The 56,458-nt window shown below is 74.9% G+C and carries 56 protein-coding genes (1 of these 56 cut by a window edge); 42 read left to right on the top strand and 14 right to left on the bottom strand.

Annotation, left to right across the window (positions count from 1 at the left end):
• The 3 genes in view from ABWU78_RS03065 to ABWU78_RS03055 are tightly spaced (at most 1 nt apart) and all read right to left on the bottom strand, a layout consistent with a single transcriptional unit that may run on beyond the window.
• Window positions 1-461: the beginning of a transglutaminaseTgpA domain-containing protein gene (locus ABWU78_RS03065; RefSeq protein WP_439157515.1), read on the bottom strand. Its footprint begins 1,840 nt before the window's first position; the window shows 461 of its 2,301 coding nt (coding positions 1-461); the start codon lies at window positions 459-461; its stop codon lies beyond the left edge, outside the window.
• Window positions 458-1,798: a DUF58 domain-containing protein gene (locus ABWU78_RS03060; RefSeq protein WP_439157514.1), complete on the bottom strand. Its 1,341-nt coding sequence runs from the start codon at window positions 1,796-1,798 to the stop codon at window positions 458-460. The genes ABWU78_RS03065 and ABWU78_RS03060 overlap by 4 nt, the downstream gene beginning before the upstream one ends.
• A 1-nt stretch (window position 1,799) precedes the next feature.
• A complete protein-coding gene (locus ABWU78_RS03055; RefSeq protein WP_439157559.1) occupies window positions 1,800-2,807 on the bottom strand; it encodes an AAA family ATPase in 1,008 nt (335 codons plus the stop codon).
• A 371-nt stretch (window positions 2,808-3,178) separates the two neighbouring features.
• On the opposite strand from ABWU78_RS03055, the gene mraZ reads away from it, so the two are divergent.
• The 24 genes from mraZ (at window position 3,179) to ABWU78_RS02935 (ending at window position 30,024) form a co-directional block, all read left to right on the top strand.
• Window positions 3,179-3,613 (top strand): division/cell wall cluster transcriptional repressor MraZ, encoded by a 435-nt coding sequence (gene mraZ, locus ABWU78_RS03050; protein WP_031316739.1) that lies wholly within the window; start codon window positions 3,179-3,181, stop codon window positions 3,611-3,613.
• 177 nt (window positions 3,614-3,790) lie between these two features.
• Window positions 3,791-4,825, top strand: a complete 1,035-nt coding sequence (rsmH, locus tag ABWU78_RS03045; protein WP_439157513.1) for a 16S rRNA (cytosine(1402)-N(4))-methyltransferase RsmH — start codon at window positions 3,791-3,793, stop codon at window positions 4,823-4,825.
• Window positions 4,822-5,265: a hypothetical protein gene (locus ABWU78_RS03040; protein WP_253051362.1), complete on the top strand. Its 444-nt coding sequence runs from the start codon at window positions 4,822-4,824 to the stop codon at window positions 5,263-5,265. Before rsmH ends, ABWU78_RS03040 begins: the two co-directional genes overlap by 4 nt.
• Before the next feature lie 317 nt (window positions 5,266-5,582).
• Window positions 5,583-7,304 (top strand): peptidoglycan D,D-transpeptidase FtsI family protein, encoded by a 1,722-nt coding sequence (locus ABWU78_RS03035; RefSeq protein WP_439157512.1) that lies wholly within the window; start codon window positions 5,583-5,585, stop codon window positions 7,302-7,304.
• 148 nt (window positions 7,305-7,452) lie between these two features.
• Window positions 7,453-9,120, top strand: coding sequence for a UDP-N-acetylmuramoyl-L-alanyl-D-glutamate--2,6-diaminopimelate ligase (locus ABWU78_RS03030; protein ID WP_439157511.1), 1,668 nt, complete (start codon window positions 7,453-7,455; stop codon window positions 9,118-9,120).
• Window positions 9,117-10,559 (top strand): UDP-N-acetylmuramoyl-tripeptide--D-alanyl-D-alanine ligase, encoded by a 1,443-nt coding sequence (locus tag ABWU78_RS03025; RefSeq protein WP_439157510.1) that lies wholly within the window; start codon window positions 9,117-9,119, stop codon window positions 10,557-10,559. Before ABWU78_RS03030 ends, ABWU78_RS03025 begins: the two co-directional genes overlap by 4 nt.
• Window positions 10,556-11,638, top strand: coding sequence for a phospho-N-acetylmuramoyl-pentapeptide-transferase (gene mraY, locus ABWU78_RS03020; RefSeq protein WP_253051366.1), 1,083 nt, complete (start codon window positions 10,556-10,558; stop codon window positions 11,636-11,638). The genes ABWU78_RS03025 and mraY overlap by 4 nt, the downstream gene beginning before the upstream one ends.
• Complete coding sequence (murD, locus tag ABWU78_RS03015; RefSeq protein ID WP_439157509.1) at window positions 11,638-13,086, top strand: UDP-N-acetylmuramoyl-L-alanine--D-glutamate ligase; 1,449 nt, start codon at window positions 11,638-11,640, stop codon at window positions 13,084-13,086. Before mraY ends, murD begins: the two co-directional genes overlap by 1 nt.
• A gap of 12 nt (window positions 13,087-13,098) precedes the next feature.
• Window positions 13,099-14,454, top strand: a complete 1,356-nt coding sequence (ftsW, locus tag ABWU78_RS03010; protein ID WP_439157508.1) for a putative lipid II flippase FtsW — start codon at window positions 13,099-13,101, stop codon at window positions 14,452-14,454.
• Window positions 14,455-14,554: 100 nt separating this feature from the next.
• Window positions 14,555-15,709, top strand: a complete 1,155-nt coding sequence (gene murG / locus ABWU78_RS03005) for an undecaprenyldiphospho-muramoylpentapeptide beta-N-acetylglucosaminyltransferase (protein WP_439157507.1) — start codon at window positions 14,555-14,557, stop codon at window positions 15,707-15,709.
• Entirely contained in the window at window positions 15,706-17,184 is a 1,479-nt protein-coding gene (gene murC / locus ABWU78_RS03000; RefSeq protein ID WP_439157506.1) for a UDP-N-acetylmuramate--L-alanine ligase, read from the top strand. The genes murG and murC overlap by 4 nt, the downstream gene beginning before the upstream one ends.
• A gap of 326 nt (window positions 17,185-17,510) precedes the next feature.
• A complete protein-coding gene (locus ABWU78_RS02995; protein ID WP_439157505.1) occupies window positions 17,511-18,236 on the top strand; it encodes a cell division protein FtsQ/DivIB in 726 nt (241 codons plus the stop codon).
• A 161-nt stretch (window positions 18,237-18,397) separates the two neighbouring features.
• Window positions 18,398-19,741 (top strand): cell division protein FtsZ, encoded by a 1,344-nt coding sequence (ftsZ, locus tag ABWU78_RS02990; protein WP_253051371.1) that lies wholly within the window; start codon window positions 18,398-18,400, stop codon window positions 19,739-19,741.
• 27 nt (window positions 19,742-19,768) lie between these two features.
• Window positions 19,769-20,581 (top strand): peptidoglycan editing factor PgeF, encoded by an 813-nt coding sequence (gene pgeF / locus ABWU78_RS02985; protein ID WP_353709462.1) that lies wholly within the window; start codon window positions 19,769-19,771, stop codon window positions 20,579-20,581.
• Between the two features lie 140 nt (window positions 20,582-20,721).
• Window positions 20,722-21,207 carry a cell division protein SepF gene (locus tag ABWU78_RS02980; protein WP_047234000.1) on the top strand — a complete coding sequence of 162 codons (486 nt, stop codon included), beginning with the start codon at window positions 20,722-20,724 and terminating at the stop codon, window positions 21,205-21,207.
• Window positions 21,208-21,364: 157 nt separating this feature from the next.
• Window positions 21,365-21,655 carry a YggT family protein gene (locus ABWU78_RS02975; protein WP_353709461.1) on the top strand — a complete coding sequence of 97 codons (291 nt, stop codon included), beginning with the start codon at window positions 21,365-21,367 and terminating at the stop codon, window positions 21,653-21,655.
• Window positions 21,656-21,881: 226 nt separating this feature from the next.
• On the top strand, window positions 21,882-22,550 hold the full coding sequence (locus tag ABWU78_RS02970; protein WP_439157504.1) for a DivIVA domain-containing protein: 669 nt from the start codon (window positions 21,882-21,884) through the stop codon (window positions 22,548-22,550).
• A 134-nt stretch (window positions 22,551-22,684) separates the two neighbouring features.
• Entirely contained in the window at window positions 22,685-23,146 is a 462-nt protein-coding gene (locus ABWU78_RS02965; RefSeq protein ID WP_253051375.1) for a TraR/DksA family transcriptional regulator, read from the top strand.
• Window positions 23,147-23,216: 70 nt separating this feature from the next.
• Window positions 23,217-23,933, top strand: a complete 717-nt coding sequence (locus ABWU78_RS02960; protein ID WP_353709460.1) for a signal peptidase II — start codon at window positions 23,217-23,219, stop codon at window positions 23,931-23,933.
• Window positions 23,930-24,862 carry an RluA family pseudouridine synthase gene (locus ABWU78_RS02955; RefSeq protein ID WP_253051377.1) on the top strand — a complete coding sequence of 311 codons (933 nt, stop codon included), beginning with the start codon at window positions 23,930-23,932 and terminating at the stop codon, window positions 24,860-24,862. The genes ABWU78_RS02960 and ABWU78_RS02955 overlap by 4 nt, the downstream gene beginning before the upstream one ends.
• Window positions 24,859-25,392: a GNAT family N-acetyltransferase gene (locus ABWU78_RS02950; protein ID WP_353709459.1), complete on the top strand. Its 534-nt coding sequence runs from the start codon at window positions 24,859-24,861 to the stop codon at window positions 25,390-25,392. The genes ABWU78_RS02955 and ABWU78_RS02950 overlap by 4 nt, the downstream gene beginning before the upstream one ends.
• 122 nt (window positions 25,393-25,514) lie before the next feature.
• On the top strand, window positions 25,515-29,051 hold the full coding sequence (dnaE, locus tag ABWU78_RS02945) for a DNA polymerase III subunit alpha (RefSeq protein ID WP_439157503.1): 3,537 nt from the start codon (window positions 25,515-25,517) through the stop codon (window positions 29,049-29,051).
• A gap of 5 nt (window positions 29,052-29,056) precedes the next feature.
• Complete coding sequence (locus ABWU78_RS02940; RefSeq protein ID WP_353709457.1) at window positions 29,057-29,569, top strand: NUDIX hydrolase; 513 nt, start codon at window positions 29,057-29,059, stop codon at window positions 29,567-29,569.
• Between the two features lie 50 nt (window positions 29,570-29,619).
• Window positions 29,620-30,024, top strand: a complete 405-nt coding sequence (locus tag ABWU78_RS02935; protein WP_253051381.1) for a pyridoxamine 5'-phosphate oxidase family protein — start codon at window positions 29,620-29,622, stop codon at window positions 30,022-30,024.
• Between the two features lie 7 nt (window positions 30,025-30,031).
• Here ABWU78_RS02935 and ABWU78_RS02930 read toward each other — a convergent pair whose 3' ends face one another.
• On the bottom strand, window positions 30,032-30,268 hold the full coding sequence (locus ABWU78_RS02930; RefSeq protein WP_253051382.1) for an RNA-binding S4 domain-containing protein: 237 nt from the start codon (window positions 30,266-30,268) through the stop codon (window positions 30,032-30,034).
• 119 nt (window positions 30,269-30,387) lie between these two features.
• On the opposite strand from ABWU78_RS02930, the gene hisD reads away from it, so the two are divergent.
• On the top strand, window positions 30,388-31,713 hold the full coding sequence (gene hisD / locus ABWU78_RS02925) for a histidinol dehydrogenase (protein ID WP_439157502.1): 1,326 nt from the start codon (window positions 30,388-30,390) through the stop codon (window positions 31,711-31,713).
• Window positions 31,710-32,189 (top strand): GNAT family N-acetyltransferase, encoded by a 480-nt coding sequence (locus ABWU78_RS02920; protein WP_353709455.1) that lies wholly within the window; start codon window positions 31,710-31,712, stop codon window positions 32,187-32,189. The genes hisD and ABWU78_RS02920 overlap by 4 nt, the downstream gene beginning before the upstream one ends.
• Window positions 32,190-32,205: 16 nt before the next feature.
• Here ABWU78_RS02920 and ABWU78_RS02915 read toward each other — a convergent pair whose 3' ends face one another.
• The 3 genes from ABWU78_RS02915 to ABWU78_RS02905 form a co-directional block, all read right to left on the bottom strand.
• On the bottom strand, window positions 32,206-34,470 hold the full coding sequence (locus tag ABWU78_RS02915) for a RecQ family ATP-dependent DNA helicase (protein ID WP_439157558.1): 2,265 nt from the start codon (window positions 34,468-34,470) through the stop codon (window positions 32,206-32,208).
• A 343-nt stretch (window positions 34,471-34,813) separates the two neighbouring features.
• The gene (adhP, locus tag ABWU78_RS02910) at window positions 34,814-35,845 is read right to left on the bottom strand and encodes an alcohol dehydrogenase AdhP (RefSeq protein ID WP_439157501.1); all 1,032 of its coding nucleotides are present in this window, start codon (window positions 35,843-35,845) and stop codon (window positions 34,814-34,816) included.
• Window positions 35,846-35,963: 118 nt separating this feature from the next.
• A complete protein-coding gene (locus ABWU78_RS02905; RefSeq protein ID WP_353709453.1) occupies window positions 35,964-36,395 on the bottom strand; it encodes a hypothetical protein in 432 nt (143 codons plus the stop codon).
• 148 nt (window positions 36,396-36,543) lie between these two features.
• Between ABWU78_RS02905 and ABWU78_RS02900 the strand changes: the two genes are divergently transcribed.
• From ABWU78_RS02900 to ABWU78_RS02870, 7 genes are all read left to right on the top strand, one after another.
• Complete coding sequence (locus tag ABWU78_RS02900; RefSeq protein ID WP_353709452.1) at window positions 36,544-37,104, top strand: Rieske (2Fe-2S) protein; 561 nt, start codon at window positions 36,544-36,546, stop codon at window positions 37,102-37,104.
• Between the two features lie 122 nt (window positions 37,105-37,226).
• Window positions 37,227-38,390, top strand: coding sequence for a histidinol-phosphate transaminase (locus ABWU78_RS02895; protein WP_253051388.1), 1,164 nt, complete (start codon window positions 37,227-37,229; stop codon window positions 38,388-38,390).
• Window positions 38,387-38,986, top strand: a complete 600-nt coding sequence (gene hisB / locus ABWU78_RS02890; RefSeq protein WP_047233989.1) for an imidazoleglycerol-phosphate dehydratase HisB — start codon at window positions 38,387-38,389, stop codon at window positions 38,984-38,986. The genes ABWU78_RS02895 and hisB overlap by 4 nt, the downstream gene beginning before the upstream one ends.
• The gene (locus ABWU78_RS02885) at window positions 38,983-39,498 is read left to right on the top strand and encodes a hypothetical protein (protein ID WP_353709451.1); all 516 of its coding nucleotides are present in this window, start codon (window positions 38,983-38,985) and stop codon (window positions 39,496-39,498) included. The genes hisB and ABWU78_RS02885 overlap by 4 nt, the downstream gene beginning before the upstream one ends.
• On the top strand, window positions 39,495-40,172 hold the full coding sequence (gene hisH / locus ABWU78_RS02880) for an imidazole glycerol phosphate synthase subunit HisH (protein ID WP_253051390.1): 678 nt from the start codon (window positions 39,495-39,497) through the stop codon (window positions 40,170-40,172). The genes ABWU78_RS02885 and hisH overlap by 4 nt, the downstream gene beginning before the upstream one ends.
• 83 nt (window positions 40,173-40,255) lie before the next feature.
• Window positions 40,256-40,987: a bifunctional 1-(5-phosphoribosyl)-5-((5-phosphoribosylamino)methylideneamino)imidazole-4-carboxamide isomerase/phosphoribosylanthranilate isomerase PriA gene (gene priA / locus ABWU78_RS02875; RefSeq protein WP_374614627.1), complete on the top strand. Its 732-nt coding sequence runs from the start codon at window positions 40,256-40,258 to the stop codon at window positions 40,985-40,987.
• Window positions 40,984-41,718, top strand: coding sequence for an SseB family protein (locus tag ABWU78_RS02870; RefSeq protein ID WP_353709450.1), 735 nt, complete (start codon window positions 40,984-40,986; stop codon window positions 41,716-41,718). Before priA ends, ABWU78_RS02870 begins: the two co-directional genes overlap by 4 nt.
• A gap of 10 nt (window positions 41,719-41,728) precedes the next feature.
• Here the strand turns inward: ABWU78_RS02870 and ABWU78_RS02865 are convergent, their stop codons facing one another.
• The 6 genes from ABWU78_RS02865 to ABWU78_RS02840 form a co-directional block, all read right to left on the bottom strand.
• Window positions 41,729-42,250 (bottom strand): hypothetical protein, encoded by a 522-nt coding sequence (locus ABWU78_RS02865; RefSeq protein WP_253051393.1) that lies wholly within the window; start codon window positions 42,248-42,250, stop codon window positions 41,729-41,731.
• A gap of 100 nt (window positions 42,251-42,350) precedes the next feature.
• Window positions 42,351-43,139, bottom strand: a complete 789-nt coding sequence (locus tag ABWU78_RS02860; protein WP_253051394.1) for a S1C family serine protease — start codon at window positions 43,137-43,139, stop codon at window positions 42,351-42,353.
• Complete coding sequence (locus ABWU78_RS02855; RefSeq protein ID WP_439157500.1) at window positions 43,136-43,618, bottom strand: hypothetical protein; 483 nt, start codon at window positions 43,616-43,618, stop codon at window positions 43,136-43,138. The genes ABWU78_RS02860 and ABWU78_RS02855 overlap by 4 nt, the downstream gene beginning before the upstream one ends.
• A gap of 335 nt (window positions 43,619-43,953) precedes the next feature.
• Window positions 43,954-44,325: a DUF1844 domain-containing protein gene (locus ABWU78_RS02850; RefSeq protein ID WP_374059024.1), complete on the bottom strand. Its 372-nt coding sequence runs from the start codon at window positions 44,323-44,325 to the stop codon at window positions 43,954-43,956.
• Window positions 44,326-44,470: 145 nt separating this feature from the next.
• Window positions 44,471-45,985, bottom strand: coding sequence for a catalase (locus ABWU78_RS02845; protein WP_439157499.1), 1,515 nt, complete (start codon window positions 45,983-45,985; stop codon window positions 44,471-44,473).
• Between the two features lie 114 nt (window positions 45,986-46,099).
• Window positions 46,100-46,564, bottom strand: a complete 465-nt coding sequence (locus ABWU78_RS02840; RefSeq protein ID WP_353709447.1) for a Fur family transcriptional regulator — start codon at window positions 46,562-46,564, stop codon at window positions 46,100-46,102.
• Between the two features lie 377 nt (window positions 46,565-46,941).
• Here ABWU78_RS02840 and infC point away from each other — a divergent pair, with 377 nt between their 5' ends.
• From infC to ABWU78_RS02795, 9 genes are all read left to right on the top strand, one after another.
• Entirely contained in the window at window positions 46,942-47,943 is a 1,002-nt protein-coding gene (gene infC / locus ABWU78_RS02835) for a translation initiation factor IF-3 (protein ID WP_439157557.1), read from the top strand.
• Between the two features lie 109 nt (window positions 47,944-48,052).
• Window positions 48,053-48,247, top strand: coding sequence for a 50S ribosomal protein L35 (gene rpmI / locus ABWU78_RS02830; RefSeq protein ID WP_047233980.1), 195 nt, complete (start codon window positions 48,053-48,055; stop codon window positions 48,245-48,247).
• Window positions 48,248-48,314: 67 nt separating this feature from the next.
• Window positions 48,315-48,701, top strand: a complete 387-nt coding sequence (gene rplT, locus ABWU78_RS02825) for a 50S ribosomal protein L20 (protein ID WP_024840664.1) — start codon at window positions 48,315-48,317, stop codon at window positions 48,699-48,701.
• A gap of 68 nt (window positions 48,702-48,769) precedes the next feature.
• On the top strand, window positions 48,770-49,666 hold the full coding sequence (locus ABWU78_RS02820; protein ID WP_439157556.1) for a TrmH family RNA methyltransferase: 897 nt from the start codon (window positions 48,770-48,772) through the stop codon (window positions 49,664-49,666).
• Complete coding sequence (gene thpR / locus ABWU78_RS02815) at window positions 49,663-50,331, top strand: RNA 2',3'-cyclic phosphodiesterase (RefSeq protein WP_439157498.1); 669 nt, start codon at window positions 49,663-49,665, stop codon at window positions 50,329-50,331. Before ABWU78_RS02820 ends, thpR begins: the two co-directional genes overlap by 4 nt.
• A 342-nt stretch (window positions 50,332-50,673) precedes the next feature.
• A complete protein-coding gene (pheS, locus tag ABWU78_RS02810; RefSeq protein WP_253051399.1) occupies window positions 50,674-51,801 on the top strand; it encodes a phenylalanine--tRNA ligase subunit alpha in 1,128 nt (375 codons plus the stop codon).
• The gene (gene pheT / locus ABWU78_RS02805; protein WP_439157497.1) at window positions 51,801-54,422 is read left to right on the top strand and encodes a phenylalanine--tRNA ligase subunit beta; all 2,622 of its coding nucleotides are present in this window, start codon (window positions 51,801-51,803) and stop codon (window positions 54,420-54,422) included. The genes pheS and pheT overlap by 1 nt, the downstream gene beginning before the upstream one ends.
• Window positions 54,419-55,297, top strand: a complete 879-nt coding sequence (locus ABWU78_RS02800) for an SDR family oxidoreductase (RefSeq protein ID WP_253051401.1) — start codon at window positions 54,419-54,421, stop codon at window positions 55,295-55,297. The genes pheT and ABWU78_RS02800 overlap by 4 nt, the downstream gene beginning before the upstream one ends.
• A gap of 253 nt (window positions 55,298-55,550) precedes the next feature.
• On the top strand, window positions 55,551-56,225 hold the full coding sequence (locus tag ABWU78_RS02795; protein ID WP_253051402.1) for a YceI family protein: 675 nt from the start codon (window positions 55,551-55,553) through the stop codon (window positions 56,223-56,225).
• Window positions 56,226-56,236: 11 nt separating this feature from the next.
• Here the strand turns inward: ABWU78_RS02795 and ABWU78_RS02790 are convergent.
• A partial coding sequence (locus ABWU78_RS02790) for a hypothetical protein (protein WP_439157496.1) occupies window positions 56,237-56,458 on the bottom strand: 222 nt, incomplete at its 5' end.

Below are 56,458 nucleotides of genomic sequence, written 5' to 3'. Positions count from 1 at the left end.
ACGACGACGGCGCCGCCGACGGCCATGAGCGCGATCGGCAGGCTCGGGTCGATGGGGGCGACCTCGGCGAGCGTGAGGTCCCGCGCGGTGGAGAGCCGGGACAGGACCCGGTCGACGTTCGAGAGGCCGATGAGCGGGGAGAACCGGTCGGTCGGGCCGCCGTAGAGCCCGAGCAGGGCCCAGAGCCCGACGACGAGCCCGGCGAGCGAGGGGAGCAGCGCGGCCGGCGGGGCGAGGGTCTCCCCGCGAGCGGCGTGGCCGCGCTCGAGGGCGTACCGCGAGACGCCGGTCACGAGGGCCAGGACCGCGATGGTCCGCACGGCGGTGCCGGACCAGCCGCCCGGACCGATGACGCTGCCGAGCGCGTAGGTCGACGCCGTGACCGCGACGGCGACGAGCGCGGTCGTCGCGAGCACGCGGAGGCCGACCGAGGTCGTGGAGTCCGGGCGGGACGTGGTCATCGTGAGCCCTCCACGAGCAGGGTCCAGGCGTGCTCCAGGGACGCCGACGGGTCGACGAGCGCGGCGTGCCACCCGGTCGAGCGCAGGGCCGCGACCGTCTCGAGGGCGTCCGCGTGCTCGGGTGCCCAGGGACGAGCGCTCACCACGAGCGCGCGGTGCAGGCCGTCCCCGGCCATGGCCGCGACCGTGTGCCGGGCGACCGAGCCGAGCGGGCCGAGCACCGCGACGGTGATCTCGCCCGGGCGCCGGTCCCGCCGCAGCGCCTCGGACGTCGCGACGACCGAGCGGTCGGCGTCCGCGACGACGTGGTGCCCGTGCAGGTCGACGGTGGCGTCCAGGAGGTCGGCCGGGCCCTCGCCCGAGCGGTTGACGCGGAAGCCCGTGCCGGACACGACCGGCGCGAGCGACGTCGGGACGAGCCGGACGGGGTGGCCGGCCTGGAGGAGCGACACGCCGATCGACGCCGCGCACTCGACCGCCCACTCGCCGTCGGCGAGAGCGCGCGGGCTCGACGCGGCGAGCTCCGGGTGGGGCAGCAGCCCGCGGTCGAGGAGGACGCTGACGGGCGGCAGGCCCGCGCTCTCGTCCGCGCGGACCATGAGCTGACCGTGCCGGGCCGCGCTGGCCCAGTGCACGCGCCGCGGGTCGTCGCCGGCGACGTAGTCGCGCAGCACCGAGTCGTCGCTCGACGCGAGCCGGGCGCCCGACGCGGAGCGCTCGTGCTCGCCGAACGCGCGCGACCCGCGGACGGGCAGCTCCACCGTGCGCGGCCACACGGCGACCGCGGTCGGCTCGCCGAGCTCCTGGGTCGCGCTGACCAGGCCGAACAGGTCGACCCGCGTCGTGAGCAGCGGGCCGAGCGGCCACCGTCCGCGGCGGAGGGGGCGCAGTCGGTAGCGCACCGCGATGTGGTCGCCCACCGTCGCGACCTGGGCGCGCAGGGAGCCCTCGTCGCACAGCTCGTGCGCCGCCTGCTCGCTGATCCTCAGACGGGCGAGCGTCGTGGCCGTGGACGACGTCGCCCGCGTGGCCGCGACCGTGAGGCGCGCCGTCGTGAACTGCCCGCGCACGGCGGGGTTCGGCTGGACGCGGCGCGTCACGTGCAGGGCACCACGACCGCGGTCGATCCGACGGACGGCCATCCAGCACCAGGCGGCGCCGACGGCGAGCGCCCCGGCGACGCCGAGCCCGACGAGGTCGGGCAGCCCGAGCGTGACGCCCAGGACGGCGAGCGCGGCACCCGCGGCGAGCAGCACCGTGCCGCGGCGGGTCAGGCGCGCGCTGGCGAGGCTCCTGCCCCTGCCGCGGAGCCGCGCGAGGAACGACGGGGCGCGCACGTCAGCGTCGCTCGGTCGCGTCCAGGGCGGGGATCGGCGTCTGCGCCACGATCGACGCGACGACGGCCTCGGCGTCCTGGCCCGAGAGCCGGGCCTCCGTCGTGATGACGAGGCGGTGCGCGAGCACCGGGACGGCGAGGTACTGGACGTCGTCGGGGAGCACGTGGTCGCGCCCCGCCATGGCCGCGAGGGACTTCGCCGCGCGCAGGAGCTGGAGCGTCGTGCGGGGCGAGGCGCCGAGCCGCAGGCCCGGGTGCTCGCGCGTCGCGGTGACGAGGGCGAGCACGTACCGCTTGACGGCGGTGGACGCGTAGACGGCCCGCGCGACCTCGGCGAACCGCAGGACGGCCGCGCCGGTCGTCACGGGGCGGAGGTGCGCCAGCGGGTTGTCCGACTCCTGCCGGTCGAGCATCCGGAGCTCGGCGTCGACGTCGGGGTAGCCGACGGTCAGCCGCGCCATGAAGCGGTCGCGCTGCGCCTCCGGGAGCGGGTAGGTGCCCTCCATCTCGACGGGGTTCTGCGTCGCGACGACGAGGAACGGGCTCGGCAGCGGGTGGGTGGTCCCGTCGACCGTCGTCTGTCCCTCCTCCATGCACTCGAGGAGCGCCGACTGCGTCTTGGGCGAGGCGCGGTTGATCTCGTCGCCGATGACGATGTTCGAGAAGACGGGGCCGGGGCGGAACTCGAACTCGTGGTTCGCCGCGCGGTAGATGTTGACGCCGGTGAGGTCGCTCGGCAGGAGGTCCGGCGTGAACTGGATACGGCCGACCTTGCAGTCGATCGTGCGGGCCAGCGCCTTGGCGAGCGTCGTCTTGCCGACGCCGGGGACGTCCTCGATGAGGAGGTGACCCTGGGCGAGGAGAACGGCGACCGTGACCGTCACGAGGTCCGGCCGGCCCGTGACCACGGACTCGATGCCGGAGCGGATCCGGCCCGTGGTCTCGACCAGCTCGTCGAGTCCCGCGAGGGGGCCGCCCCCGGGCTCGTCGGAGGGCGCGACAGGGGCGATGTCGGGGAGCACGGAGACCTCCGTCGTCGGTGGCGCAGGGTCGCGGACCAGGGAGACCGCGGGTGGGAAGAGCCTAGTGGACCGTGCGCCGTGCGCCGAGCGTCGTCGCGAGGGCGGACGCGCCGCACGGGCGCGCGCCTGCCGCGGGGCCCGCGGGCGGGCTCCCGCCGCGACGCGCCATGGGGAGCACTCCCCTCCACCGCGCTCCACGGCGTCTGACCTGCGGAGATCCTGCGAAGGCGGGTGAAAGCCGGTGGATTCACCGAGAGCGGTGGAGGGAAGTGGAGTACCGTGGAGGAGAAGGGAGCAGGAGAGGAGGTGCCTGGTGCATGTCCGGTTTCGTGGACGACGTGCTCGGCGGTTCCTCCGGCCTGCTCCTGGGCACCTTCACGCCACGGCTGGACGACAAGGGGAGGCTCATCCTCCCCGCGAAGTTCCGGTCGCGGCTCGCACCGGGTCTCGTCATGACGCGGGGGCAGGAGCGCTGTCTGTTCCTGCTGCCGATGGACGAGTTCCGGCGCATGTACGACCAGATCCGGCAGGCGCCGGTGACGAGCAAGCAGGCCCGGGACTACCTGCGCGTCTTCCTCTCGGGGGCGAGCGACGAGATCCCGGACAAGCAGGGACGCGTCTCGATCCCCGCGCCCCTGCGGGCGTACGCGGGGCTCGACCGCGACGTCGCCGTGATCGGCGCCGGCACGCGGGTGGAGATCTGGGACGCGCAGGCGTGGGAGACGTATCTCGCGGAGCAGGAGTCGGCGTACTCCGACACCGCGGAGGAGGTGTTCCCGGACCTGCGCTTCTAGGGTCACCCCCGGCTCCCGCACGGTGAGGCCTCCTCCCGCCCGGTCTGACGCACTTCCCCGGCGCCAGAAAGGACGCGGAGGGAGACCTGACCGTACGGGGCCGGGCCGACGAGGAGCACCACCCGGCGGCGCGTCCCGCGCCACCCGGCCACCGACCAGCACGGAGAGGAGACGGACATGACGAGCACTCCCGACGACGCCGCCGAGCGGCACGTCCCGGTCCTCCTCCAGCGGTGCGTCGACCTCCTCGCTCCGGCGCTGGCGCAGCCCGGCGCCGTCCTCGTGGACTGCACGCTCGGGATGGGCGGGCACACCGAGGCGGTCCTGGAGCAGGTCCCGACCGCGCGCGTCGTCGGCATCGACCGCGACCCCGAGGCCATCGCGCGCGCGTCGCGCCGTCTCGAGCGCTTCGGCGACCGGTTCCGCGCGGTGCACGCCGTCTACGACGAGATCGGCGAGGTCGTGGCCGACGTCGTCGGCGGGCCGGTCCAGGGCGTGCTCATGGACCTCGGCGTGTCGTCGCTGCAGATCGACGAGGCGGACCGCGGGTTCTCCTACGCGCACGACGCGCCGCTCGACATGCGCATGGACGCGACGACCGGCCAGACCGCCGCCGACGTCCTCAACACCTACGACGAGCGCGCGCTCACGCGGATCCTGCGCGACTACGGCGAGGAGCGGTTCGCGCAGCGGGTCGCCCGGGCGATCGTCCGACGCCGCGAGCAGCGCCCGTGGGAGCGCAGCGCCGAGCTCGTCGAGGTCGTCCGCGGCGCGATCCCCGCGGCGACGCGCACGACGGGCGGGAACCCGGCCAAGCGCACCTTCCAGGCGCTGCGGATCGAGGTGAACGGCGAGCTCGAGGTCCTCGAGCGCGCGGTCCCCGCCGCGGTGGACGTGCTCGCCGTCGGGGGACGCGTCGTCGTCGAGTCGTACCACTCGCTCGAGGACCGGATCGTCAAGCGGGTGCTGGCCGCGGGGGCGACCGTCAGCGCCCCGCCCGGGCTGCCCGTGGTGCCGGAGGACGACCAGCCCTACCTGCGGCTCCTCACCCGGGGCGCGGAGGAGGCCTCCGAGCAGGAGCGGGAGTCCAACCCGCGCTCCGCGTCCGTCCGGCTCCGCGCCGCCGAGCGGACCCGACCCACGCCGCAGCACCGGCGCCCGACGCACCGCCAGACCGACCGACCGCACGACCCGGGGGAGAGGACACGATGAGCGCACAGAGGTCGACCGCCGCCCGCCCGCTCCCGCGCACGGCGCGCCCGGCACCGCGCCCGTCGCTCACGGCGCTGCCGGGTGGCGCGTCCGAGCGCGCGCTCCGCTCGCGGCTCGAGATCGTCCGCGCGCCGCTGCAGGCGCGGTCCAAGATCCCGTTCCTCGTCGTCTGCATGTCGATCCTCGGTGCCGCGCTCCTGTGTGCTCTCCTGGTGAACACGACGATGGCGCGCAACTCCTACGAGATGTCGGAGCTGCGCCGGGAGGTGAGCCGCGTGGCCCAGGACACGCAGAGCCTGCAGGCGCAGGTCGATGCCCGGAAGACCTCGCTGCCGGACACCGCGGCGTCCCTCGGCATGGTTCCCGCGGAGGACCCCGCGATGCTCCGGCTGTCCGACGGCACGGTCGTCGGCGGCGTGCTGGAGGAGGCCGGGCAGTGACGGGCGACGCCGGAGCGGGACGCGACCGCCGGTCGCGACCCGCAGCGAGCACGCAGCGGACCCGACCCGCCCCCACGGCCTCCCGGCCCTCGCCGGGAGGCCGCGGTGCTTCCGGCGCGGGCCGGGCCGCGGCGGGCGGCGCGGCGCGCACCGGGTCGCGGACGCCGGCGAACGGCACGCGGAGCGTGGCCGCGTCCGCCCGGTCGTCGAGGGGCACCGGCTCCCGAGCCCCGCGGGACGGCGCCCGCCCGCCCGCCCGCCCCGCGCGGGCGAGCCGGGAGCCGGGGCGTCCCGAGCGGCGCCAGCGGTGGCTCATCGTGGTCGCCGGCGTGATCACGGCGGTCTTCGTGGGTCAGCTCGTGAACGTCCAGGTGCTCCGCGGGCCGGCGCTCGCGGCGGACGCGCGCGCCGACCGTACGCGCAGCTCGACGCTCCTCGCCCACCGCGGTGACATCACCGACGCCGACGGCGTGGTGCTCGCGACCTCGGTGGACCGGTACACGGTCGCGGCGGACCCGAAGACGATCGCCGACTTCACGCCCCGCACCGCGGACCTCGTCGACGGCGAGCCGCTCGAAGAGGGCGGTGCCGTGGGCGTGGCCAAGCTGCTCGCCCCGATCCTCGGACGGTCCGCCCCGGAGCTCGCCGCGCAGCTCAACGGGACGTCCCGGTACGTCGTCCTCGCCAAGGACGTCACGCCCGAGGTGCAGCGCCAGATCGCCGACCTCCGGCTCTCCGCCTACGTGCGCACCACCATGACGAGCGAGCGGACGTACCCGGCGGGCACCGTCGCGGGCAACCTCGTCGGCTTCGTCAACGAGGAGCAGGCGGGCGGCGGCGGGGTCGAGGCGTCCTACGACGACGTCCTCGCCGGCGTCTCCGGGTCGCGCGAGTGCGAGGCCGGGCTGGGCGGCCAGGTCATCCCGACCGGCCGGTGCGACGTCGTGGAGGCGGTGCCCGGGCGCAACGTGCAGCTCACGGTCGCGCGCGACGTGCAGTGGAAGGCGCAGGACTCGGTGGACCGCGCCGTGAGCGAGACCGGCGCGGAGTACGCGATCGCCGTCGTGCAGGACGTCCGCACGGGAGAGGTCCTCGCGCTCGCGGACTCCGGCACGGTGAACCCGAACGACCGCACGACGGACGCCGTCGCGCGGCCGAGCCGCGCGGTGTCGAACGTGTTCGACCCCGGGTCGACGGGCAAGGTCGTCACGATGGCCGCCGCCATCGAGGGCGGGTACGCCGACCCGGCGACCCAGTTCGAGGTGCCCTACCTCTACACGACGCCCAACGGCGAGACCTTCCGGGACTCGCACGAGCACCCGGTGGAGCGGCTCACGCTCGCCGGGGTGCTCGCCGAGTCGTCGAACACCGGGACCGTCCAGGTCGGGGAGAAGATCCCCAAGCAGGTGCGCTACGACTATCTGCACAAGTTCGGGTTCGGCGAGAAGTCCGGCCTCGGCCTGCCGGGAGAGTCCGCCGGCATCCTGCACCCCGCCGACGCGTGGGACGGCCGCACCGAGTACGCCGTGCTCTTCGGCCAGAGCGTGTCCGTGAACGCGATCCAGGCCACGAGCGTCTTCTCCACGATCGCGAACGGGGGCGTCCGCACGACGCCGAGCATCGTCGCCGGCACGACCGACGAGCGCGGAGCGTTCGTCCCCGCCGAGCGCCCCGCCCCGGTGCGCGTGGTCTCGCAGGAGACGGCGGACACGGTGCTGCACATGATGGAGTCGGTCGTCGAGGAGGGCACGGGTTCCAGCGCCGCGGTGCCCGGCTACCGGGTGGCCGGCAAGACGGGCACGGCGCAGATGGCCGGCTCCGACGGGAGGCTGTCCTCGATCATGGCGTCGTTCATCGGCGTGGCGCCCGCGGACGACCCGCGCTACACCGTGTCCGTGTTCCTCAAGGACCCCCACTCGTCGATCTTCGGCGGTGTCGTCGCGGCACCCGTGTTCAGCGAGATCATGGGCTTCACGCTCGAGCACGAGGGCGTGCAGCCGAGCACGGAGCCGTACGTGCCGCTCCCGACGACGTGGTGAACCTCACCTCGTCGGTCGGCCCCGCCCGGCGAGCCCGTCGCTCCGTCCGGGACGGCGTCCGTGGAGGTCCGGTGAATCATGGTCCGGAGCGGCGGCGAGGGCGGGACGGCTTGCGGGGGTGGCGGTCGCGGCACGGTAGGTTCTACACGTGACATCCCCGATCGACCGCCTTCGTCCTGCCGCGACCACCCGTCGGTCGGTCGAGGACCTGGCAGCACGGTTCGGCCTCGACGTCCGCGCAGGTGACGGGCCCGCAGCGCCGTCGGCACCGGGCCCCGTCGAGGTGTGGGGGGTCGCCTCCGACGACCGCACGGCGGACGCGGGCGACCTCTTCGTCGCCCTCCCCGGTGCCCGGGCGCACGGGGCGCGCTTCGCTCCCGCGGCCGTCGCGCGCGGGGCGCACGCCGTTCTCACGGACGAGCAGGGCGCGGCGCTGGCGGCCGAGGCGGACCTGGGCGTCCCGGTGCTCGTCGCCGCGGACCCGCGCGCGCTGCTCGGCCCCGTCGCCGCGTGGGTCTACGGCAGCCCCGCGCAGGACCTCACGACGTTCGGCGTGACCGGCACGAACGGCAAGACCACCACCACCTACCTGGTCGACCACGCGCTCCGCGCGCTCGGCTGGAAGGGCGGCCTCATCGGCACGGTCGAGATGCGGTCGGGCGACCGCGTCCTGCCGAGCCGCCTCACGACCCCGGAAGCCGCCGACCTGCAGGCGCTGCTCGCGGCGATGCGGGAGGACGAGGTGCGCACCCTCGCGATGGAGGTCTCGTCGCACGCGCTCGCGCTGCACCGGGTCGACGGCCTCGTGTTCGACGTCGTGGGCTTCACGAACCTCAGCCAGGACCATCTCGACTTCCACGGCGACCTCCAGGAGTACTTCGAGGCGAAGGCGCTCCTGTTCACGCCGGAGCACGCCCGCCGCGGCGTCGTCGTCGTGGACGACGCGTGGGGCGAGCGCATGGTCGCGGCGGCCCGCATCCCGGTCGCGTCGCTGCGCGTGGGCACGCAGGACGCCGCGGACGCGCAGCCTGCCGCCGACTGGACCGTGCACGACGTCGAGCCGTCGGCGGCGGGGGGCTCCGCGTTCACGCTGCGCCACCGCGACGGGCGGCGGGTGCGCACGACGACCGCCCTGCCCGGTGCGTTCAACGTCGCCAACGCGGCGCTCGCCCTCGCGCTCGTGCTCGAGGCGGGCACGGACCCGCGCGACCTGGAGGCGGCGCTCGAGGCGGCCGGCGGGCTCACCCCGGCGGTCCCGGGACGCATGGAGCTCGTCTCGCGTCCTCCGCACCGCCCGCGCGTCGTCGTCGACTTCGCCCACAACCCCGACGCGCTGGCGCTCGCGCTCGACGCGCTGCGCCCGACGACGCCCGGTCGTCTGGTCGTCGTGTTCGGCGCCACGGGCGACCGCGACCGCGGCAAGCGGCCCACGATGGGCGGCGTCGCGGTCGAGGGGGCCGACGTCGTCGTCGTCACGGACGACGACCCGCACGGCGAGGACCCGGCCGCGATCCGGGCCGAGGTCCTCCCGGGGGCCCTCGCCGCCCGCGCGGCGGCAGCCGCCGCCCCGGAGGCGCGCGACGTCGTGGTGCTCGAGGTCGCGCCGCGCGCACGCGCGATCCGCGAGGCGATCGCCGCCGCCGGCCCCGACGACACGGTGCTCGTCGCGGGCCGCGGCCACGAGGTGTGGCAGGAGATCGCCGGCGTCGACCACGCCCTGGACGACCGTGTCGAGGCGCGCGCCGCGCTCGAGGAGCGGGACGCGGGCGCTGCACCCCACGGAACCCCCGACGACCTGAAGGAGCACCACGCATGATCGAGCTCACTGCGGCGCAGGTGGCCGCAGCGACCGGCGGACGGCTGTCCGCCGACCCGGAGGCGCGGGTCGGGGGGCCCGTCGTCGTCGACTCGCGCCGGGTCGAGCCGGGATCGCTCTTCGTCGCGCTGCCCGGCGAGCACGTCGACGGCCACGACTACGCGGCCGGGGCGGTCGCCGCCGGGGCGACCCTGGTCCTCGCGGCCCGTGAGCTCGACGTGCCGTGCGTCGTCGTCGACGACGTCCAGACCGCTCTGGGCGAGCTCGCCCGGCACGTGCTCGCGACGCTGCGCGAGCGTGGCGACCTGCGGGTCGTCGCGGTGACCGGCTCCGTGGGCAAGACCACGACCAAGGACCTGCTGGGGCAGCTCCTGCGGCCCGAGGGCGCGACGGTCGTGCCGCGCGGCTCGTTCAACAACGAGATCGGGCTCCCGCTCACCGTGCTCGAGGCGGACGACTCGACGCGCTTCCTCGTGCTGGAGATGGGGGCGAGCGGCGTCGGCCACCTCACCTACCTGACCCGCATCGCGCCTCCCGACGTCTCGGTGGTCCTCGTCGTGGGCAGCGCCCATCTCGGGGAGTTCGGCGGCATCGAGGCCGTGGCGCGCGCGAAGGCGGAGATCGTCACGGGCCTGGCCCCGGGCGGGGTCGCGGTGCTCAACGCCGACGACCTCCGCGTCGCCGCGATGGCCGACGCCGCGCCGGGCGAGGTCGTGACGTTCGGGACGATCCCCGCGTCCGACGCGCGCGCCGAGGACCTCGGGATCGACCGGACCGGCCGTGCGTCGTTCACGCTGCGCGTGCGCCCGGGAGCGTCCGGGGCGACGGGCGCGGAGGCGCACGCGCGCGTGACCCTCGGCCTCGTCGGGGAGCACCACGTGACGAACGCCCTCGCGGCCGCGACGGCGGCGCTGCGCCTCGGCGTCGCGCTGCCCGACGTCGCCGCGCGGCTCTCCGACGCGCGCGCGCTGAGCCCGCACCGGATGCAGGTCACCGAGCGCCCCGACGGCGTGACGGTGATCGACGACTCGTACAACGCCAACCCCGACTCGATGCGGGCCGCGCTCAAAGCTCTGGCGGTCATGGCGGGGCGCGACCGGCGGTCCGTCGCGGTGCTCGGCGAGATGCTCGAGCTCGGCGAGGACTCGCGCGTCGCTCACGACGACATCGGCCGGCTCGTGGTCCGATTGAACGTCAAGCTGCTCGTCGTGGTCGGCGAGGGCGCCGGCGGGATCCACGACGGCGCGACCCAGGAGGGGTCGTGGGGCGACGAGACGCGGTTCGTCCCCGACGTCGAGGCGGCGTCCGCGCTGCTGCGCGACGAGCTGCGGGAAGGGGACGTCGTGCTCGTGAAGGCCTCGAACGGGTCCGGCCTGTGGCGGCTCGGTGACGAGCTGGCCGCGGCCGGCGCGGACACGTCCGGAGGTGACGGCGCATGATCGCGATCATCGTCGCGGCGGGCGTCTCCCTGCTCGTCGCCCTGTTCGGCACGCCGCTGTTCATCCGGTTCCTCGTCCACCGCAACTACGGGCAGTTCGTCCGCCAGGACGGCCCGACGGCGCACTTCACCAAGCGCGGGACGCCCACCATGGGCGGGGTCGTCATCATCGGGGCGACGCTGCTCGGCTGGGCGATGTCGTACGTGGTCTCGGGGCGGTTCCCGAGCGTGTCCGCCCTGCTCGTCCTGTTCCTCATGACGGGGCTCGGGATCGTCGGCTTCCTCGACGACTTCACGAAGATCCGCAAGCAGCGCAGCCTCGGGCTCACGGCCCGCGCGAAGATCATCGGCCAGGGCGCGGTCGGCATCGCGTTCGCGGTGCTCGCGCTGCAGTTCCCGAACGAGCACGGCCGCACGCCGGCGTCCACGCGCATCTCCTTCCTGCGCGACACGAACCTCGACCTCGCGTTCGCGGGCGCCACGGTCGGGCTGATCCTGTTCGTGATCTGGGCGAACTTCCTCATCACGGCGTGGTCGAACGCGGTGAACCTCACGGACGGCCTCGACGGCCTCGCGACGGGCGTGTCCCTCATCGTGTTCGGCTCGTACGTGCTCGTGGGGATCTGGCAGCTCAACCAGACGTGCCAGCGCCTCGCCTCGGCCGGTCCGAGCTGCTACGAGACGCGAGACCCGCAGGACCTCGCGATCGTGGCCGCGGCGATCGTCGGCGCGTGCTTCGGCTTCCTGTGGTGGAACGCGAGCCCGGCGAAGATCTTCATGGGCGACACCGGGTCGCTCGCCCTCGGCGGCGCGCTCGCCGGCCTCTCGATCCTCACGCGGACCGAGTTCCTCGCGCTCATCATCGGCGGCCTCTTCGTCATCATCGTGCTCTCCGACGTCATCCAGATCGGCTTCTTCAAGATGACCGGTCGGCGCGTGTTCAAGATGGCTCCGCTGCACCACCACTTCGAGCTGTCGGGCTGGGGCGAGGTCACCATCGTGATCCGCTTCTGGCTCATCGCCGGGCTGTTCGCCGCGCTGGGCATCGGCATCTTCTACGCCGAGTGGGTGGTCGGCTAGTGGCACGCGACCGTCACGACCTCGCGGTCCCGCTCGACGTGGCGCGCGTGGTCGTCGCCGGCCTCGGCGTCTCGGGCCGGGCGGCCGCCGCCGCGCTCGCGACCCGGGTCGCCGTCGTCGTCACGCTCGACGACCGCGCGGAGGACGCCGACCTGCACGCCGCGGAGGACGTCGACCTCGCGGCGACCGATCTCGTCGTCGTCTCGCCCGGGTGGCCGCCGAGCCATCCGTTCCTCGTGGCGGCGGCCGAGCGGGGCGTCCCGGTGTGGAGCGAGGTCGAGCTCGCCTGGCGCCTGCGCGTCGACGGCCCGTCCGGGAGTCCCGCGCCCTGGCTCGCCGTGACCGGGACGAACGGCAAGACGACGACCGTCGAGATGCTCGAGACGATCCTGCGGACCGCGGGCCTGCGCGCCGCGGCGGTGGGCAACGTCGGCACGCCGGTCGTGGAGGCCGTGCTGGACCCGACGCTCGACGTGCTCGCCGTGGAGCTCTCGAGCTTCCAGCTCCACTTCACGCACACGACGTCGCCCGAGGCGGGCGCGGTGCTCAACGTCGCCCCGGACCACCTCGACTGGCACGGCGGGATCGACGCGTACGCGGCGGACAAGGGCCGGGTCTTCGAGGACGCGCAGGTGGCGTGCGTGTACAACGCCGCGGACCCGCGCACCGAGGCGCTGGTGCGCGAGGCCGACGTGGTCGAGGGCGCGCGCGCCGTGGGCTTCACGCTCGGCGCCCCGACGCGCGGCCAGCTCGGCGTCATCGAGGACGTGCTCGTGGACCGCGCGTTCCACGCGCCCGCGGACGCTCCCGACCGGCACACGCACGCGGCCGAGCTCGCCACGCTGGGCGACCTCGCGCACCTGGCCGGGGCCGACGGCGTCGTGCCCGCGCACGTCGTCGCGAACGCGCTCGCCGCGGCCGCCCTCGCCCGGGCCCACGGCGTCCCGGCCGTCGCCGTGCGCGACGGCCTGCGCGCGTTCCGCACGGGCTCGCACCGCATCGAGCAGGTCGCGTCGGTCGACGGCGTCGCCTACGTCGACGACTCCAAGGCGACCAACGCGCACGCGGCCTCCGCGTCGCTCGCGTCGTTCGCGCCCGGGACCGTCGTGTGGGTCGCGGGCGGCCTCGCCAAGGGCGCCTCGTTCGACGAGCTCGTCGCCGCGCGCGCCGACCGGCTGCGGGCCGTGGTGCTCATCGGCGTGGACGCGGAGCCGTTCGCGGGCGCGCTCGCCCGACACGCGCCCGATATCCCGGTCGTGCGGGTCGATCCTGGCGACACTGGGACCGTGATGCCCCGCGCCGTCGACTCCGCCCGCCGCCTCGCGCAGGCCGGCGACACGGTGCTGCTCGCCCCGGCCGGCGCGTCGATGGACCAGTTCCGCTCGTACGCGGCGCGCGGCGACGCGTTCGCCGACGCGGCGCGCGCGCTGCGCCCCGACCACGGGTAGGCCGGTCCGGCCATGACACAGACCGCGAACGGACGAGGGGCGCCGTCGACGCGCACGACCCCTCGCACGGGCGCGGGTCGGAAGTCGGCACGGGGCCGGGCGAAGCCGCCGGCCGGCCGCGGGGCGCGCCCTCGCACGACCGCCGTCCCGGCCGAGCGGCCCTGGCTCGGGCAGTGGAACAGCACCGTGACGAGCTACTACCTCCTCGTCGGGGCGACCGCGCTGCTGACGATCATCGGGCTCGTCATGGTCTTCTCGAGCTCGGCCGTCACCCAGATCGCGGCGGGCAAGTCCCCGTTCGGCGCGTTCCTGGACCAGGCCCGGTTCGCTCTCCTCGGGCTGCCCGTGCTGCTCGTCGCGACCCGGATCCCGATCGCCTGGTACAAGCGCCTCGCCTGGCCCGCGCTCGTCGCGGCTCTCGCACTCCAAGCGTTGGTCTTCACGCCCCTCGCGGTGAACGTCAACGGCAACATCGGCTGGGTCGAGATCGGGTCCTTCCGCTTCCAGCCGGCGGAGATCGCCAAGCTCGCCCTCGCGCTGTGGCTCGGCGCGGTGCTCGGGCGCAAGCAGCGGCTGCTCGGACAGTGGCGCCACGTGCTCGTCCCCGCGGTGCCGGTCGCCGTGGTGGTGATCGGGCTCGTCCTGGCGGGACACGACCTGGGCACGGCCCTCGTGCTCATGGCGCTCGTCGCCGGCGCGTTCTTCGTCTCGGGCGCCGACGGCCGGCTGCTCGCGCTCGGTGCCGGCATCGCCGCGTTCGTCGTGGGCTACGTGTTCATCCTCAACCAGTCGGGCGGCGACCGGCTGGGGCGCATCATGGCCACCTACCGTGAGTGCACGGACACGCTCGGCGAGTGCTACCAGTCCCTGCACGGGCAGTGGGCGCTGGGCACCGGCGGCCTCACGGGCGTCGGCCTCGGGGCGAGCCGCGAGAAGTGGAGCTACCTGCCCGAGGCGCACAACGACTTCATCTTCGCCGTGATCGGCGAGGAGCTGGGGCTCTTCGGCACGCTGCTCGTCCTCGGCCTGTTCGTGATCGTCGGCGTCGCGACGAGCCGGATCATCCGGCGGCACCCGGACCCGTTCGTGAAGATCACGACCGCCGCGATCGCGTGCTGGATCGTCGGGCAGGCGTTCATCAACATCGGCGTCGTGATCGGTCTGCTCCCCGTGATCGGCGTCCCGCTGCCGCTCGTCTCCGCGGGCGGCTCCGCGCTCATCATGACCATGGCCGCGCTCGGCGTGCTCATCTCCTTCGCCCGCACCGAGCCCGGCGCGGCGGAGGCGCTGGCGGCGCGGGGGAGCGTCGTGCGGCGCTCGCTCGCGGTCGTCGGCCGGGCGGCGCGGCCCCGGCGCCGGGCGCGATGACCCCCGGTCCCGGGACCGGGCGACCCCCGGCTCCGGCGGCCCACAGCTTCAGACCACAGCCAGGACGCGGCACCCGCCGCAAGGAAGGACGACGAGGTACGTGACGACGATCGGTTCGGTGGTGCTCGCAGGCGGCGGGACGGCGGGGCACGTGAACCCGCTCCTGGCGGTGGCGGACGAGCTGCGGGCGCGTGAGCCCGGCGTGGTGGTGACCGCGCTCGGGGTCGCGGGCGGGCTGGAGGACGACCTCGTCCCCGCGCGCGGCTACCCCCTGCGGCACGTGCCGCGCGTCCCCCTCCCGCGGCGGCCGAGCGCCGAGTGGGTCAACCTCCCGGGCCGCCTCAAGTCCGCGGTCGACGCCGCGGGCGCCGTCATCGACGAGACGGGCGCACGCGTCGTGGTGGGATTCGGCGGCTACGTGTCGACGCCCGCGTACCTCGCGGCGCGCCGCCGCGACGTGCCGGTCGTGATCCACGAGCAGAACGCCCGTCCCGGCCTCGCCAACCGGCTCGGTGCCCGGTGGGCCGCGCGCGTCGGGGTGACGTTCGAGGGCACGCCGCTCAAGGGCGGCGTGGTGACGGGCCTGCCGCTGCGCCGCGAGATCCAGGATCTCGTGGCCGCCCGCGCGGCCGACGCGGTGGCCGTGCGCGCGGACGCCGCGGCGCGACTCGGGCTCGACCCGGGTCGGCGCACGCTCGTCGTCACGGGCGGGTCGCTCGGGGCGCAGAGCCTCAACGAGGCGGTCTCGGGGGCGGCCGACGCGCTCCTCGGCGCGGGCGCGCAGGTCCTCCACCTGACGGGCAAGGGGAAGGACGCGGCCGTCCGCGACGCGGCGGCGGCCGCGGTCGCCGCGCATCCGGGCGCGCGGTACGACGTGCGCGAGTACCTCGCCGAGATGCAGCTCGCGCTCGCCGTCGCGGACCTGGTCGTGTGCCGTGCGGGCGCCGGGACCGTGGGCGAGCTCGCGGCGCTGGGCATCCCGGCCGTGTACGTCCCTCTGCCGATCGGCAACGGCGAGCAGCGGCTCAACGCCGGCCCGGTCGTCGCTGCGGGCGGCGGCCTGCTCGTCGACGACGCACAGCTCGACGCGGCCTGGGTCGCGCGCGAGGTCCCGGCGCTGCTCGGCGACCCGGGGCGCCTCGACGCGATGGCGGGCGCGGCGGCGCGGGCGGGCGTGCGCGACGGCGCGGCGCGCGTCGCCGACCTCGTCGCCGAGGCGGTCGCCGCCGCCGACGAGACCGGGACGCGCTCGTGACGACGTACGGCGACTCCGCCCCGGTCCCGCTCGACGAGCTGGGCACCGTCCACCTCGTCGGGGTCGGCGGCGCAGGCATGTCGGTGGTCGCGCGACTGCTCGCGGCGCACGGCGTCCGCGTGCAGGGTTCGGACGCGCGCGAGAGCGAGACGCTCGAGGCCCTGCGGTCCGACGGCGTGCAGGTCTGGGCGGGGCACGACGCCGCCCACGTCACGGGCGCGGACACGGTCGTGGTGTCGAGCGCGGTCCGCGCGTCGAACCCGGAGCTCGTGGCCGCGCGCGCCGCGGGACTGCGCGTGCTGCACCGCTCGCAGGCGCTCGCGTCGCTCATGGCCCGCGGGCGCTCGGTCGCGGTCGCCGGCGCGCACGGCAAGACGACGACGTCCGCGATGATCGCGACGGTCCTGCGCGGCGCGGGTCTCGACCCGTCCTTCGCGATCGGCGGCACGGTGCTCACGGCGGACGGGCCCGTCGCCGGGGGGCACCTCGGGTCCGACGTCCTCGTGGCCGAGGCCGACGAGTCCGACGGCTCGTTCCTCAACTACGCGCCCGACGTCGCGGTCGTGACGAACGTGGAGCCGGACCACCTCGACCACTACGGGTCGCGCGCGGCGTTCGAGCAGGCGTTCGTCGACTTCGCGGCGCGGATCGTCCCGGGCGGGACGCTGGTCGCGTGCGCCGACGACGCCGGGGCGCGCGCGCTCGCGGCCGCCCACGCCGCGGGCGGGGGCGCGGTCGTCACCTACGGCACCGCCGACGACGCCGACGTGCGCGCGTCGGACGTGCGCCCGACCACCGACGACGGACGCGCGGGCGTGCGCGCGGCGCTCGCGGGGGCCGTCGGGGGCGCCACGCTCGACGGGCTCGAGCTGCGGCTGCGCGTGCCCGGCCACCACAACGCGCTGAACGCCACGGCGGCCGTCGTGACGGCGGTCGTGCTCGGCGTGGACCCGGCGGCGGCCGTCGCCGCGGCGCACGGCTTCCTCGGCACGGGACGCCGGTTCGAGGCGCGCGGCGAGGCGGGCGGGGTGCGGGTCGTCGACGACTACGCGCACCACCCGACGGAGGTCGCGGCGCTGCTGGCCGCCGCGCGGCCCGTCGCCGCGGGAGGCCGGGTGCTCGTGCTCTTCCAGCCGCACCTCTACTCGCGCACGGCGACGTTCGCGCGCGAGTTCGCGCAGGCGCTGGGGGCCGCGGACGAGGTCGTGGTCACGGGGATCTACGCCGCGCGCGAGGACCCCGACCCGACCGTGGGACCGCGCACGATCACGGACCTGATGGACGCTCCCGGCGTGGTGGTGGCGGCCGTGGAGGACCGGGTCGAGGCCGCGCGCCGCGTCGCCGACGCCGCGCGGCCGGGGGACCTCGTCCTCACGGTCGGCGCCGGCGACGTGACGGAGCTGGGCGCAGTGGTCCTCGCGCGGATCGCCGAGCGGACCGCCGGCGCCGGTGCTCCCGGAGGGGGCGCGGCCTGATGCGCCCGCCACCCCGGCCCCGACCCGCCGCACCCCGACCGGACCGGTCGGGCGCGGGGGCGAGCGCCGCGCGGCCCGCGTCCCCGGCACGGGCGGGGACGCCGAAGCCGGTCACCCGGGCGCCGACCGAGGAGACGCCCACACGGCCCGTCCGCCGCGTGACCTCCGCCGGTCGCGAGCTCGTGCCGTCGACCACCGAGCGCCCCCGGGCGGGCGGGCCCGCGACGGGTCCGCAGAGCGTCCGAGGGCGGCCGCGGGGTTCCGCGAGGACGCCGACCGCCCCGCGCGGGACGCCGACGGCGCCGGTCGGCGTGGTGTCGCACGGGATGGCCGAGCGGCTGGCCGAGCGCGACGCGATGCGCCGGCACCGCGTGCGCACGCGCATGCTCGGGTGGGTCTCGGGTGCGCTCGTGGTGGCCGCGCTCGTGTGGGTCGCGTTCCTCTCGTCGGTGCTCGGGCTGGACCCGGAGGACGTGACGATCTCGGGAGAGGGCACGGTGATCGACCCGGCCCAGGTCGAGGCCGTGGTCGCGGAGTCCGCCGGGGTGCCGCTGCCGCGACTCGACACGGTCGCGCTGCGCGAGCGGGTCCTGGCCCTCAACGGCGTCCGCGACGTCGAGATCCGCCGCGCCTGGCCGGCCGGGCTGACCGTGCTGCTCGAGTCGCGCGAGCCGGTGGTCGCGGTCCCGGTGGACGGCGGGTTCGCGCTGCTCGACGCGGACGGCGTGCAGGTGCGCACCGACCCCGCCGTCCCGGAGGGGCTGCCGGAGATCGACGCCCCGCTCGACGACCGTGGCGCCAAGGCGCTCGACGCGGCGCTCGTGCTCCTCAACGCGCTGCCGGCCGACCTCCACGCGCAGGTCGCCGAGGTGTCGGCCCCGACGCGCGACGCGGTCCGGATGACGCTGCGGGACGGCGTGGTGGTGGAGTGGGGGAGCGCGGAGGAGGCGGCGCTCAAGGTCCGCGTCCTGCAGACGCTGCGCGCGGTCCCCGAGAACGCGGGCGTGACGCTCTACGACGTCTCGGCACCCACGATGCCGGTGACGCGGTGAGCAGCACGGGAGCGCCGTGCACGGCGATACCCGACACGCGCGAGGCGGTCGTTGATGATGGGCACGTCGACACCTACGGTCGACCCATGAACGACCTGACATAACTATAACCCTCTAGTTGAGGGTGAAGGTTCAGGGCTGACCGATCGAGAGGCATTGACGTGGCAACTCCGCAGAACTACCTAGCAGTGATCAAGGTGGTCGGCATCGGCGGTGGGGGCGTGAACGCCGTCAACCGGATGATCGAGGTCGGCCTCAAGGGCGTCGAGTTCATCGCCATCAACACGGACGCGCAGGCGCTCCTCATGTCGGACGCCGACGTCAAGCTCGACGTCGGCCGCGAGCTGACGCGCGGGCTCGGTGCCGGCGCGGACCCCGAGGTGGGCAAGAAGGCCGCCGAGGACCACGCCGAGGAGATCGAGGACGTGCTGCGCGGCGCGGACATGGTCTTCGTCACCGCGGGCGAGGGCGGCGGCACCGGCACGGGCGGCGCGCCCGTCGTCGCGCGGATCGCTCGCTCGCTCGGCGCGCTCACCGTCGGTGTCGTGACCCGCCCGTTCACGTTCGAGGGTCGTCGTCGCTCGGTCCAGGCCGACCAGGGCATCGAGAACCTGCGCAACGAGGTCGACACCCTCATCGTCATCCCCAACGACCGCCTCCTGTCGATGTCCGACCGCAACGTCAGCGCGCTCCAGGCCTTCCACCAGGCGGACCAGGTGCTGCTCTCCGGCGTGCAGGGCATCACGGACCTCATCACGACGCCGGGCCTCATCAACCTCGACTTCGCCGACGTGAAGTCGGTCATGCAGGGGGCGGGCAGCGCCCTCATGGGCATCGGCAACGCGCGAGGCGACGACCGCGCCGTCCAGGCCGCCGAGATGGCGATCTCGTCGCCGCTCCTGGAGGCCAGCATCGACGGCGCGCACGGCGTCCTCCTGTCGATCCAGGGTGGCTCCGACCTCGGGCTCTTCGAGATCAACGAGGCGGCGCGTCTCGTCCACGAGGCCGCTCACACCGAGGCCAACATCATCTTCGGCGCGGTGATCGACGACGCGCTGGGCGACGAGGTGCGCGTCACCGTGATCGCCGCGGGCTTCGACGGCGGTGCGCCGCAGGTCCGTGGCGACGCCCGCGCGCTCGGCCAGGTGGCCGGGGCGCAGCGCCCGGCGACGAGCGCGATCCCGGCCGTCCCGGCGGCGCGCCCGGTGCCGCCGGCGCCGGCGCCGACGACGGGCGCCCACACGCTGCCCCGTCCGGTGGTGCCGATCCAGCCGGAGGCCGACGACGTGCCCGTCACGCTCGACGGCGGCTCGGGCCCGGTCCCCGTCGAGCCGTCGCCCGCCCCGACGTTCACCGTGGTCGGCTCGGGCGACGCGGCGAACCAGAACGCCGACGCCGTGCCGGGCGGCCAGAACGCGGGCGTCGAGGTGCCGCCGCGGATCTTCGACGAGGAGCCCGCGCGCCGCAAGGTCGAGGAGCTCGACGTCCCCGACTTCCTCAAGTGACCCGGTGCTGACCCGGGACCGGACCCGATGAGCACCCGACCTGCGTCCGACGGGAGGGGCGGCGTCCTCGACGCCGCCCCTCCCGTCGTGCTCGCTGTCGACCTCGGTCCCGGCGTGCGCGCCGGGTTCACGACCCGCACGGGCGGTGTCTCGCCGGCGCCCTGGGACTCGCTCAACCTCGGCCTCAACGTGACCGACGACGCGACGCGCGTCCGGAGCAACCGTGCGCGCGCGTCCGCGTGGCTCGGGGCTCCGGTCGCCTTCTCCTCCCAGGTGCACGGCACGGACGTCGTGCGGCTCGGCTCGCCGCCCCGGGACGCGGCCGGTGCGCCCGTGGACTCGGTGGGCGAGGCCGACGCGATCGTCGCGACCGCCCCGGGCGTGGGGCTCGGCGTGCTCGTGGCCGACTGCGTGCCCGTCCTCCTCGCGGACGCCGACGCGGGTGTCGTCGGGGTCGCCCACGCGGGACGGCGCGGGCTCGCGCACGGCGTCGTCCCGGCGGTCCTCGAGGCGATGCGCGCGGCGGGCGCCCGGACCCGGAACGTCCGGGCCGCCGTCGGGCCGAGCGCGTGCGGCCGGTGCTACGAGGTCCCCGCGACGATGCGCGACGACGTCGCGCTCGCGCGGCCGGCCACGCGGTCCACGACGTCGTGGGGCACCCCGGCGCTCGACCTGCCGGCCGGCGTGGTGGCCGACCTCGTCGCCGCCGGGGTCGAGGACGTCGTGCACGTCGACGCGTGCACGATCGAGGACGACCGGTTCTTCTCGCACCGGCGCGCGGCGCGCGGCGGGACGACGACGGGTCGCTTCGCCGGACTGGTCACGCTCTCCGGCGCGTGACACCCCCGGCCTCGACCTCCGGGTGAGGTTGAGGACGACGGGCGTGTCGTCCCGTGATCGTCCGACGCCCTCGGTTAGCGTGAACGCACCGGTCCGACGGCCGGTGGACCGACGGATCGATCGAGGACGGAGCAAGGCCCATGGCGGGAGCGCTGCGCAAGACCATGCTGTATCTGGGCCTCGCTGATGATCGCGGCGAGGACGAGCAGGACGAGTACGTCGACGAGCTCGACGAGACGGGGGCGGACGTGTCGCACGACTACCAGGCCCAGGTGACGCCGCTGCACCGCGCGCTCGGACCGCGCGAGGTGCCGCAGACGAGCATGTCGGCCGCCGAGCTGCGCCGGATCACGACGGTCCACCCGCGGTCGTACAACGACGCGCGCGTGATCGGGGAGGCGTTCCGCGGAGGGACGCCCGTGATCATGAACCTGTCGGACATGGACGACGCGGACGCGAAGCGCCTGGTCGACTTCTCCGCCGGACTCATCTTCGGGCTCCACGGCGCCATCGAGCGTGTCACGAACAAGGTGTTCCTGCTCTCGCCCGAGCACGTGGAGATCACCGGCGAGGAGCAGGCCGCGGCGCCGGCCCCCGGGCGCGCCGGGTTCTACAACCAGAGTTGACGGCGTGCGGGGCGCGCAGCGCCCGCCGAGCACGCGCCCCGCGTACGGCGCACGGAGGGACGGACGTGGCGACACGTCCGTCCCTCTCCTGCTGTCCGCCTCGCGGCCCGCGTGTCCCGTGCCCGGCCGCGCGACGTGCGTCTGGCACAGTTGACCCGTGATCTGGGACCTCATCACAGGGATCGTCGGATTCCTGCTCTGGCTCTACCTGCTGCTGCTCATCGGTCGGCTCGTGTTCGACTGGGTGCAGTTCTTCGCGCGCGACTGGCGACCGCGAGGCGTGATGCTCGTGCTCGCCGAGGTGATCTACTCGGCGACGGACCCGCCGCTGCGCGCGCTGCGCCGTCTCGTCCCGCCGCTCTCGTTGGGGCAGGTGCGCCTCGACCTGGCGTTCATCATCCTCTTCTTCGCGGTGACGATCGCGGCGCAGATCGTGTCGTCGCTCTGAGACGCACGTCACGCGGAGGTCCGCTGCGGGCGGACCACCGAGGTGTGCTACGTCCGGTTCGCCCCGACCGCGACCGGCCCGACGCCACACCGTCACGTCATCCACACGGGCGCGCGGCGCGCGAACGCACGACCGCTCCCGGCTCCCACGGGCAATCTCCGCTACTTTGGACTCTGGTGATCGCGAGGTCGCCCGGACCGACACGCAAACGCTATGAGGTGAACCGATGGCACTGCTCACTGCAGAGGACATCCTGAACAAGAAGTTCTCGGCGACGAAGTTCCGCGAGGGGTACGACGTCGAAGAGGTCGACGACTTCTTGGACGAGGTGGTGAGGACTCTCAACTCCGTGCAGGAGGAGAACCAGGACCTCAAGTCGAAGCTCGCTGCCGCGGAGCGTCGTATCGCCGAGCTCAGCCGGGCCGACGCGTCCAGCGCCGTGGTGCAGCCCGCCGTCGTCGAGGCGCCCAAGGCGCCCGAGCCGGAGCCCGCCCCGGTCGCGCCGATCTCGCAGGCCGTGGTCGCGAAGAACGGCGCGGAGCCCGAGTCGGCGACCGGCATGCTCCAGCTCGCCCAGAAGCTGCACGACGACTACGTGCGCTCGGGCCAGGAGGAGGGCGACCGGCTCATCGCGGAGGCGAAGGAGGAGGGCACGCGCATCGTGCGCGAGGCCGAGGAGACCTCGCACCGCACGCTGTCGCAGCTCGAGCAGGAGCGCTCGCTCCTCGAGCGCAAGATCGACGAGCTGCGCATCTTCGAGCGCGACTACCGCACGCGCCTCAAGAGCTACCTGCAGAACCTGCTGGGCGACCTCGACAACCGGGGCAGCGCCCTCCCGCCGCGCAGCAACGTCGGCGGGGCGAGCCGGACGAGCGACCTCGCTCCCGGCATCTAGCACCTGCGTCGACCGTCCGGCAGCGGCCGGTACGCCTCGCACCTGCGTCTTTCCGCCTCGGCGGCCCGGCGTGGTGTGTTGTGCGTACCGGCCGCTGCGTCTACTCTCGCGTGACTCGAACTTGGAGGGGCGACATGACCAAGCTCACCACCGCGGCCCGCACGGCCGTGCGCGACCGATTCCCGAACCTCGCGAAGGACGTCAAGTCCTTCCCCGTGCGCGACGGGGAGGAGCCCTGGACCCTGCGGGAGGCCGAGGAGCTCGCCGCCGAGCTCCTCGCGGAGAAGGAGCGCCTGGAGGGGGAGCTCGCCTCCGCCGACGAGGAGCTCTCGAACCTCCTGCGCCACTCCGGGGACGGGGCGGGCGACGACCAGGCGGACTCCGGCTCGAGCGCGCTGGAGCGGGAGCAGGAGCTGACCCTCGTCAACAACGTGCGCGACCTCCTCGCGCAGACGTCGCACGCGCTCGACCGCATCGCGGCGGGCACGTACGCGACCTGCGAGGAGACCGGGCTGCCGATCGGGAAGGCACGTCTCCAGGCGTTCCCGCGGGCGAACCTCTCGGTCGAGGCGAAGCAGCGCGCCGAGCGGCGCTGAGCGTCGCTCGCACGGACGGTCGGGCGGGGCCCGCGCAGAGGTCGTGGCCGACGTGGCAGACTTGCCGCCGATGTCCACCTCCGCGCTCCCCGAGCCCACCGAACCCGCCGACGCCCCCGATCCCGGCGGTGCGCCCGGCACCGAGACCGGCACCGAGACGAGCACCGAGACCAGCGTCCCGTCCGGTCCCGAGGCCGGCACCCCCGGCCGCGGGCCGCGGCGCGTCCTCGTGGTCTGGACGGTCGTCCTCGCCGCACTCGTCCTGGTGCTCGACCAGCTCACCAAGTGGTGGGCGGAGTCCAGCCTCACGGTCGGCGACGACACGATCCCGCTCCTCGGGTCCCTGCTGGGGCTCCGGCTCATCTACAACCCCGGTGCGGCGCTCTCCATCGCGACGGGGATGACCTGGGTCCTGACGATCGTCGTCGTGGCCGTGGTGGTCGTCATCGTGCGCATGGTGAGCCGGATCGGCTCCCGCGCGTGGGCCGTCGCCCTCGGGCTGCTGCTCGGCGGAGCGCTGGGGAACCTCGTGGACCGGTTCTTCCGCGAGCCGGGCTTCGCCCGCGGGCACGTCGTCGACTTCATCGCCTACGCGAACTGGTTCGTGGGCAACGTCGCGGACATCGCGATCGTGACCGCCGCGGTGATGATCGCCGTGCTCTCGGTCCTCGGCATCGGGCTGGACGGGACGCGTCACGGTGGCGACGAGGCGCCCGAGCCGGACGCCGGGGCGGCGGCCGAGACCGGCCCGACGACGGTGCACGCCGAGGGCGAGGAGGAGCGGTGAGCCTGCGCTCCCTCCCGGTCCCGGACGGGCTCGCGGGCGAGCGGGTCGACGCCGGGCTGGCACGTCTCCTCGGTCTCTCCCGCACGCGGGCGGCGGAGCTCGCCGCGGACGGTGCGGTCCGCCTCGACGGCCGCGAGGTCGGCAAGTCCGACCGGCTCGTCCCGGGAGCGTGGCTCGAGGTCGACGTGCCCGACGCCGCCCCGGCGGCGGTCGAGGTCGTCGCCGAGCCCGTGCCGGGGATGGGCATCGTCTACGACGACGACGACGTCGTGGTCGTCGACAAGCCCGTGGGCGTGGCCGCGCACCCGTCGCCCGGCTGGACCGGCCCGACCGTCGTCGGCGCGCTCGCCGCCGCGGGCTACCGGATCTCCACGTCGGGCGCGGCCGAGCGTCAGGGCATCGTGCACCGGCTCGACGTCGGGACCTCGGGCCTCATGGTCGTCGCGAAGAGCGAGGTCGCGTACACGGCGCTCAAGCGTGCCTTCAAGGAGCGCACGGTCGAGAAGGTCTACCACGCGCTCGTCCAGGGGCACCCCGAGCCGACCACCGGGACGATCGACGCGCCCATCGGACGCCACCCCAGCGCCGACTGGAAGTTCGCCGTCACCGCCGAGGGCAAGCCGTCGGTCACGCACTACGAGGTCCTGGAGATGCTGCCCGCGGCGTCGCTCGTCGAGGTGCACCTCGAGACCGGGCGCACGCACCAGATCCGCGTGCACTTCTCCGCGCTGCGCCACCCGTGCGTCGGCGACCTCACCTACGGTGCCGACCCGGTGCTCGCCTCGCGCGTCGCCCTGGCACGACAGTGGCTCCACGCCGTGCGCCTCGGGTTCGAGCACCCGACGACCGGGCAGTGGCTCGAGCTGACGAGCGCGTACCCGGACGACCTCGCGCACGCGCTCGAGGTGCTGCGCGGGGCGTACGCGTGAGCTCGAGGGCAGCCGCGGGTGCCGAGACGGCCGGGGACGGTCGGCTGGTCGTCGAGCGCGTGGTCGACGACGCCGGGCTGGCCGCGGCGCACGCGCTGCGGCTCGCGGTCTTCGTCGACGAGCAGGGCGTCCCCGTCGAGGAGGAGATCGACGACCTCGACACCGCGCCGACGACGACGCACGTCCTCGTGCGCGACCGCGAGCAGGAGGACCTGGTCGTCGGGACGGGGCGGCTGCTGACCGACCCGGCGCACCCGGGCGAGGTCCACGTCGGGCGGGTCGCGGTGTCCGCGGCCGCGCGCGGCACCGGCGCGGGCACCGCGGTGATGCGCGCGCTGGAGGGGATCGCGCTCGCCGAGCACGCGACGCCGGGGACCGACGGGCGGCGCCTCGTGCGCGTCCTGCTCTCCGCCCAGGTCCAGGCGATCGGCTTCTACGAACGGCTCGGCTACACCGTCTCGGGACCCGTCTACCTCGACGCGGGGATCGACCACCGCGACGCCGCGAAGACCCTCTCGACCGACGCCTGACGCGTCGGCGACCGGCGTGCCCGACCCCTCGTCCGGGGCCCCGGCGAGGAGTGTGCGACGCAGCACACCGGAGACCGCCGACGGTGCCCGGGCGCGTGGGTGGGGCGACTTAGGATCGGTGCATGCCGACCGCCGCTGAGGACTTCGTCCACCTCCACGTCCACACCGAGTACTCGATGCTGGACGGCGCGGCGCGGATCGGGGACCTGTTCGACGAGGTCGAGCGGCTCGGGCAGAAGGCCATCGCGACCACGGACCACGGCTACGTGTTCGGGGCGTTCGAGTTCTGGTCGCGCGCGCAGGCGAAGGGCATCAAGCCGATCATCGGCGTCGAGGCGTACATCACGCCGGGGACGAGCCGGTTCGACCAGACGCGCGTGCGGTTCGGCCAGCAGGGGCAGGAGGCCGACGACGTCTCGGCGCGCGGCGCGTACACGCACATGACGCTCCTCGCCAAGGACAACGAGGGACTGCACAACCTGTTCCGGGCGTCCTCGCTGGCGTCGCTGGAGGGGCAGATGGGCAAGTGGCCCCGCATGGACCGGGACCTGCTCCAGACCTACGGCAAGGGCCTCGTCGCGACGAGCGGCTGCCCGTCGGGGGAGATCCAGACGCGCCTGCGCCTCGGCCAGTGGGACGAGGCCGTGCGGACCGCGGGCGAGCTCCAGGACGTGTTCGGCCGCGAGAACTTCTACGTCGAGCTCATGGACCACGGTCTCGACATCGAGACCCGGGTCACGCAGGACCTGCTGCGGCTCGCGGAGACGATCGGCGCGCCGCTCGTCGCGACGAACGACCTCCATTACGTCCGCGAGGAGGACGCGTCGAGCCAGGAGGCCCTGCTCGCGATCAACTCGGGGTCGACGCTCGACGACCCGGACCGGTTCAAGTTCGACGGCACCGGCTACTACGTGAAGTCGGCGGCGGAGATGCGCCGGGTGTTCGCCGAGCTGCCCGAGGCGTGCGACAACACCCTGCTCATCGCCGAGCAGTGCGAGGTGTCGTTCGACACCTCGGCGAACTACATGCCGCGGTTCCCCGTCCCCGACGGCGAGGACGAGACGAGCTGGTTCGTCAAGGAGATCGAGCGCGGGCTGCACCGGCGGTACCCGAACGGGATCCCGGACGCGTCGCGCAAGCAGGCGCAGTACGAGACCGAGGTCATCATCCAGATGGGCTTCCCGGGGTACTTCCTCGTGGTCGCCGACTTCATCAACTGGGCCAAGGAGCAGGGGATCCGGGTCGGGCCGGGCCGTGGCTCGGCGGCCGGGTCGATGGCCTCCTACCTCATGGGGATCACCGAGCTCGACCCGCTCGAGCACGGCCTGATCTTCGAGCGGTTCCTCAACCCCGAGCGCGTGTCGATGCCCGACGTCGACGTCGACTTCGACGAGCGTCGGCGCGGGGAGGTCATCCGGTACGTCACGGAGAAGTACGGGGACGACCGCGTCGCCCAGATCGTCACGTACGGCACGATCAAGGCCAAGCAGGCGCTCAAGGACTCGGCGCGCCTCCTGGGCTTCCCCTTCGCGATGGGCGAGAAGCTCACGAAGGCGATGCCGCCCGCGGTCATGGGCAAGGACATCCCGCTGTCCGGGATCTTCGACCCGAAGCACGAGCGGTACCCCGAGGCGGCGGAGTTCCGTCAGCTCCACGACACGGACCCCGAGGCGCAGCGCGTCGTCGAGCTCGCGCGCGGCATCGAGGGCCTGAAGCGGCAGTGGGGCGTGCACGCCGCGGGCGTCATCATGTCGAGCGACCCGCTCATCGACATCATCCCGATCATGCGCCGCCCGCAGGACGGCGCGGTCATCACGCAGTTCGACTACCCGACGTCCGAGGGCCTCGGGCTCATCAAGATGGACTTCCTGGGGCTGCGCAACCTCACGATCCTCGACGACGCGCTCGAGAACATCATGATGAACGGCAAGGACCCGATCGAGATCGAGTCGCTCGCGCTCGACGACAAGGCGTCCTACGACCTGCTGGCGCGCGGTGACACCCTCGGCGTGTTCCAGCTCGACGGCGGGCCGATGCGCGCGCTGCTGCGGCAGATGAAGCCGGACAAGTTCGACGACCTCTCGGCCGTCATCGCGCTGTACCGCCCGGGCCCCATGGGCATGAACTCGCACACGAACTACGCGCTGCGCAAGAACGGCCTGCAGAAGATCGAGCCGATCCACCCGGAGCTCGAGAAGCCGCTCGCGGAGATCCTGGACGAGACCTACGGGCTCATCGTCTACCAGGAGCAGGTGCAGCGCGCCGCGCAGATCCTCGCCGGGTACTCGCTCGGCCAGGCCGACCTGCTCCGGCGCGCGATGGGCAAGAAGAAGAAGGAGATCCTCGACAAGGAGTTCGTGCCCTTCCAGGCGGGCTGCCGCGAGCGCGGGTACTCCGACGGCGCGATTCAGGCGGTCTGGGACACGCTGGTCCCGTTCGCGGGTTACGCGTTCAACAAGGCGCACTCCGCGGGCTACGGCCTCGTCGCCTACTGGACGGCCTTCCTCAAGGCGAACTACCCGACCGAGTACATGGCGGCGCTCCTGCAGAGCGTGCGGGACGACAAGGACAAGCTCGCCCTGTACCTCAACGAGTGCCGGCGCATGCACATCACGGTGCTGCCGCCCGACGTGAACGACTCCGCGGCCAAGTTCACGGCCGTCGGCAACGACATCCGCTTCGGCCTCACGGGCGTGCGCAACGTCGGCGCTAACGTCGTCGACGCGATCATCCGCACGCGCGAGGAGAAGGGCGCGTTCTCGTCGTTCACCGACTTCCTCGACAAGGTGCCGGCCGTCGTCTGCAACAAGCGCACCATCGAGTCGCTCATCAAGGCGGGCGCGTTCGACTCGCTCGGTCACCCCCGGCGCGCGCTGCTCGTCGTGCACGAGCAGGCGGTCGACTCGGTCATCAGCGTCAAGCGCAAGGAGGCCGAGGGGCAGTTCGACCTGTTCGCCGACTTCGGCGGCGACGCCGAGGACGGCATGTCGTTCTCCGTCGACGTGCCCGACCTGCCGGACTGGGACAAGAAGCAGCGGCTCGCGTTCGAGCGCGAGATGCTCGGTCTCTACGTGTCCGACCACCCGCTCTCCGGCCTGGAGCACGTGCTCACGCGGGCCGCGGACACCGGCATCGCGAACCTGCTCGCCGACGAGGGGCGGCCGGACGGGTCGACGGTGGTGATCGCGGGCCTGGTCACGTCGCTCCAGCGCAAGATGAGCAAGAACGGCAACCCGTGGGCGGCGGTGACCATCGAGGACCTCGAGGGTGCCGTGGAGGTCATGTTCTTCGGCGAGACCTATCTCGCCTACTCGACGATCCTCGCCGAGGACCAGGTCGTCGTGCTGCGCGGGCGGGTGCGCCGTCGCGACGACACGATGCAGCTCCAGGCGATGGAGGTGTCGCTGCCCGACATCACCGTGGGGGCGGAGTCGCCGCTCGCCGTGAAGGTGTCCCACACGCGCTGCGTGGAGCCGATCATCGTGCGGCTGCGCGAGGTGCTCGCGACGCACCCCGGCTCGGCCGAGGTCCACGTCCAGGTCCTGGAACCCGGCAAGACGACGGTCGTGCGCGCGGGGGACGGGCTGCGCGTCGAGAAGTCACCGGCGCTGTTCGGCGACCTCAAGGCCCTGCTCGGGCCGTCGTGCCTGGTCGGCTGACGCGGATGACCGCGGCGGTCGACGGTCCCGGACGCGCGTCGTGGGACGACGGCTCGGCGTCGCACCGGTTCCGGGTCGTGCCGGCGGCCTACGTGCTGCTGCGGCGCGGCGACGCGGTGCTGCTCCAGCTCCGGCAGGGCACCGGCTACCGGGACGGGTTCTGGGCCGCGGCCGCGGCCGGGCACGTCGAGGCGGGCGAGTCGGTCGTCGCGGCGGCGGTGCGCGAGGCGCGCGAGGAGCTGGGGGTCGAGATCGACCCCGCCGACCTGCGTCCGCTCACCGCCCTGCACCGCGGCGAGCCGGGCGGGCCGGCGCTCGAGCAGCGCGCCGACTTCTTCTTCGCGACCGCGGCCTGGTCCGGCGAGCCGACGCTCCAGGAGCAGGACAAGGCGGCCGACCTGCGGTGGTTCGCGCTGGACGCCCTGCCCGACCCGGTCGTCCCGCACGAGCTGCACGTCCTGCGCGCCCTGCGGGCGGGCACGGTGCCGGCGGTCATGACCTTCGGGTTCGACGCCTGACGCGCGCGGGCGCGGGGAGCGTCGGCGCCGGAACCCGTAGGCTCGACGCCGTGATGCGCCTCAACCCCGAACAGCTCGTCTTCGTCACCGAACGCCACCTGGCGACCCTCACCACGCTGCGCGCCGACGGCACGCCGCACGTCGTCCCCGTCGCCTTCACGTGGGACCCCGACGCGGGCGTGCTGCGCATCACGACGAACCGCGCGTCGGTCAAGGCCCGCAACGCGCGCCTGCCGGGCGCCGACGGGGGCGCCCCGCGTGCCGCGGTGTGCCAGGTCGAGGGCGGCCGGTGGATCACGCTCGAGGGCACGATCGAGGTCGTCGAGGACGAGGACGAGGTGGCGGACGCCGTCGCGCGCTACGCCCGTCGGTACCGCCCGCTCGACCACAACCCCGAGCGCGTCGTCCTCCGCCTCACGCCCGACAAGGTGATGGCCTCGACCTACATGGCCTGACGGTCGCTCAGGCGACGATCGCGCTCTCGGTCCCCTGGGGGTGGTCGACCGAGACGACGTCGCCACGGTGGAGCTGGCGGCCGCGGCGCGTGTCGACCTCCCCGTTGACGCGGACCTCGCCCTCCGTGACGAGCTCGCGCGCCTCGGCGCCGGACTCGGCGAGGCCGGCGAGCTTGAGGAACTGGCCGAGGCGGATCACGTCGTCGGAGATCTCGACCGGGCGGGCGTCGTCGGGGGAGCTCATGGATCCATTGTCCCCGCCCGCGGGCACCGCCACGACCCCGTGGCGACGAGGCCGGCACCGGACGACCGGTGGACGAAACGCCTCGTCGCGGCGGCGCGCGGGCTCCTAGACTCGACCCCATGATCACCCGCATCGATCTTCGAGGACGTTCCCTGTCCGCCCGCGAGCTCGTCGAGACCCTGCCGCGCGCAGCGCTCGGCGTCGAGGACGCGGCGCATCGGGTCGCCCCGATCATCGAGGCGGTCCGGGAGCGCGGCGCGGACGCGCTGCGCGAGTACGCCGAGCGGTTCGACGGCGTGCGCCCCGAGCACCTGCGCGTCCCGGCCGACGCGCTCGCCGACGCGCTCGCGGGCCTCGACCTCGACGTCCGGTCAGGCCTGGAGGAGGCGATCCGTCGTGTGCGGCTCGTGCACGCCGCGCAGCGCCCGCAGGACTTCACGGTCGAGATCGCGCCCGGGGCGCAGGTCCGCCAGCGCTGGGTGCCGGTGCGGCGCGTCGGGCTCTACGCTCCCGGCGGCCTCGCGGTCTACCCGTCGTCGGTGGTGATGAACGTCGTCGCGGCGCAGGAGGCGGGCGTCCGCAGCCTCGCGGTCGCGTCGCCGCCCCAGAAGGAGAACGGCGGCCTGCCGCACCCGACGATCCTCGCGGCCTGCGCGCTGCTCGGGGTCGACGAGGTCTACGCGGTGGGTGGTGCGCAGGCGGTCGCGATGTTCGCCTACGGCGCCGCAGGCAGCGAGCCGCAGGACGGGGACGTGCTGTGCGAGCCGGTCGACGTCGTGACAGGCCCCGGCAACGTGTTCGTGGCCGCGGCCAAGCGGCTCGTGCGCGGCGTCGTCGGCATCGACGCGGAGGCGGGCCCCACCGAGATCGCGATCCTCGCGGACGGCACCGCCGACCCGGGCCACGTCGCGGCCGACCTCATCAGCCAGGCCGAGCACGACCCGCTCGCGGCGGCCGTCCTCGTCACGCCGTCCGTCGAGCTGGCCGCCGCGGTCGAGGCGCGCCTCGCGGACCTCGTGACGGCGACGAAGCACGCGGCGCGCGTCGCGCAGGCGCTCGCCGGTCCGCAGTCCGCGATCGTGCTCGTCGACGACCTCGAGCACGGTCTGCAGGTGGTCGACGCCTACGGCGCGGAGCACCTCGAGATCCAGGCGGACGGCGCGGCAGCGCTGGCCGAGCGGGTCACGAGCGCGGGTGCGATCTTCGTCGGCCCCTGGTCGCCCGTCTCGCTCGGCGACTACATGGCCGGGTCCAACCACGTGCTGCCGACCGGCGGCTGCGCGCACTTCTCGAGCGGCCTCGGGGTGCACAGCTACGTCAAGGCGGTCCAGGTCGTCGAGTACGACCGTGACGCTCTGGAGGAGCTGGCGGACCGGATCGTCGCCGTCGCGAACGACGAGGACCTCCCGGCCCACGGCGAGGCGGTGCGGGCGCGGTTCCTGTGACGGCCGCGCGCGAGCACCGCGTGCCGGTGCGGCGCGCGGTCCCGCGCGATGCCGACGACCTCGTCGCCCTGCGCGTGCACCTCATGCGCGCGATGGGGGAGTCGGACGCCGAGGACGGCGCCTGGCAGCGCCGGGCGAGGGAGTGGTTCGCCCGCAGGCTCGGCTCGGAGGACGTCGTCGCCTTCGTCGTCGACGCGCCCGACCAGGTCGCGGCGTGCGCCCTCGTCGAGCTGCACCGGTCGGTGCCGTCCGCGCGGAACCCGCACGGCACGACGGCGCACGTGTCGAACGTCTGCACCGTGCCCGGGGCGAGGGGCCAGGGCTACGCGCGTGCGTGCGTCGTCGCGGCCCTCGACTGGGCTCGCGCGAACGGGGCGGACTCGGTCTCCCTGCACGCCACGCCCGACGGCGAGTCCCTGTACCGCGGGCTCGGCTTCGTCGACACGACGTACACGGAGCTGCGCCTGCGGTGGTGATGCGCTCGCGGGGCCGTCAGCGGACCCCGAGGACGAAGGGGTGCACGGCGGTGCCGCCCGCCTGGCGCAGCAGGCGCGCCGCGACGGTGAGGGTCCAGCCCGACTCGGTGTAGTCGTCGACGAGGAGCACGCGGCGACCGGCGAGCCCCGCCCGCGCGGCGTCCGACAGCTCGAGCTGCAGGCGGCCGGCGACCCCCGCGAGCCGGGTCGCGGAGTTCACGTCGTGCCGGCCCGGCTCCTCGCGGCCCGGGACCGGCCCGACGGCGCCGATGAGCGGCTTGCCGAGGTAGCTCGCGAGCCCGTTCGCGAGGTGGAACGTGAGCCGCGGTCGCGTCGCCGAGCGGACCGCGACGACGCCGTCCACGAGGAGCCGGCGTCCAGCGGGAGCCGTGGTGCCGGGTTCGGCGCCCTCGCCGGGCCCGGTCTCCGCCTCCGGCGCAGCGGCGGCCTCGTAGAGCTCCGCCCAGTCGTCGAGCACCCGCGCGGCCGCGCGCCGGAGCGCGACGGGCGTGTCGCCGTCGAGCGTCCCGGGGGCGAAGAGCTCGCGCAGCGGCGCCGACCAGCCGAGCCCGTCGAGCCGCGCGACGGCCCGCCCGGTCTCCGCGAGCTCGTCCGCGCCGAGGCGACCGCGCAGGTCGAGGCCCAGGCGGTCCATGCCGCTCGGCCACTGGCGACGTGCCACGACCTCCACCCCCGGGCGGTCCATGTCGGCGCGCGCGGCGGCGACGGCCTCGGCGTCCGGGAGCGCGGGCAGCGTCACGCCGCCGCACGTGTCGCAGCGCCCGCAGCGCCACCCGTCCTCGAGCTCCGGGTCGTCGAGCGCGGCACGCAGGAACGCCATGCGGCACCCGTCGGTCGCCTCGTAGTCGAGCATCGCCTGCTGCTCGGCGGTGCGCGTGGCGTCGACGCGCTCGTACCGCTCCGCGTCGTACGTCCACGGCCGCCCCGTGGCCTCCCAGCCGCCCTTGACGCGCCGGACGGCGCCGTCGACGTCGAGCACCTTGAGCATGCCCTCGAGGCGCGAGCGCTTGAGGTCGACCTGCGTCTCGAGCTGCGCGACCGACTGGGTCCCTCCCGTGCTCAGGGCGTCGAGCGTCGCGCGGACCTGGGACTGCGGCGGGAACGCGGTCGAGGCGAACCACTCCCAGATGCGCCGGTCCTCCTCGCCGGGCAGCAGCACGACGACGGCGGAGTCCACGCCGCGGCCCGCACGCCCGACCTGCTGGTAGTAGGCGATGGGCGAGCTCGGCGCACCGAGGTGGACGACGAACGCGAGGTCGGGCTTGTCGAAGCCCATCCCGAGCGCCGAGGTCGCCACGAGCGCCTTGACCCGGTTCTCCTTGAGGTCCTCCTCCAGGCGCTCGCGCTCGGCCGGGTCGGTCTGGCCCGTGTACGAGGCGACGGCGAGCCCCGCCGCGCGGAGCTGGCTCGCGACCTGCTCGGCCGCGGAGACGGTGAGGCAGTAGACGATGCCCGACCCGTCGACGTCCTGCAGCGCCTCGACGAGCCACGCGACGCGCGTGGGCTGGTCGGGCAGGCGCAGGACGGCGAGGTGCAGCGACTCGCGGTCCAGCCCGCCGCGCAGGACGAGCACGTCCTCGTGGCCCGCCTCGCCGGCACCGGCGGCCGCGCCGGACGCGTGCGCCGCGGTCACGCCGAGCTGCTCGGCGACGTCCGCCGTCACGCGCGCGTTCGCCGTCGCCGTCGTCGCGAGCACGGGGATGCCGGGCGGCAGGTCGGCGAGGAGCGTGCGGATGCGGCGGTAGTCGGGCCGGAAGTCGTGGCCCCAGTCCGAGATGCAGTGCGCCTCGTCGATGACGACGAGGCCGGCGTCGGCCGCGAGCCGGGGGAGCACCTCGTCGCGGAAGCCCGGGTTGTTGAGCCGCTCGGGCGAGCAGAGCAGCACGTCGACCTCGCCGGCGGCGATGGCCCGGTGCACGTCGTCCCACTCGGTGACGTTGGCGGAGTTGATGGTGACGGCCTTGATGCCCGCCCGCGCCGCGGCCGAGATCTGGTCGCGCATGAGCGCGAGCAGCGGGGAGACGATGACGGTCGGCCCGGCGCCGCGGTCGCGCAGCAGGCGCGTGGCCACGAAGTACACCGCGGACTTGCCCCACCCGGTGCGCTGCACGACGAGCGCACGACGTCGGAACGCCACGAGCGCCTCGATCGCGCGCCACTGGTCCTCGCGCAGCGCCGCGTCGTCGCGCCCCACGAGCGCGCGCAGCGCCGTCTCGGCGTCCTCGCGCAGCGACTGGCCGTCGAGCAGGCCCCGCAGCATGGCGAGCTTGGCCCGCTTGGCGGCCTCCCCGCCGTCGGGCGCGGGGGAGGACGCACGGGTCGGGAGGTCGGTGCCGTCCGGTACCGCCACGCGCGGCGCCGGCGCCGGGTCCGGGCCGGGCCCCGACGGCGCGGCCTCCGCCCAGGGGTCGCCGTACGGGTCGGCGGGCTCGTCGAGCGGCGGCGCGTCGGCCGGGTCGAAGGGCAGGTCGGCGTACGGGTCGGTGGGGCTCACCCGCACGATCGTAGGCGCACCTGCCGACCCTCGGGTCGTCGTGCACAGGCCGCGGCCCGCGGACCCCGGGGACGGGGTCGCGGGCCGCGGGAGCCGAGCGCGTGGGACGTCAGGAGCGAATGTCCATGACCACGCGACCGTCGATCCTGCCCTCCTCCATCTCGGAGAAGATCGCGTTGACGTCGTCGAGCGGGCGCACCGTGTACGTCGGGCTGATCTTCCCGCGGGCGAAGAAGTCGAGCGCCTCCGCCATGTCCTTGCGCGTCCCGACGATCGACCCGCGCACGGTCAGCCCGAAGAGGACGGTCGTGAAGATGTCGAGCGGGAACTTCTCCGGCGGGAGCCCGACGAGCGAGACCGTGCCGCCGCGGCGCAGCGCTCCCACGGCCTGCGGGAACGCGTGCGCGTTGACGGCGGTGACCAGCGCGCCGTGGACGCCGCCGCCCGTCTGCTCCTGGATCTCGGCCGCGGCGTCGGGCGACGTCGCGGCGTTGACCGTGACCTCCGCGCCGTGCTTGCGCGCGAGGGCGAGCTTCTCGTCGTCCACGTCCACCGCGGCGACGCGGCGGCCCATCGCGACGGCGTACTGCACCGCGATGTGCCCGAGCCCGCCGATCCCGGAGACCAGCACCCACTCGCCGGGCTGGGTGTCCGTGACCTTGAGGCCCTTGTAGACGGTGACGCCCGCGCACAGGATCGGCCCCACGGCGGACAGGTCGACCCCGTCCGGGACCACCGGGCAGTAGCGCGAGTCGACGAGCATGTACTGGCCGAACGAGCCGTCGACCGAGTAGCCGCCGTTCTTCTGGTGCGGGCACAGCGTCTCCCAGCCCGTCTCGCAGTACTCGCACTCGCCGCACGCGCTCCAGAGCCAGGCGTTGCCGACCGTGTCGCCGACCCGGACGCGGGTCACCTGGTCGCCCACCGCGACGACCGTGCCGACGCCCTCGTGTCCGGGCACGAACGGGGGCGAGGGCTTCACCGGCCAGTCGCCGTGCGCGGCGTGCAGGTCCGTGTGGCACACGCCGGTGTAGTCGACCTTGACGAGGGCCTCGTGCGGTCCGGGGGTGGGGACCTCGACCTCGTCGACGCGCAGCGGGTCCGTGAAGGAGTGGACGACGGCGGCACGCATGGTGGGCATGACGATCACCTCGGTTGCTCGGGGAGAGTGGCGGCCGGACCGTGCCGGCGGTCCTGCCTCGTCCTCGACGCTACGCGCGCCGGGGAGGGCCGGCGCGGTGAGCGGCGGTATCGACGACTCAGGGCCGTGCGGCTCGTGACCTTCGCCTCTCCACGACGAGGGCGAGAGTCCCCGCCACCACGACGACCCACTCGCTCACCGCGGCGAGCACCTGCTGCGTCCCGCCCACCGTCTCGTTCACGCCGAAGAACCCCACGGTCGTCGACAGGTAGAACGCGGCGAGGGTGAGCGCCCCGAACCCGACCGCGCCGAGGAGCGGGAGCCAGTGCCGCCACACGAGGACGAGGAGGCCGAGGACGAGCCCCGCGACCGCGTTGAGCGCGAAGAGCGGACCGACCACGTCGATGTCGCGGTACCCCTCGACGAACAGGGCGAGGTGGACGTCGGCCGAGAGCAGCAGCCCGGCGGCGGTCAGGCCGCGCAGGACCCACGCGCCGAGCGCGCGGCCCTCCCGGACGGGCGGCGTGGGCGGCCCCGTGGTCACGGACATCGTCGTCTCCTCCGCTCGTGGGCGGTCGGGGCGCGGGCCCGCGCGCCCCGGTGCTTCAATGGAACCGCCGCCGACGTCGTCGCGCGCGCCGGGCGGCCGGGGCGGGTCGAGGGGTCCGCCGTGCAGGCACCGTGCAGGGAGGCCGGACATGGACGCACCGCACCGCGCAGACGCCGCGCACGGCGCCGGACCCGACCGGAGCACGAGGGCTCCGGCCCGTGGCCCGGACCGGGGTTCGGCCCCGCGGCCGCGTGTCCCCCACGCGGCGACGCCGACGCGGCGCGTCGTCCTCGCCGGGTCCGGCGCGGGCGCCGCGCTCGCCCTCCTCGCCGCGTGCGGCGGCGAGCCGTCGGGGACGCAGGACGGGGCGACGAGCGGCGACGACGGCTCCGGCGGGGGCGAGGCCGTCGTCGAGCCCGGACAGGCGCTCGCCAGCACCGACGACGTCCCGGTCGGCGGGGCGCTCGCGGTCACCGTCGCGGGCGCCCCGCTCCTCGTCACGCAGCCCGAGGACGGGACGTTCGCGGCCTTCAGCGCGATCTGCACCCACCAGGGCTGCACGGTCGCGCCCGGGGACGGCGAGCTCCTGTGCCCGTGCCACGCGTCCCGCTACGACCTCGCGACCGGCGCCGTGCTCGGCGGGCCGGCACCCGCGTCCCTGCCCGAGGTGCCCGTGACGGTCGACGGCGGCGAGGTCACGTCCGCATGACGTGGCGGCCGGCGACCGCGCGCCGGGCGCGAGGTCGGCGCGAGCCCGGCTACGACCAGCGCCGCTGCCCGCGTGCCGGACGTCACGGACGTCGGTGCGCACGCGGTTCGTAGACTGTCCGGGTGACCCCACCCTCCGTCGCGGGACGGCCCCTGCTCCCGCTGCGCCCCGAGCTCGCCGGCGTCGAGCCGTACGGCGCGCCGCAGCTCGACGTCCCGGTCCTGCTCAACGTCAACGAGAACCCGCACGCGCCGAGCGAGGCAGTCGTCGCGACGATCACGCAGGCCGTGCGCGACGCCGCCGCGGGCCTCAACCGCTACCCCGACCGCGACTTCCTCGGGCTGCGCGCCGACCTCGCGGCGTACCTGGGCGCGGAGTCCGGCGTCGCGCTGGGCGCCGAGCAGCTCTGGGCGGCCAACGGGTCGAACGAGATCATGCTCCACGTGCTGCAGGCGTTCGGCGGCCCGGGCCGCACCGCGGTGTCGTTCGCGCCCACGTACTCGATGTACCCGGAGTACGCGCGCGACACCCACACGGCGTGGGTCGTCGGGCGCCGCGCCGAGGACTTCACGCTCGATCCGGAGCACGCGCGCGAGGTGGTCGCGCGCGAGCAGCCGTCCGTCGTCCTGCTCGCGAGCCCCAACAACCCGACCGGGACCGCGCTGCCCGCGGCGACCGTCGAGGCGGTGTGCGAGGCGGCGCTCGCGGTCCGCGTGCCGCTCGCCGACGGGCGCGAGGCGCCGGCCGTCGTCGTCGTCGACGAGGCGTACGGCGAGTTCCGCCGCGCCGGCACGCCCTCCGCGCTCGAGCTGCTCGACCGGTACCCGAACCTCGCCGTGACGCGCACGATGTCCAAGGCGTTCGCGCTCGCGGGCGCCCGCGTGGGCTACCTCGCGGCGTCGCGCGAGCTCGTCGACGCGCTGCGCGTGGTCCGGCTCCCGTACCACCTGTCCGCCGTGACCCAGGCGGTCGCGCGCGCGGCCCTGTCGCACTCGGCGGAGCTGCTCGCGCAGGTCTCGGCGCTGCGCGAGCGGCGCGACGAGACCGTCGCGTGGCTGCGCTCGCTGCGGCACCCGGACGGGCGCGCGCTCGCGGTCGCGGAGTCCGACGCGAACTTCGTCCTCTTCGGCACGTTCGACGACCGGCACGCGGTCTGGGCGGGCCTGTTGGAGCGGGGCGTGCTCATCCGGGAGACTGGTCCCGACGGCTGGCTGCGGGTGTCGATCGGCACCGGCGAGGAGATGCGGGCCTTCCGACAGGCCCTCGTGGAGGTGGCAGGACTGTGAAGCGCACCGCGCGCATCGAGCGCGCGACGTCCGAGTCGAGCGTGCTCGTCGAGCTCGACCTCGACGGCACGGGACGGACGGAGATCTCGACGACCGTCCCGTTCTACGACCACATGCTCACGGCGCTGGGCAAGCACTCGCTCATCGACCTCAAGGTCGTCGCGACGGGCGACACGCACATCGACGCGCACCACACCGTCGAGGACGTGGCGATCACGATCGGCGAGGCGCTGCGCGTCGCGCTCGGGGACAAGGCCGGCATCGGCCGCTTCGGCGACGCCACCGTTCCCCTCGACGAGGCGCTCGCGCTCGCCGTCGTGGACGTGTCCGGACGCCCGTACCTCGTCCACTCGGGCGAGCCGGAGGGCCAGGAGTACCACCTCATCGGCGGGCACTTCACGGGGTCGCTCACGCGCCACGTGCTCGAGTCGATCGCGCACCACGCGGGCATCTGCATCCACGTGCGCGTCCTCGCCGGTCGCGACCCGCACCACATCGTCGAGGCGCAGTTCAAGGCCCTCGCCCGCGCGCTGCGCGCCGCGGTCGCTCCCGACCCGCGCGTCGAGGGCGTCCCGTCCACCAAGGGGGCCCTGTGAGCACGCACGACGACGACGCGCTCGACGGCGTCGAGATCCCGGACGACCTCTCGTCCCTCACGGGTCCTTCCGCGGCGCCCGACCTCGTCGCGCTCATCACGCAGATCGCCGGGGCCGAGCCGCTCGCCGCGGCGTGCTCGCTCGCCCAGGTCGAGGCCGACGTCGTGCCGACCGACGTGGGCGCCGTCGCGGTGCTCCGCGACACGGCCGGCGACGCGCCCGCGCACGCCGCCGCCGCGCTGACCACCCTGGTCAAGGGCGTGCCGCTCGTGCTCGTGGCGCGCAGCGGCGAACAGCTCACGATGACGCGCTGGACCGACGGCGCCCCGGGCGACCAGCTCGCGCCGGGCCTCGTGCTCGGCGGCGCGCCCGAGGCGCTCGAGGACCTGCTCACCGGCACGACGACGCTCGCCGACCAGGCCGGCGTCGTCGCGAGCTCGTCGATCTCGCGCTGGAAGGCGATGCGGCTGCTCACGTCCGCCGCGCGCCGGGCCCGGAGGAGCGGCGCATGAGCGAGCCGGTCGTCGGTGAGGCGTCGGGCGTGCGGCGCCCGTCCGTCGTCGTCCTCGACTACGGGTTCGGCAACGTCCGCTCGGCCGTGCGTGCGCTCGAGCGCGTCGGCGCGGACGTCGAGCTCACCGCGGACCGTGCCGCGGCCCAGGACGCCGACGGGCTCGTCGTCCCCGGCGTCGGCGCGTTCGCCGCGGTCATGGCGGGCCTGCGCGGCGTCCGCGGCGACGAGATCGTCGGACGGCGGCTCGCCGGCGGGCGCCCCGTGCTCGGCATCTGCGTGGGCATGCAGGTCATGTTCGACCGGGGCGACGAGCACGGCACCCTGACCGACGGGCTGGGGGAGTGGGCCGGTCTCGTCGACCGGCTCGAGGCGGAGGTCGTGCCCCACATGGGATGGGACACGGTCGACGTGCCCGCGGGCAGCGTGCTGTTCCGCGGCGTCGAGGACGAGCGCTTCTACTTCGTCCACTCCTACGCCGCCCGGTCGTTCACGACTGGCCAGGACCTGCCCGCCGACTCGCCGATCCGGCGACCGCTCGTCACGTGGTCCGACCACGGCGGGAGGTTCGTCGCCGCCGTGGAGAACGGGCCGCTGTCCGCCACGCAGTTCCACCCCGAGAAGTCCGGCGACGCGGGCGCGACCCTGCTCGAGAACTGGGTCCGCTCGCTCTGACCGACCGCGCGCCGGGTGCACCTCGCCCGGCGCGCACCACCCGGCGCGACAGCGACGCGCCGCCGACACCGATGGAGAACCCCGTGACCGACCGCCTCGTGCTGCTCCCCGCCGTCGACGTCGCCGACGGCCAGGCCGTCCGCCTCGTCCAGGGCGAGGCCGGCTCCGAGACCTCGTACGGCGACCCGCTCGCCGCCGCGCTCGACTGGCAGTCGGGCGGTGCCGAGTGGATCCACCTCGTGGACCTCGACGCCGCGTTCGGCCGCGGCTCCAACGCGGAGCTGCTCGCCGACGTCGTCGCGCGTCTCGACGTCCAGGTCGAGCTCTCCGGCGGGATCCGCGACGACGCGTCGCTCGAGCGCGCGCTCGCCACCGGAGCGCGCCGCGTCAACCTCGGCACCGCGGCGCTCGAGAACCCCGAGTGGACGGCGAAGGTCATCGCGGAGCACGGCGACGCGATCGCCGTCGGCCTCGACGTGCGCGGCACGACGCTCGCGGCGCGCGGGTGGACCCAGGAGGGCGGCGACCTCTGGGAGGTCCTCGACCGCCTCGAGGCCGCCGGGTGCGCGCGCTACGTCGTCACGGACGTGACCAAGGACGGCACGCTGCGCGGCCCCAACCTCGACCTCCTGCGCGACGTCGCGGCGCGCACCGAGGCGCCGGTCGTCGCGTCGGGCGGCATCTCCAGCCTCGCCGACCTCGAGGCGCTGCGCGCGCTCGTCCCCGCGGGCGTCGAGGGGGCGATCGTGGGGAAGGCCCTCTACGCGGGCGCGTTCACGCTGCCCCAGGCGCTCGACGTCGCGGGTCGGCCGTGACGACGGGCTCCGCAGGGAAGGCGCTGCCGCCGTCCTCCGGCTTCGCGGGCGACGACGGCTCGGCGGACCCGGCGCTGGCCGCGCTCCTCGACGCCTACGCCGCGGGCTCGGGCTCGTTGGCCGAGGTCGTCGCGCGGCTCGGCGAGACGCGCGTCCTCATCCCGATCCTGGCCGAGCTCGAGAGCGCGGGCGAGGGCGAGCACGGGCACACCGTCGACAAGGAGGCATCGGCGGGCGTCGTCGCGATCGAGGCGCCGGACGGTCGCCGCGCGCTCCCGGTGTTCACGTCCGTGGCGACGATGGCGGCGTGGCGCGCGAGCGCTCGCCCCGTCCCCGTGGACGCCCGCCGCGCGGCGCTGTCCGCCGTGAGCGAGGACTGGTCGCTGCTCGTCCTCGACCCGGGCGGCCCCGTGACGGCGCTCGTGCCCCGGCCGGCCGTGTGGGCGCTCGCCCAGGGCAAGGACTGGTCGCCGACCGTCGTCGACGGCGCGGTGGACCCCGAGGTGCTCGCGGCGGTCCAGGGCGCGCTCGCCGGGATCCCGCACGTCGCGCGGGCGTGGGCGGAGCCGGGGCGGCGCGCGGAGGTCGCCGTCGTGCTGCGCATCGACGCCGGGCTGGACCGGGCGGGCCTCGACGCGGTGCTCGGTCAGGTCAACGCCGCCCTGGCGAACGACGCCGTCGTGTCCGAGCGCGTCGACGGCCTCGAGCTGCGGGTCGGCCGGGCGGACTGACCGTCCCGGGTCAGCGACGGCGCAGGCGGCTCAGGCCCCACGCGAGCGCGGCCGAGAACGCGACGACCGCCCCGAGCGCCTGCCCGCCGAGGATCACGCGGTTGAGGTCCAGCGCGGGCTGCCAGCGCACGCCCGCGTCGTCGACGACGTAGACCCCCTTGGCGACGACGCGGACCCCGAAGCCGCCCCCGCCTCCGGAGCCCTCGCCGCCCGCCTCGCCGCCGGCGTTGCCGGACCCGGGGTCGGACGACGCGCCCGTGCTCGGCGTCGCGGCCTCCTCGCCCTCCGCCGGCGCGGACGCGGCCCCGATGCGGCGACGCCAGTCGGCCGCGCCCTTGCCGGACAGCTCTCCCGCGCCGGAGCCCCAGCCCGAGCCGGTGCCGCCCCAGACGGTCGCGACGGGGATGACGAGCGTGCCGTCGCGCTCGTAGGACTCTCCGAAGACGCGACGCACGGTGAGCGTGTCGCGTGCCGCGTGGGTGATGTGCGCCGGGTCGACCGGGGACGTGTCCGAGCTCGCGTGTGTGCTCATGGCAGGAAGGGTAGACCTGCGGTCCCGGGTGCGCGCGGGGTGCGGCGCGGCGGGTCGTACCGGCCCGCCGCACCGCACCGACGCGCTCCCGCACGGGCGGTCAGGCGTCGCATTCCGGGAGGACGGTGAACGCCGACTCGTCGCCGAGCATCGTCTGCAGCGTGCTCACCGGGACGAGCAGCGACTTGTCGGTCGACGTCTTCGCGTAGACGACGCCGATGACCTCGCCGGCGTCGTTGAGCGCCGCGGAGCCGGAGCTCCCCGGCTCGACCGGGGCGTCGGTGACGAGCACCTCGCCGAGGTTCTCGTGCAACGGGTCCGTCGTCGTCCCGATGACGGAGCCCTGCGTCACCGTGAGCCGACCGCCCTCGGGGTAGCCCACGACCGTCACCGGGTCGCCCGGCGCCGGGTCGGCCGCCGCGAGGGTGGGGGCCGACGGGAGGTCCTCCGCCGTCCGGACGATCGCGAGGTCCGCGAGACCGGCCACGCTCGCGGTCTGGGCCGCGATGTCGCGGCCGTCGTAGGTGAGGAGCTGCAGCGAGCGTGACGAGTCGACCACGTGCTTGTTGGTGATGAGCGTCCGGGAGTCGACGGCGAACCCCGAGCCGGTCGACAGCCCGTCGCAGCGCACGTTGCGGATGCGCACGGCCATGCGCCGGACCGCGTCGAAGCCGTCCGCCGAAAGGTTCTCCGACCCCGCCGGGTCGTCGGGCGCGACGAGCGACGGAACGACCGAGTCCGGCACGGGCTCGGGGAGCTCCGGCAGGACGCCGCAGGCCGCCAGCGAGCCGGCGAGCAGGGACGCCGAGACGAGGGACCCGACGACACGCCGGCGGACGGAGCGCCCGGCGTCGCCCCGGGCGGACGGCCCGGGTCGGCGCCGGGTCATCCGGCGAGCTCCTGCTGGAGCTGGGAGTTCGCGTCCGTGGCCTCCTGGCACAGCAGGTCGACCTGGTCGGCGAAGCGCTCCAGGTCCGCGGGGTCGTACGCGTCGCGGTTGTTGAGGTAGCCGATGAGCTGCGTCTGCGCCGTCGTGCACTGGCCGAGCGCGGCCGCGACCTTGCCGGCCGCCTCCGAGACCCGGCTCTGGTAGTCGAGGTACTGCTGCGACGCCTCGTTCTCGTCGCCGAGCTGTGCCTTCTCGTTGGCGAGGTCGCTGATGCGGTCCTGCGCGGCCGTGAGCTGGGTGCGCGCGGAGTCGAGCTCGGCGTTCGCGCCGTCGAGCTCGGTCTGGAGCCGGGCGACGTCCTCGCCCAGGCCGCGGGCCTCGCTCTCCCAGTCCGCGCTCGACTCCTGCCACCGCGTCGTGGTGACCCACAGGTAGGCGCCCACCCCCAGGGCGGCCGCGAGGAGGAGGGACAGCACCACGATGGCGACCACCGCACCGCGGCGGCGGCGCGCTGGCGCGGTCGCGTCACCGGCGGACGGCACCCCCTCCGGTCCGGGTGCGCCGGTGCCCGGAGCGCCGACGCTCCGGGGGACGGTGGCTCCCGGGACCGCGCCCGCGCCGACGGTGCCGGGCGCGGTGCCCGAGGCCGTGCCCCGCGCCGCGGAGGCCGGGGCGAACGACGGCGGTCCACCGGCCGAGGCGCGCGCGCCCGGGTCCACGGGGGGCGTCGTCCCCCGCGGGACGCTCTCCGGTCGGGTCGGCGACGGCGGCGGCTCGTGGGACCCGCCGTGCGGCGGGGGCACCGGGGGCGTGCTCAACTCACGGCGCCCGTGTACTTCTCGCCCGGGCCCTCGCCCGGGGCGTCGGGGTAGACCGACGCCTCGCGGAACGCGAGCTGGAGCGAGCGCAGCCCGTCGCGGAGCGAGCGGGCGTGCTGGTTGCCGATGTCCGGAGCGCTCGCCGTGACGAGCGCGGCGAGCGCGTTGATGAGCTTGCGCGCCTCGTCGAGGTCGAGGTGGCCCTGCTCCTGCGCGTCCTCGGCCAGGCCGCACTTGACGGCCGCGGCGCTCATGAGGTGGACGGCCGCGGACGTGATGACCTCCACGGCGGCGACGTCGGCGATGTCGCGCACCGCGTCGGTGGCGGGGTCGGGCACGGCGGCGTTCTCGGTACTCATGGCGACCATCTTTCCATCCGGCGGCGGGCGTGGTGGCCCGGTGCGCGGGACGGGCGGCCGACGCGCCCCGAGCCGGGGACGACGTCGGCCGCCGCCCCGGCGAGGGGCGACGGCCGACGGGGTGCGACCGCCCCGCAGGGCGGCCACGACGGGGTCAGACGCGGACCGGCTCCGCGGCCGTCCCGGGCTGGCCGCCCTCGAGCGGGGCGTCCGCGGCGGCGAGGGCCGCGCGCAGGTCGCGACCCAGGTTCGCGTCGACGTACGTCCAGTACTGCACGGCGCGCTCGCGGATGTCCTCGCTGCGCACGGCGCCGACGTGCCCCGTGATCGTCTCGAGGAAGCGCGCGCGTGCCGCGTCGTCGAAGACCTCGCGGTAGAGCGTGCCCGCCTGGCCGAAGTCGTCGTCCTCCGGGTGCAGCGTCGCGGCGCTGCGCGTGAGCTCGCCGTCGGCCTCCCAGCCGGCGGACTCCGCCGCGCGGGCCGGGTCGGCGTGCGCGCCGCCCCGGCTGTTCGGCGCGTACACCGGCGTGGTCGCCGACGAGAACGAGTAGCGCATCGACCCGTCCTTCGCGTACGAGTGACCGCCCTCGGCCGCGGCGTGCGGCGCGTTCACCGGGAGCTGGGCGTGGTTCGTGCCCACGCGGTACCGGTGGGCGTCGGCGTAGGAGAAGATGCGCGCGAGCAGCATCTTGTCCGGGCTCGTCGCGATGCCGGGGACGAAGTTGCTCGGCGCGAACGTCGCCTGCTCGATCTGCGCGAAGTAGTTCTCCGGGTTGCGGTTCAGCTCCATGACGCCCACCTCGACCAGCGGGTAGTCGGCGTGCGGCCACACCTTCGTGAGGTCGAACGGGTTGAACCGGTAGGTCTTGGCGTCCTCGTACGGCATGATCTGGACCGAGAGCGTCCAGCGCGGGAAGTCGCCCGCCTCGATGTGCTCGTACAGGTCGCGGATGTGGTGGTCCGAGTCCGACCCGGCGAGCTGCGAGGCCTCGTCAGCGGTGAGGTTCTTGATGCCCTGCTGGGTCTTGAAGTGGTACTTGACCCAGAACCGCTCGCCCGCCGCGTTGATCCACTGGTAGGTGTGCGAGCCGAACCCGTCCATGTGGCGCCAGCTCGACGGGAGGCCGCGGTCGCCCATGAGCCAGGTCACCTGGTGCGCCGACTCGGGGGAGAGCGACCAGAAGTCCCACTGCATGTCGTTGTCGCGCAGGTTCGAGCCCGGCAGGCGCTTCTGCGACCGGATGAAGTCGGGGAACTTGATGCCGTCGCGCAGGAAGAACACGGGCGTGTTGTTGCCGACGAGGTCGTAGTTGCCCTCGGTCGTGTAGAACTTCAGCGCGAAGCCGCGGGGGTCGCGCCACGTGTCGGGGGAGCCCTGCTCGCCCGCGACGGAGGAGAAGCGCGCGAGCATCTCGGTGGTCGTGCCGGGCTGGAAGAGCGCCGCGCGCGTGTACGCGCTGACGTCGTTCGTCACCGTGAACGTCCCGAAGGCACCGCCGCCCTTGGCGTGCACGACGCGCTCCGGGACGCGCTCGCGGTTGAACTGGGCCAGCTTCTCGACGAGGTAGTGGTCGTGCAGGACGATCGGCCCGTCGGCACCGACGGTCTGGGCGTGGGCGTCCGACGCGACGGGCGCGCCGGCGTTCGTGGTGGTGAAGGGGGCGGTCATGGGTCTCCTTCCGTGGGCCGCGGTCGCGGCCCGTCTGGCGTTCTCATACCGGGATCTTCGTGAGAAAACGGGCGCGCTCCGGGTGCACGAGGCACGGGGAGCGGGCGGGGGCGGTCAGTCCGCGCAGTCGGGGCAGAGGCCCCAGAACGTCACCTCGGCGGTGTCGATCCGGAACCCCGACGTGCTGCTCGGCGTCAGGCAGGGGGCGTGACCGACGGTGCAGTCCACGTCGGCGACGGCGCCGCAGCCCCGGCACACGACGTGGTGGTGGTTGTCGTCGAGGCGGCGCTCGTACCGCGCAGGATGGCCCGCGGGCTCGATCCGGCGGACCAGGCCCTTGTCGGTGAGCGTGTGCAGGACGTCGTAGACCGCCTGGACCGAGACGGAGCCGAGCGACGCGCGCGCGGCGCGCAGGACGTCGTCGGCGTCGGCGTGCTGCTGGAGCTCGACCGCGTCGAGCACGGCCAACCGGGCCGCGGTGACGCGCAAGCCGTGCTCCCGGAGCTCGCCCTCGTGGCGGGCGCGTCGTGGCCCGTCGTCGAGGGTCGTCCCCGCGCCGGGCGTCGGTCCTGTCGTCATGGCACCACTCTAACCACGTAAACTGGAAGAGTTCCAATGATGGAGGCGATCAGGAGATCGCCGTCGGGCGGGTGCGAACATCCGGCCCGCCCTCTGCTATCCTTGATGGCTGACCGACTCGTGCGCGTCTCCTCGTCCGGCTTCCGGGCGACGGGAGGGGTGCGAGTGCGCAAGTGGATCTCATCCCACCCGGGTCTCGACCGCCGACGAACGTCGCGACAGAGGCCGGGTCCTGGTCCGGGACGCACCCTTCGGGGGCGTTCCGACGTGGTCGTCGCCCGGTGCGACGTCCCGACCTGATGGCCTCCGCCCTGCGCTCAGGGACGGAGGCCTTCTTCGTCCCGGGTGGTCTACCGACGACTTCCTAGGAGCATCACATCAGCGAGCCTCGCATCAACGATCGGATCCGCGTCCCCGAGGTCCGACTCATCGGTCCCGGCGGGGAGCAGGTCGGCGTCGTCCGCACCGAGGTTGCCCTGAGCCTTGCCCAGGACGCGGACCTCGACCTCGTCGAGGTCGCCCCGGACGCCCGGCCCCCCGTCGCCAAGCTCATGGACTTCGGCAAGTTCAAGTACGAGTCCGACATGAAGGCGCGTGAGGCGCGGCGCAACCAGGCGAACACGGTCCTCAAGGAGATCCGCTTCCGCCTGAAGATCGACCCGCACGACTACGGCACCAAGAAGGGCCACGTCGAGCGCTTCCTCGCCGCGGGCGACAAGGTCAAGGTCATGATCATGTTCCGTGGCCGTGAGCAGTCGCGCCCCGAGATGGGCGTCCGCCTGCTCCAGCGCCTCGCGGACGACGTCGCGGAGCTCGGTTTCGTGGAGTCGATGCCGAAGCAGGACGGCCGCAACATGACCATGGTGCTCGGCCCGGTGAAGAAGAAGGCCGACGCCAAGAGCGAGCAGCGCAAGCGGGCGCAGGAGGCCGAGCCCCGGCTGACGAAGTCCGCCCAGCGCGCCGCGGCGCGGACCGGCGACGGCGCGGAGCCCGGCGACCTCGACGCGCCCGAGGCCGTCGCGGTCACCGAGAGCACCGAGGCCCCTGCGGTCGAGACCGCTCCGGCCCCGGCCGAGGCGGCTGCCCCCGCCGAGGCTGCGGCCGCCGAGGCGCCCGCGCCGAAGGCCGCTCCCGCGCCGAAGGCCGCCGCACCGCGATCGGCGCCCGCGCCGCGTCCGGCCGCGGCACCGCGTCCCGCTGCCCGACCGGCTGCGGACTCGAAGCCCGCGGCGCCGCGCCCGGCCACCCCCCGTCCGGCACCGGCGGCGCCGTCCGCGCCGGCGTCCGGCGCCAAGCCGGCGGCCCCCAAGCCTGCCGCGCCCAAGCCGAGCGCCCCGCGCCCGGCGCCCAAGCCGGCACCGCGAGGCAAGGCCGGCTGACGGCCGGCAGCACAGACCGACCCTGCTCGGGGTCCGGGCCCACCGGCCAGGACCCGAACACGTCGGCCGCCGCGAGGCGGCTGACCGGACACAAGGAGAGACGGCAGTCATGCCGAAGAACAAGACGCACTCGGGTGCCAAGAAGCGCTTCCGCATCACGGGTACCGGCAAGGTCATGCGCGAGCAGGCCAACGCTCGACACCTGCTCGAGCACAAGGCCACCAAGCGCAAGCGCCGCCTCGCCCAGGACCAGGTGGTCTCGCCCGCCGACGTCAAGACCATCAAGAAGCTGCTCGGCAAGTGACCCGGCAGGTGGCGGGATCCGCCACCGACCGGCTCACCCCTGAGCCCCGAACTGCAAGGAGCATCACGTGGCACGCGTGAAGCGGGCGGTCAACGCCCAGAAGAAGCGCCGTACGACCCTCGAGCGCGCCAGCGGCTACCGCGGCCAGCGCTCGCGCCTCTACCGCAAGGCGAAGGAGCAGGTCACCCACTCCCTCGTCTACTCCTACCGTGACCGCAAGGCGCGCAAGGGCGACTTCCGCAAGCTGTGGATCCAGCGCATCAACGCGGCGTCGCGCGCGCAGGGCCTGACGTACAACCGCCTCATCCAGGGCCTCAAGGCCGCGGGTGTCGAGGTCGACCGTCGCCTGCTCGCCGAGCTCGCGGTCAACGACGTGGCCGCGTTCAACGCGCTGGTCCAGGTCGCGAAGGACGCGCTCCCCGAGGACGTCAACGCGCCGAAGGCCGCAGCCTGACCAGCACCTCACCAGGCCGCGCGTCGGCCCCGGACGCCCGGTCGGCGCCCGGTCCGCTCGACCCCACGCTGACGAACCCTCGCAGCGACCGGGTCAAGGCGGTCCGAGCGCTGGCCGGGCGTCCGGCGCGTTCGCGGCACGGACAGCTCCTCGTGGAGGGCCCCCAGGGCGTGCGCGAGGCCGTGCGGCTCGCGCCCGACCGGGTCCGCGACGTCTACGTGACGCCGACGGCGGGCGAGCGCTACCCCGAGATCGTCGGGGACGCCCGCGCGGCGGGCCTGCACGTCCACGTCGCGACGGCCGAGGTGCTGACCGCGATGAGCGCCGACGCGCAGGGCGTGCTCGCCGTCGTCCGCGCGCACGAGCCGACGCTCGGGGACGTCGTGGCCACGCTCGCCGGGCCCGGCCGCGAGCGGCCCGCCCTCGTCGCGGTGCTGGCGACGGTGCGCGACCCGGGGAACGCCGGGACCGTGATCCGGGCCGCCGACGCGGCCGGCGCGGACGCGGTCGTGCTCGCGGGCGAGAGCGTGGACGTGCACAACCCCAAGGTCGTCCGCTCGACCGCGGGATCGTTGTTCCACCTTCCCGTCGTCACGGGCGTGAGCCTCGCGGACGCGGTGGCCGCGCTGCGCGATGCCGGGCTCACGGTGCTCGCCGCCGACGGCGCGGGCGACCTGGATCTGGACGACCTCCTCGACGTGGCCGGGCCCGCGGGCGCGGGGGCGCTCGACGACGGACAGCGGCGCGTCGACCTCGCGGCCCCGACCGCCTGGGTCTTCGGGAACGAGGCCTGGGGCCTGCCCGAGCGGGACCGGGAGCTCGCCGACGCGGTCGTGCGCGTCCCGATCCGTGGGCTCGCCGAGTCGCTCAACCTCGCGACCGCCGCGACGGTGTGCCTCTACGCCTCGAGCCGGGCGCACCGGCCTGCCCGGCGTCCGGCCGCGGCGGGAGGGGCCGGCGCGTGAGCCTGTTCGCCGCGCTCCGCCCGAGCACCGCCGCGCTCGACCATCTCGCGCTCGCGCTCTCGGGCGCGCAGGCCCAGGAGGCGCGCCGGCCCGACGGCGCCCCGCTGGTGCGCTGGACCCCGCCCGAGATGTGGCACGTGACCGTCTCGTTCTTCGGGTCGGTCCCGGACGGGGCGGTGCCCGACCTCGCTGCCGCGCTCGCGCCGGTGGCGCACGAGACGCCGCCGCCGTCGCTGCGCCTGCGCGGTGCGGGGGTCTTCGACCGGCGTGTGCTGTGGGTCGGCGTCGGGGGGCTCGACGCGGACGCGCTCCCCGGCCTGAGCGTGGCCGTGGCCGAGGCGGCCCGCGAGGTCGGCGTCGGCGTCGACCGGCGACCGCGGCAGCGCGCCCACCTCACCGTGGCGCGCGCCGCCGCCGGGGCCCGGCAGGCTCGACGTCGCGCGCACGCGCGGCGCTCGGGGGGAGGCCTCGCGGACCTCGCCGCCGGTGACCCGCTCGCCGGTCCGGCCGCGGCGCTGTCCGTCTACGCGGGCCCCGACTGGACCGCGCACGAGCTCCTGCTGCTCGAGTCGACGTCCGGCGACCTGCCGGGTGACACGTCGGGCCGGCGGGTGTACCGCACGGTCGAGACCTTCCCGCTGGCGGGGGTGGCCGCGCGCGGCTGACGACCGCGTCGCGGGGAGGGCGACGAGAGCCCCGCACGGGCACGGCCCGGCGCGCGCACGACGGCTGTGCGAGGATGGCGGCCATGAACATGCACGGTGGTCGTCGATTTCCCGGGCCCGTCACGGGCCCGCGCGACTGACGCGTGCACACCTCCCGCCTGAGGCGGGACGGACCGGGCCCGGACGGGCGCCCTAGAATGACCGCGACGCGCGCACCAGCGCGCGCCTGCGCGCGCCGCGTGCGTCGCGCCCCGCGAGGCGGCACCCGTCCAGGCCACCATCGAGGTTCCTGACCTGGTCGTCGCCCGCTCCCGCAGTCCCGCCCTCGCCAGGAAGGCACGCATGTCCAGCCCTGACGCCGACGTCGTCACCCCCGTCACGGGGGACGGCGGCCCGGACACCCCGACCGCACCCTCTCCGCTCGACGCCGACGCGCTCCAGCGCGCGCTCGACGCCGCCCTCGCCGCGATCGCCGGGGCCGGCGACCTCGACGCGCTCAAGCTCGTGCGCACCGAGCACACGGGCGACCGCAGCGCGCTCGCGCTCGCGAACCGCCAGATCGGCTCGCTCGCGCCCGCGGACAAGAAGACCGCCGGCAAGCTCCTCGGCCCGCTCCGCGGCCGCGTGAACCAGGCGCTCGCCGCGCGCCAGGCCGAGCTCGAGGCCGAGCGCGACGAGCGCGTGCTCGTCGAGGAGGCGGTGGACGTCACGCTCCCGGTCGACCGCGTGCCCGCCGGCGCGCGCCACCCCCTGGAGACGCTGCAGGAGCGCGTCGCCGACTTCTTCGTCGGGCTCGGCTGGGAGATCGCCGAGGGCCCCGAGGTCGAGGCGGAGTGGTTCAACTTCGACGCCCTGAACTTCGGCGTCGACCACCCGGCGCGGCAGATGCAGGACACGTTCTACGTGGCGGGGCTGGACGAGGGACCGGACGGTCCGTACGCCCCGTCGAACCTCGTGCTGCGCACGCACACGTCGCCCGTGCAGGCGCGCTCGCTCCTGGAGCGCGGTGTGCCGCTGTACGTCGCGTGCCCGGGCAAGACGTTCCGCACCGACGCGCTCGACGCCACCCACACGCCCGTCTTCCACCAGGTCGAGGGACTGGCGATCGACGAGGGCCTGACGATGGCGAACCTGCTGGGGACGCTGGACGCGTTCGCGCGCGCCATGTTCGGCCCCGAGGCGCGCACGCGCCTGCGGCCGAGCTACTTCCCGTTCACCGAGCCGAGCGCCGAGATGGACCTGTGGTTCCCGCAGAAGAAGGGCGGGCCCGGCTGGATCGAGTGGGGCGGCTGCGGCATGGTCAACCCGAACGTGCTGCGGTCCGTCGGGGTCGACCCCGACGTCTACTCGGGCTTCGCGTTCGGCATGGGCATCGAGCGCACGCTCATGCTGCGCCACGGGATCGCGGACATGCACGACATGGTGGAGGGCGACGTGCGCTTCTCCGCCCAGTTCGGAACGGAGATCTGATGCCCTACGTCGCCATCGACTGGCTGGGCGACCACGTCGACCTGCCTGAGGGGCTCACCGCCGAGCGGCTCGCCGCCGACCTCGTCCGGGTCGGCCTGGAGGAGGAGGCGATCCACGGCGCCGCCGTGACGGGTCCCCTCGTCGTCGGGCGCGTCCTCGCGATGACGCCCGAGCCGCAGAAGAACGGCAAGACGATCAACTGGTGCCTGGTCGACGTCGGACCGGAGCACAACGCCGCCGAGATCACGGGCGTCGACCCCGCCGACGTCCCGGCGGGCGGTGCGCGGGGGATCGTGTGCGGGGCGCACAACTTCGCGCCGGGCGACCTCGTCGTCGTCGCGCTGCCGGGCTCCGTCCTGCCCGGTCCGTTCCCCATCGCGAGCCGCAAGACCTACGGGCACGTGTCCGACGGCATGATCTGCTCGCAGCGCGAGCTCGGGCTCGGCGAGGACCACGACGGCATCATCGTGCTGCCGCGGCTCGGCTACGCGGCCGAGGACCTGACCCCGGGGCAGGACGCGGTCGCGCTGCTCGGCCTCGGCGACGAGGTGCTCGAGATCAACGTGACGCCCGACCGCGGGTACGCGTTCTCCTACCGCGGCGTCGCGCGCGAGTTCTCGCACTCGACGGGGGCGCGCTTCACGGACCCGGGCCTGCCCGGCTCCCTGCCCACGCCCCCGCCCGCGGCGACGCCCGACGGCTTCCCCGTCGAGGTGGACGACGCGGCGCCGATCCACGGCGTCGTGGGGTGCGACCGCTTCGTCACGCGCGTCGTGCGGGGGATCGACCCCGCGGCGCAGACCCCCGCGTGGATGCAGCGCCGCCTCACGGCGTCCGGCATGCGGCCGATCTCGCTCGCGGTCGACGTGACGAACTACGTGATGCTCGACCTCGGGCAGCCGCTGCACGCGTACGACCTCGAGCAGGTCGCGGCGCCGATCGTCGTGCGTCGCGCCGCGCCGGGCGAGCGCCTGGTGACCCTCGACGACGTGGACCGCGCCCTCGACCCCGAGGACCTGCTCATCACGGACAGCCCTGGAGACGTGCGCGGCTCGCGCGTGCTCGGGCTCGCCGGGGTCATGGGCGGGGCGTCCTCCGAGGTCGGCCCGACGACGACGGCCGTGCTGGTCGAGGCCGCGCACTTCGACCAGGTGACGGTCGCGCGCACGTCGCGCCGCCACAAGCTGTCGAGCGAGGCCGCGAAGCGGTTCGAGCGCGGCGTCGACCCGCTGCTGCCCGCGGTCGCGGCGCAGCGTGTGGTCGACCTCCTCGTCCGGCTCGGCGGCGGCACGGCCGACCCGGCGGTGGGCGACCTCGACCGGGTCGTCGCCCCCGCCGCGATCCGCCTCCCGGTCGGCGAGGCCGAGCGCCTCGTCGGCGTGCCGTACACGCTGGAGCAGGTCGTCGGGACGCTCGGCGCGATCGGGTGCACGGTCGAGGCGGACGACGCGGACGCCACCGGCGTGCTCGTGGTGACCCCGCCGTCGTGGCGACCCGACCTCACCGAGCCCTCCGAGCTCGTGGAAGAGGTCGCGCGTCTCGTCGGGTACGACGAGATCCCGTCCCTGCTGCCGGCCGCGCCCGGCGGTCGCGGGCTCACGCGCGAGCAGCGCGTGCGGCGCTCGGTCGCCCGGGCGCTCGCGGAGGACGGCTTCGTCGAGACGCTGAGCTACCCGTTCGTCGGGGACGCGGAGCTCGACGCGCTGCGCCTGCCCGCGGACGACGAGCGCCGCCGGGCGCTGCGCCTGCTCAACCCGCTCGCCGACGACCGGCCGCTGATGCGCACCGACCTCCTCAGCACGCTGCTCGAGACGGCGCGCCGCAACGTCGGCCGCGGGCTGGGCGACGTCGCGCTGTTCGAGGTGGGTCTGGTGACGCACCCGCGCGCGGGTGCTCCTGCGGCGCCCGCGCTGCCGGGCGGCGTCCGGCCGTCCGACGACCGGCTCGCCGCGATCGACGCGTCGCTCCCGGCGCAGCCGCGCCACGTGGCGGGCGTCCTCGTCGGCCGCCGCGAGCGCGCCGGCTGGTGGGGAGCCGGCCGCGCCGCGGACTGGACCGACGCGCTGGCGGCGGCCCGGCTCGTGGTGGAGCGCGCCGGCCTGCACGTGGGTGCGGACGTGTCCGTGGTGGCCGACACCGCGCGCGCCCCGTTCCACCCGGGCCGCTGCGCGCGCCTGGAGCTCGCGGACGGGACCGTGGTCGGGCACGCGGGCGAGCTGCACCCCAAGGTGCTCGAGAACCTCGGCCTGCCCGCGCGCGCGGTGGCGTTCGAGGTCGACCTGTCCGCGGTCGTCGCCGGTTCGTCGGACGCGCCCGTGCAGGCGACGCCCGTCTCGGGCTTCCCGGCCGCCAAGGAGGACCTCGCGTTCGTGGTGGACGCCGGCGTGACCGCCCAGGCGTTGCGCGACGCGATCGTCGACGGCGCCGGGGACCTGGTCGAGGACGTCGCGCTGTTCGACGTCTTCACCGGCGAGCAGGTCGGTGCCGGGCGCAAGTCGCTGGCGTTCTCGCTGCGGCTGCGCGCGGCCGACCGCACGCTCACCGCGGACGACGTCGCGCGCGTCCGCGAGGGTGCCGTGACGGCCGCGCGCGAGCGCGTGGGCGCGGAGCTGCGGGCGTGAGCGTGCACGCGGCGGGTGCCGTCGCGCCCGCCCGGACGGCGCTCGTCACCGGCGCGTCGCGTGGCATCGGTCGCGCGATCGCGGTCGGCCTCGCCGCCGCCGGTCTCGACGTCGCGCTCCTCGCGCGCGACGCCGACCGGCTCGCGGGCGTGGCCGACGAGATCGGCGCCCTGACCGTCGGCGGTGCGGGGCGCGCGGTCGTGGTCACGGCGGACGTCACGGACGCCGCGGCGGTCGCGGCGGCCGTGGGCGCGGCACAGGACGCGCTCGGGAGCGTCGACCTGCTCGTCAACAACGCGGGGCGCGTCGACGCCGAGGTGCCGCTCTGGGAGGCGGACCCCGACGAGTGGTGGTCGGTCGTCGAGACCAACGTGCGCGGGCCGTTCCTCCTCGCGCGCGCCGTCGTCCCGGGGATGCTCGCGCGCGGCGGGGGTCGCGTCGTCGACCTGAACAGCGGCGCGGGCTCGCACGACATGGACGGCGCGAGCGCGTACAACGCGAGCAAGACCGCGCTCCTGCGGCTCGGCGCGAACCTGCACCGGTCCGGGTTCGCGCGCGGCCTGCGGACCTTCGAGGTCTCGCCGGGCGTCGTCCAGACCGACATGACGGCGTCGATGGTCATGCACGAGGGCCGCACCGAGTGGACCCCGGTGGAGCGCACGGTCGAGATGGTCGTCGCGATCGCGCGCGGCGAGCTCGACGCGTTCTCGGGGGCGTTCGTGCGCGTGACGCACGACTCCCCGGCGTCGTTGCGCGCCGCGGCCGAGGAGGCCCTGGGCCGCGGGTCCTCCCTGCCCGGCCCCGACGCGCGGCGCCTGCGGGTCACGCGCTGGGGCGCGGACGACCCGATGCCGGGAGAGCTGCCGAGCCGCTGACGTCCCGCGGCGTGGCCGCGACCACCCGGCGCGTCGCGGACCCGCCCGCACCGACCCGCAGCGCCGCCCGACCCCTCCGGTCGGGCGGCGCTCGTGCGTCCGCGGGCGACGCCTGCGTGGGCACCGCGGGCGGGGGAGATCACCCGGCATCTGGTTGAAACTTCACTCACTCATCGGGGATGCTGTCCTGGACACCTGACCAAGTACCGGGCGGACACCGACGTCGCGGCTCGACGACGCGTGGGAGCGACGGATGACGACGGCACGCCCTGTCCGGCAGTGGAACGGCCTCACCGTTCCCGAGGCCGGCACCTACACCCTCGACGAGGCGCACAAGCGCATCGGGTTCACCGGGATGCACATGATGGTCTCGCCCGTCCGGGGCGAGTTCACCCGGGCGCGCGCCACGATCCTCGTCGGCGAGGACCCGCTCGCCTCGGCGGTGTCCGCGACGATCGAGACCGCGAGCCTCACGACGCACCACGAGGAGCGCGACGCGCACCTACGCAGCGCCGACTTCCTCGACGTCGACGCGTACCCGACGATCGAGTTCCGCAGCACCGCGGTCACGTGGCAGGGCGAGCAGCAGGACCAGATCCTCGCGTGGGCGCGACTGCGGAACCGTTCGCCCGAGCGCGCCGAGCTCGCGCCGGAGCGGGTGCAGCCCCGGACGGCGCAGGCCGGGCGGTTCCTCGTCGAGGGACTGCTCACCGTCCGCGGCGTCACGCACCGGACCGTGCTGTCGATGCAGTACGGCGGCGCGCGCCGCGACCCCTACGGCCGCGACATCTTCGGCTTCCACGCCGCGGGCGAGATCGACCGCGAGAGCTTCGGTCTCGTGTGGAACGTGCTGCTCGAGACGGGCGGGTTCCTCGTCGGCAAGAAGATCGGCCTCGAGATCGCGGGGGAGGCCCTGCACCAGGCCTGACGTCCGGTCCGTCAGGGCGCGTCGCGCGCGACGGCCCCGCGGGCGACCCAGACGTGCCACACACCGCGCTCCGGGTGGACGTGCTCGAAGGCGACGCGGCCGCCGTCCTCGTGCGTGACGACGCCGGCGAGCACGACGCGGCGCCCCCGGCGGTCGACGGTCGTCCAGCGGGCGGGGACCGGAGGGAGCAGCGGCGTCGCGGGGGAGCGCGGCGCGGGTCGGCGGGCGGGTCG

Source organism: Cellulosimicrobium sp. CpK407, assembly GCF_051844275.1.
GTDB classification, from domain to species: Bacteria; Actinomycetota; Actinomycetes; order Actinomycetales; family Cellulomonadaceae; genus Cellulosimicrobium; species Cellulosimicrobium cellulans_G.
This window is presented reverse-complemented; position numbering and strand designations above follow the sequence as displayed.

Bases quoted from the DNA above. Each gene is read 5' to 3' on its own strand.
- ABWU78_RS02960 (WP_353709460.1), top strand. From the start codon at position 23,217: ATGTCCACCTCCGCGCTCCCCGAGCCCACCGAACCCGCCGACGCCCCC.
- ABWU78_RS02840 (WP_353709447.1), bottom strand. From the start codon at position 46,564: ATGACGACAGGACCGACGCCCGGCGCGGGGACGACCCTCGACGACGGG.
- ABWU78_RS02980 (WP_047234000.1), top strand. From the start codon at position 20,722: ATGGCGGGAGCGCTGCGCAAGACCATGCTGTATCTGGGCCTCGCTGAT.
- ABWU78_RS02850 (WP_374059024.1), bottom strand. From the start codon at position 44,325: ATGGTCGCCATGAGTACCGAGAACGCCGCCGTGCCCGACCCCGCCACC.
- ABWU78_RS02995 (WP_439157505.1), top strand. From the start codon at position 17,511: ATGGCCGAGCGGCTGGCCGAGCGCGACGCGATGCGCCGGCACCGCGTG.
- ABWU78_RS02940 (WP_353709457.1), top strand. From the start codon at position 29,057: ATGACCGCGGCGGTCGACGGTCCCGGACGCGCGTCGTGGGACGACGGC.
- ABWU78_RS02905 (WP_353709453.1), bottom strand. From the start codon at position 36,395: ATGTCCGTGACCACGGGGCCGCCCACGCCGCCCGTCCGGGAGGGCCGC.
- rsmH (WP_439157513.1), top strand. From the start codon at position 3,791: ATGACGAGCACTCCCGACGACGCCGCCGAGCGGCACGTCCCGGTCCTC.
- ABWU78_RS02965 (WP_253051375.1), top strand. From the start codon at position 22,685: ATGACCAAGCTCACCACCGCGGCCCGCACGGCCGTGCGCGACCGATTC.
- mraY (WP_253051366.1), top strand. From the start codon at position 10,556: ATGATCGCGATCATCGTCGCGGCGGGCGTCTCCCTGCTCGTCGCCCTG.
- ABWU78_RS02865 (WP_253051393.1), bottom strand. From the start codon at position 42,250: ATGAGCACACACGCGAGCTCGGACACGTCCCCGGTCGACCCGGCGCAC.
- ABWU78_RS02860 (WP_253051394.1), bottom strand. From the start codon at position 43,139: ATGACCCGGCGCCGACCCGGGCCGTCCGCCCGGGGCGACGCCGGGCGC.
- ABWU78_RS03025 (WP_439157510.1), top strand. From the start codon at position 9,117: ATGATCGAGCTCACTGCGGCGCAGGTGGCCGCAGCGACCGGCGGACGG.
- ABWU78_RS02915 (WP_439157558.1), bottom strand. From the start codon at position 34,470: ATGCTGCGGGGCCTGCTCGACGGCCAGTCGCTGCGCGAGGACGCCGAG.
- pheS (WP_253051399.1), top strand. From the start codon at position 50,674: ATGTCCAGCCCTGACGCCGACGTCGTCACCCCCGTCACGGGGGACGGC.
- ABWU78_RS02930 (WP_253051382.1), bottom strand. From the start codon at position 30,268: ATGAGCTCCCCCGACGACGCCCGCCCGGTCGAGATCTCCGACGACGTG.
- rpmI (WP_047233980.1), top strand. From the start codon at position 48,053: ATGCCGAAGAACAAGACGCACTCGGGTGCCAAGAAGCGCTTCCGCATC.
- ftsW (WP_439157508.1), top strand. From the start codon at position 13,099: ATGACACAGACCGCGAACGGACGAGGGGCGCCGTCGACGCGCACGACC.
- dnaE (WP_439157503.1), top strand. From the start codon at position 25,515: ATGCCGACCGCCGCTGAGGACTTCGTCCACCTCCACGTCCACACCGAG.
- hisH (WP_253051390.1), top strand. From the start codon at position 39,495: ATGAGCGAGCCGGTCGTCGGTGAGGCGTCGGGCGTGCGGCGCCCGTCC.
- ABWU78_RS02845 (WP_439157499.1), bottom strand. From the start codon at position 45,985: ATGACCGCCCCCTTCACCACCACGAACGCCGGCGCGCCCGTCGCGTCG.
- pheT (WP_439157497.1), top strand. From the start codon at position 51,801: ATGCCCTACGTCGCCATCGACTGGCTGGGCGACCACGTCGACCTGCCT.
- adhP (WP_439157501.1), bottom strand. From the start codon at position 35,845: ATGCCCACCATGCGTGCCGCCGTCGTCCACTCCTTCACGGACCCGCTG.
- pgeF (WP_353709462.1), top strand. From the start codon at position 19,769: ATGAGCACCCGACCTGCGTCCGACGGGAGGGGCGGCGTCCTCGACGCC.
- ABWU78_RS02900 (WP_353709452.1), top strand. From the start codon at position 36,544: ATGGACGCACCGCACCGCGCAGACGCCGCGCACGGCGCCGGACCCGAC.
- ABWU78_RS02795 (WP_253051402.1), top strand. From the start codon at position 55,551: ATGACGACGGCACGCCCTGTCCGGCAGTGGAACGGCCTCACCGTTCCC.
- hisD (WP_439157502.1), top strand. From the start codon at position 30,388: ATGATCACCCGCATCGATCTTCGAGGACGTTCCCTGTCCGCCCGCGAG.
- ABWU78_RS03040 (WP_253051362.1), top strand. From the start codon at position 4,822: ATGAGCGCACAGAGGTCGACCGCCGCCCGCCCGCTCCCGCGCACGGCG.
- ABWU78_RS02970 (WP_439157504.1), top strand. From the start codon at position 21,882: ATGGCACTGCTCACTGCAGAGGACATCCTGAACAAGAAGTTCTCGGCG.